The following is a 57,671-nucleotide window of genomic DNA, read 5'->3' as shown; positions in this document are numbered from 1 at the left end:
CCAGATAGAAAAATAAAATCGGCAGTTTTTTCTAAACGCTGACTAATAGACTCGCCCTTTCGCATCGAAATAAATGAAAGAATACAGCTAGTCATAAAAAACATTACAGCAGCAACAGCAAATTCATCAATTAATGAACTATCAGAGAGATTTAGTTTTTTTAACGAGGTAAGCACAATAAAGCATATGCCTAATAAATTGGCCGATGTGCTTAAAATATGTGGCGAACGGTCTGCCATATTAATCCTTTTCTTCTAATTTAATCTTTTTTGTAATTTGGTAAACACGTTTTTTCTTTTCAGGTTTATGTTCTTCGCCCATTAAAATTCCCCATGGCTTCAAGGTATCAACCCTGTCAAAAATAATTTTTACCATAGCTAAGTAGGGAATACATAAAAACATACCCGAAATACCCCAAATCATTTCTCCAACTACAATTCCAATAAAGGCAATTAACGCATTAATTTTAACTTTCGAGCCAACTACCAGTGGCATTAAAATATTTCCGTCGATGGCATGTACGCCTACAAAGGCGATTAGAACCAGTAAAACCTTGCCTGCTCCAGCGGTAGCAAAAGTTATTAAACAACTAATTAGCAAAGCAAAGAAAATACCTAAATAAGGCACCACATTAAATATTCCTGCTACCAAGCCTAGTAAAACTGCATATTTTACGCCCAATAAACTCAAAACTGTAATCATTAATACCGTTACAATTAACATTTGCAGAAATAAACCGATAATGTATTTTTTAATAATGTACTGAATTTGAGATACGATTTCGGATACTTTTTCTTTGTGCTCTTCCTTAAAAACAGAAGTTAAAAAGGTGAATAAAATTCTGCGATAATTTAGAATGAAAAAGGTAAATAACAATGTGAAACCTAAAAACAATAACGTAGAAGACAGTGTGGCCAGTGTTGTAGCCACAATTGTTGCGCTGGTTGCCAAAGCTTTTTCAGTACTGTCGTTTAAATAAGCGAGTTGTTTTTCGGTATTTACATGAAATGTTTTTGAAATCCAATGCTGCAATTCATGAAAAGAAACATCTGCTTTTTCTTTTAACAAAGGCCAGTCTTTCCATAAATCACTCAACTGGTTTCCAAAAAAGTAAATAATTCCGCCAATTCCAGCTATCATTAAAATAACAGATACAATTGTTGATAAACTTCTTTTAAACTTAAACCTCCGTTCTAAGAAGTTAGCAACTGGAAGTAATAAAATGCCCATCAAAAAAGAGAAAAGGAGCGGAGCCAATAATGATTGACCTAAAATGGCTATGTATGTTAAACTGATTAAACAGAAAAGTACAAGGGCAAGTTTTGGCAGAAAAGATAATTTGTCTTTCATGATGTAGATTAAAATCCAGTTAAATACAAAATGCCCGATCAATTGTTTCATTAATCGGGCATTTAAAGATAATAGATTATTTTTAATAGATACTTGCTTTATCTAAAAGTGAAATATCTTCAGGTGTTAATTTAAGATTTGCCGCCTCGGTAAACGATTTTAACTGACTTAAATCGGTAACGCTGGCAATTGGAGCTGTTATTGATGGGTGATAAATTAACCATGCTAATGCAACTGAAGCCTGTTCTACATGGTGTTTATCTGCAACTTCATCCAAAGCTTTTAAAATTTTAAAACCACGTTCGTTAAGGTATTTTTTAACCCCACCACCACGCTGACTTTTATTTAAATCATCCTCACTGCGGTATTTTCCTGTTAAAAAACCACTCGCTAACGAGTAATAGGTTACAACGCCCAAATCATGTTCTAAACAAATTTTTTCGTGGTCCCTTTCAAAATCTTCTCTATCAAATAGGTTGTAGCCTGGTTGATAAACCTGATATTTTGGTAGATCGTTAGCAGAAGAAGAAAGTAAAGATTCTTTTAACCGATCAGCCGAAAAATTTGAAGCGCCAACCCAGCGTACTTTTCCTGCCCTAATTAAGGTTTCATAAGCACTTAAAGTTTCTTCAACAGGTGTTGTTTCATCATCAAAATGCGAAAAATACAAATCGATATAATCTGTTTGTAACCGAGATAAAGAATGCTCGACCTCATTTATTATGTAATCTTTTTTTAACGATTTACCCTGACCCATATCAGATCCAACCTTTGTCGCGAGAATCACATCATGACGTTTATTGTGTTTTTTAAGCCAATTGCCAATAATAGTTTCCGATTCGCCACCCTTATTGCCAGGTACCCAACGAGAATAAACATCAGCGGTATCAATAAAATTAAAGCCAGTTTCAATAAAATGGTCTAAAATTTCAAATGATTTTTGCTCGTCAATTGTCCAGCCAAAAACGTTCCCTCCAAATACAATGGGTGCAATATTTAAATCTGTTTTACCTAATATTTTTTTTTCCATGATATGCTTTTTAATATTAGCTTAACAAAAATATTATGATGCGGTTTCGTTTGGAAGTCGAAATTGTGTCAGATTTATAAAGTAAAAACTATTTGAAAAGCAGTTTCATGCAATTGTTAAAGTCAGTCCTGTTTTACGCTTTACCTTTAACTACCTTCCCGCAACCTGAAGATCACGGGTTAAAGGGTATCGCTTCAACCAGGTTTATAAAATCCAGCTTCAGCTACTATTTATGTTTTTTATGCGAAACGCCCATTATTCATCATATACTCCATTTACACCCCTTTAGTAGCTCTTAACATTTCCCTTTTTCCAGGTGCTCCAGGCAATTTTTCAATCGTAAAACCATTAGCCTTAACTGCTCTTTTTAGTTTTCCTGTAATGGCATAGGTAACAAAAGTTCCACCAGGTTTTAAAAAGCTACATGCGTGAGATATGATTTCATCACTCCACATTTCGGGTTGGTGCTGAACTGAAAATGCATCGTAATAAATTACATCGAACTTTTTATCTGTTTCGAACTCGGCAAGCGTAGTATAAGGAATTTCGAGTTTACAAAGCGGAGATAAGGTTTGCTGGGTTTTTAAAGCATTATCGTAATTTGAAATAAAATCACTCCAAATTTCTTCAGTTACATATGCTGCATAACCAGTTTGTTCAATTACTTCGGTTGTTAATGGAAAAGCCTCAATACTGGTATAATCTAAGTTTATGTGGTTTTCCGAACAGTACTCAAAACTCAAAATGAAATTTAACCCTGTGCCAAAACCCACCTCTAAAATTGATATTTCTGATTGTTCTGATGATGCAAACTTCAATCCAGCATCAATAAATACGTGTTTGCTTTCTTGTAAAGCACCATGTTTACTATGATAATGCTCACCAATGGTTTCGTTATAAAGCGTATTGGAGCCATCGGCGGTTGGAGTTATAATATTCATTTGCAAGGGAGTTTGTCCAGGATTTATAAGATGATAAGACTTCAAAATTCTTGTGAAGAATTATTACTTTCGTTTTAGAATTATAATTGGTGCAAACATAGTGAAATTCGGGATTGTTTACCCTAAACCCTAAACCCTAAACCCTAAACCCTAAACCCTAAACCCTAAACCCTAAAATGGATATAGAATCATTCAGAGAATATTGTTTAAGCCTGCCAGGCACAAACGAAGGTATAAAGTGGGAACATTTGTGCTTTATGATTGAAGAAAAAATCTACATTATAATCGCTATTGAAGAGGGGACAAGGTTTTCGATCAAATGTAATCCAGATGATTTTGATGCTTTAACAGCAAGAGACGGGATAGCACAAGCTTATCATTTAGCAAAACGCCAGTGGATTCAGGTTGAGAATTTAGATGTTTTAAATGATAAAGAATTAAAATCCAGAGTTGCTGACTCTAGAGCGCTGGTTTTAGCAAAGTTGCCTAAAAAAATTCAAGCGAAATACAGTGATAATTAAACCAGTTTTTTGAGTGCCATAATGTAACCGATATGCATACCTTCATGAAAAGGAATAAAATTTATAGCATCTTCAATGGTTTTTAATTTCATGCCATAACGTTTATCCCACGGTTCGAATTCTAAAAATAAACCATTAATATAGTCCGTTTTAAACTGCTCTAAACTGGCTAATAAATTGTTGTATATACTTTCAATTTCCAGTTCGTCAAAGTATTTTTCAGGTTTCGTTCCGCTTAAAAAAGGGAGAACGTATTCATCAGCTACATTTGCCGTCAACCCCGATCTAACATAACATAGGTTTTGTTGCGCTGCAGTTAAATGTGCAATATTCCAGATGATATTGTTGTTAAATCCATTAGGTATTTTATTTAGCTGTCCAATAGTTAAATCTTTTACTAAATCTAAAATGAATTTTCTGGTGTTTAAAATTTGATTTATAGCACATTCAACGCTTTTCATTCAGTATAGAATTATAGTTTATTGTTTAGAGTCATCTTTCTTAATTCCTTTATCCACGTTCAATTCCTTCGATTTCATAATATTAAATCTATACATATCCTCCGTTGGAACAAGTTTTCTTGTACATTTTTCGATATCTGTTCCTTCTTCCCACAAGTACGGGCGGAAGCTGTAAGTTTTACTGCCATCTAAATTCGAAATAAATTGGTTCCAGCTATTCCAACGTAAACCTTTATAAAATTTAGATAAATCGCTATCGAAACAAAATATTAAAAACTCTCCGTAACCAGCTCCGAGCGGTTGCCAGGTTAAAGAATTCGGTTCTAAGTAATAAACATTTTTAATATCTTTCCCTAAGCCACCATAATTAATCGCAAAGAAACCACCCACAGCATCATCAGCAATTAAAAGATAAGGAACATTATCGCCATATTCTTTAATAGTTTTGTCTTTATTCCATTCTGCAATGTTTCTATTTAAACGCTCGCTACCAGAACCTAAGATTCTTATCCAGCCGTTATCAACCATAATTCCACCAGTATTATAAATTACCGAACCAAGAGTTGCATAGGTTGTCATTTGCGAATTATACAAAACCTCTTTAGCCTTTGCCGAATCAACGGGTAAAACCTCCACCTTGTTTTTTGCTGCATCAATCCATTTTTGCACAAGCGGCCAAGCTGGGTCAGTATTGTTTATTAATTTATCAACACTTATTAATTTATTTTGCGCAAAGGTGGTTATTGAAAATAAAGATAAACTAATAATGAGGATTGCTATGGATTTGCTTTTCATGCTAATGCTTTTGTTGTTTTCAAAGATATAACGATAATCCATAAATAGGATTGAACAATATTTAATTTTAATAGCAAATGGTGCTAAAAAAAACGCTCCCGAATTTATCGGAAGCGTTCGAATTATAGGTTTGAAATTCCTCCTAGGGATGAAAATCTTTATTTGGGTTAAGATAAAGAGCTAATATTTTTTCTCTTTATATCTTTAAACCTTAAACTTAGTTTTACCACATTCTAATTCTGTCTTCTGGTTTCTTGTATAATTTATCTCCAGGTTTAACATCAAAAGCTTGGTACCATGCATCCATATTTACTGGTGCACCAATTGTACGGTACGGACCAGGAGAATGTGGATCAGTTTTAATTAACTGAGCAGCACTTTCTGGCAAAATATTACCTCTCCATACCTGCGCCCAAGCCAAGAAGAAACGTTGATCTGGTGTAAAACCATCAATTTTTTCGTTGCTCTGACCTTGCTTCGTCATTTTGAAAGCGGTATAAGCTGCATTTAATCCACCTAAATCGCCAATGTTTTCGCCCATTGTTAATTTACCGATTACATGTACCGTATCTAAAACAGTATACGCATCAAATTGTTCGCCTAATGCTTTTGTTTTAGCATTAAATTTTGCTTTATCTTCTGCAGTCCACCAGTCTTTTAGGTTACCTTTAGCATCGTATTGACTTCCGCTATCATCAAAACCATGACTCATTTCGTGACCGATTACCGCCCCAATTCCGCCGTAATTTAAGGCATCGTCAGCATTTGGATCAAAGAAAGGGAATTGTAAAATTCCAGCAGGGAAAGTAATAGAATTCATTGTAGGACTGTAAGATGCATTTACTGTTGGCGGTGTCATGCCAAAACGAGTACGATCTACAGGTTTTCCTAATCTATTTACATTCTCATTGTAGCCCCAAACACTTGCGTTACGTAAATTTTGAAAATATGTGCCTTTGTTAATATCTAAGCCAGTATAAGTTTCCCATTTAGTTGTGTAACCAACTTTTGGCTCAAATGCAGCAAGTTTCTCAAGTGCTTTTTTCTTAGTTTCGGCACTCATCCATTCTAAACCATTAATTCTAATTTCAAAAGCTTTACGTAAGTTCACAATCATTGCGTCCATACGGGCTTTAGCTTCTGGTTTAAAATATTTAGCTACATAAAGCTGACCTAATAATTCGCCAATTGTGCCATCAGTTAAAGACGACATACGTTGCCAACGTGGAGTTTGTACTTTCTGACCAGTTTGTGCTTGTGTAAAAGCAAAACTTGCTTTTACAAATGGAGAACTTAAGCTAGATGCAGAACCTTTCAAAATGTTCCATTCTAAATAAGTTTTCCAATCGGCAACAGAAACCGATTTTAACATACCATCAACGCTAGTCATAAATTTAGGTGAGGAAACCAATAACGTATCCTGACCTTTAATTTTAAATTTAGGTAAATAGGTAGCCCAGTTAATATCTGGTGTTTTTTTGTTTAATTCGGCAACAGTAAGTTTGTTGTAAGTTGCATAAGGATCACGCATCTCCAAACGACTCATTTGTGCTTCAGCAAACTGCTTTTCTATTTTAAAAACTGTTTCTGCCTTCTTTTTTGCTTCTTCGGCACTGCTACCAGTTAAGCTAAAAAGCGTATTCATGTAAGTATTGTAAGCTTCACGAATTTTTACACTACGCGTATCGTCCTTTAAATAATAATCGCGATCGGGTAAAGTTGTGCCGCCCTGACCAATATTAACCATGTATTTGTTAACATTTTTGCGATCCTGGCCAACGCCTACGCTAAACATTCCGCCACCTAAACCATTTACACGCATGTAAGCAACCTGGTCTAAAACGCCCTGAATGTCTTTAATTTGTTTAATCTTTTCTAGGTCAGCTTTAATAGGTGTGTAACCTAATTTTTCGATAGTTACCGTATCCATTGCTGCGGCAAAGAAATCGCCAACTCTACGTTTTACCGAACCAACCGGAGCCGATTTATCAGCAGCAGCATCTTCAACAAGCGATTTTACAGCATTAATGTTAAAATCACGAAGTTCGTTAAATGATCCCCAACGTGTTTCTTTTGCCGGAACGGGGTTGTTTTTTATCCATGTACCACTTGCGTACTGATAAAAATCGTCGCCTGGTTTCACAGATAAATCCATGTTGGCAGGGTCGATGTATTTTTTTGGTGCTTGCGCATTTGCAGAAAGGCCAGCAGCGACTATACCAAGTGCCGCAAAATATCCTTTCAAATTCTGGTATTTCATTCGCTTAAAAAGTTAGTTTTTACAGCGAAATTTATGAAATACTAATTAATACTGAAACAATATATTAATAATATTACTTGTTAAACCAGTAATAAATTTTTGTAAGGCCAAGTCTTCGAAGAAATTCTGTTGGCGAAAATAGGGTTTTAATAGATTTCATGATTTTAAATCTTTTATACACTATTAACATTTTTTAACACTATTTATTGTGTATATGTAAAAATTTTAGTTATTAAGAATGATTCGGAATAGAGCCGCGTATTTTAACTAGTTTTGATAATATGCATTTTTAAACTTACAGGATTTGGAAATAAATGTTTCGTATTTCATCGGATGATGAAGTCCCGCCATTCACTTCAATCTTTTTGTGTCTGTCATCGCTAGCTTGTTCGAAGGATGGAAACAAAAAGTATTTCCGTTTCTGTCGGGTTTATTTAACTTTAAACAGTGCATTTATTTGAGCCACTTAAACCCGATAAAGTGGAAAACCCGCATCCCGATTTTTCATCGGGAGTGGATTTGAAACGATAGCGGGAACACTGAAACCGAAAAGCTTCTGCAATTGCTTTTCAAAATAAAATAATTAATAATGAGTCATTCCCACGATAAAGAAGATAGCTGTTGCACTAGTAAAGCCCATAACCACGAGCATAAACACTCGCATGATGATGGCGATGAACACGATCATGACCACGGCGGCGACCCATCTGCGTTTAAAACTTATTTGCCCGCAGTAGTTACGCTTGCCATGTTGCTTATTGGTATTGCTTTCGATAATATTTTTAAAATTAAAGCTTTTGATGTTATTCGCCCGTATTGGTATATCGTTGCTTATTTGCCTGTTGGCGTGCCAGTTTTGAAAGAGGTATGGGAAACGTTTAAAAACAAAGATTTTTTCACCGAGTTTTCTTTAATGTCTATTGCTACAATTGGTGCTTTTGCAATTTGCGAATATCCAGAGGGAGTTACAGTAATGCTTTTTTACACTATTGGCGAACTGTTTCAAATGGCTGCGGTAAATCGGGCAAAAAGAAATATATCTGCTTTGTTGGATGTTAGAGCGGATATTGCAAACGTTTTAAGAAATGGAAAGTACGAAAGCGTTGCTCCTGACCAAGTAAAAGTTGGTGAAACTATTCAGATAAAAGCTGGTGAGAAAATTCCTCTTGATGGTGAAATGTTATCTGAAAAAAGCAGTTTCAATACAGCGGCGTTAACAGGAGAAAGTAAACCTAAAACCATTAAAAAAGGAGAAAATGTTTTAGCAGGAATGCTGAATGAAGAACAGGTTATAGAAATTAAAGTAACCAAGGTTTTTGCAGACAGTGCTTTATCGCGGATTTTAGAAATGGTACAAAATGCCACTGCACGAAAAGCAAAAACAGAATTATTTATCCGCAAGTTTGCTAAAATTTATACACCAATAGTATTCTTTTTGGCCCTCGCCTTGGTAACCATTCCGATTTTAATTTTAGGTAGCGAATACCATTTCCAAACCTGGTTGTATCGCTCGTTGGTTTTTCTGGTAATTTCTTGTCCTTGCGCTTTAGTTATTTCTATTCCGCTTGGTTATTTTGGAGGTATAGGTGCAGCATCGGCCAATGGAATATTGTTTAAAGGATCTAACTTTTTAGATTTAATTACCAAGCTGAATACCGTAGTAATGGATAAAACAGGCACTTTAACTAAAGGTGTTTTTAAAGTTCAAAAGGTAGAAAGTAACATCGATGAAAATGAGTTTCTAAGTTTTTTAACTGCAGTTGAAGCAAAATCTACGCATCCAATTGCTAAAGCCATTGTAGATTACACTAAAGAAAAGCAAGCTTATCACGCAGAAAATATCAAAGAAATTGCTGGAAAAGGATTGATGGGCTCTGTAAATGGTAAGGAAGTTTTAGCGGGTAATGTTAAACTTTTAGAGCAATTTAATATCGTTTTCGATGCAGAAATTAACAAGATAGAAGAAAGCATTGTTGTTGTTGCGGTTGATAAGAAATATGCTGGTTATGTTTTAATTGCTGATGAAATTAAAGATGATTCGGCGGATGCAGTTAAACAATTGCATGAAAACGGCATAAAACAGGTTGTAATGTTAAGCGGAGATAAAACAACCATTGTTAAGAAAGTCGCGACAAGCTTAGGGATCGATTCTTCTTTTGGCGATTTATTGCCGCAAGATAAAGTGGCCCGACTTGAAGAAATTAAAAAAGACAAAACCAGAGTTGTTGCTTTTGTTGGCGATGGTATAAATGATACGCCAGTTTTAGCCATTAGCGATATTGGTATAGCAATGGGAGCGATGGGTAGCGATGCAGCCATCGAAACTGCTGATGTGGTAATACAAACCGATCAGCCCTCTAAAATTGTAACCGCAATTAAAATCGGTAAGGCTACAAAAAAAGTAGTCATCCAGAATATTGTACTCGCTTTTGCAGTTAAGGCTTTGGTTTTAATTTTAGGCGCAGGTGGTTTAGCTACCATGTGGGAAGCAGTTTTTGCTGATGTTGGCGTAGCTTTACTGGCAATTTTAAATGCGGTAAGAATTCAGAAAATGAAGTTTTAGTACTTACATTTATGGCAGCAAATTGATTCGAACTTGCTGGATCAAATAAAGAAATATTCATTAAAAGCAAAACAGGCTATCTTTTTGAGATAGCCTGTTTTGTTATATATTTAAGTTGTGTACTTAATTATGCTTGTTCAGCCAATACTTTAGTAACTAAATCTGCAGCTTCTTTAAGCGCTATTGCCGAGTAAACTTTAAGTCCAGACTCGTCGATTAATTTCTTAGCTTCTTCTGCGTTTGTACCTTGTAAACGGCAAATGATAGGCACAGGAATATTTCCGATTTCTTGGTAAGCATCGATAACACCTTGAGCAACACGATCGCAACGAACAATACCACCAAAAATGTTGATTAAAATAGCTTTAACGTTCGGATCTTTCAAAATAATGTTGAAAGCCGCTTTTACCGTTTGTGCATTTGCAGTTCCACCAACGTCTAAGAAGTTAGCAGGCTCACCACCAGCTAATTTAATAATATCCATTGTAGCCATTGCTAAACCAGCACCGTTAACCATACAACCTACGTTACCATCAAGGTTAACAAAGTTTAGGTTAGAAGCACTTGCTTCAACTTCCATTGGATCTTCCTCAGCAGTATCACGCATTGCTGCATAATCTGGATGACGATATAATGCGTTCTCATCAATATCAACCTTAGCATCAACTGCGATAACTTTGTCATCAGAAGTTTTTAAAACTGGGTTAATTTCGAACATTGAAGAATCAGTAGTATCGTAAGCTTTATATAAAGCAGTTACAAATTTAACCATTTCTTTATGTGCAGCACCGCTTAAACCTAAGTTAAAAGCTACCTTACGAGCTTGGAAACCCTGTAAGCCAACTTTAGGATCAATTTCTTCTTTGAAAATTAAGTGTGGTGTATGTTCAGCAACTTCTTCGATATCCATACCGCCTTCAGTACTGTACATAATAATATTGCGACCTTTTGCACGATCTAACAATACTGAAATGTAGTATTCTTTAGTTTCAGAAGCACCTGGATAATAAACATCCTGAGCAACTAAAATCTTACTTACCAATTTACCTTCTGGACCAGTTTGAGGTGTAACCAATTGCATACCAAGGATATCGGTTGCACGTTGTTTCACTTCATCAAGGTTTTTGGCTAATTTAACACCACCACCTTTACCGCGACCACCAGCGTGGATTTGCGCTTTAATTACAACCCAATCAGAGTTATAATCGATTTTTAATTGCTTAGCAGCCTCAACAGCTTGCTCAGGTGTATCGGCAACGATTCCTTCTTGAACGTTAACACCGAAACTTTTTAATATTTGTTTACCCTGGTATTCGTGAATATTCATTTGCTACAAAATTTGCCCAAAGCTACAATTTCAAACCCTTTAAACAAATAGCTATTTCCGTTTTTTTCTAGAAAATGAACGTTTTATGTTAATCGGGAATAGTAGCCCCGCTTTCGTTGCAATCTTTTTAAACTTCTGTCATTCTAAGGCACGAAGAATCTCTTTCATCGGTTGCAGATGCTTCGTGCCTCAGCATGACATTAATATTAAAGTTACGGCCAAAAAAGTATTTCCACTCAATCTGGTTTATTCAACTGCGAATGTAGTTCTTGGCCAATTGAGCTTAGCGATTCTTATAAAATCTTTTTTGCTAAAACTTTAACTTCATTTTTAAATGCATCATCAAAAACAGGCTTGGCCGAAGCTCCAGTTTTCAAATTGTAAACGAAGTATTCTATTTCATCTTTGTCATTAAGTTCTTTGTCCCCATTTGAATCTTTTATCAAATCCAACAAAATTAAGTTATGATTGCTGTCAATTTTCCAGCTATGAACCGAATAGTTTTCTGGCGAAATTTGAATAAATGCTTTTCCTTCCAAATTCGAAATAAACAACTTATTTAAATCTTTTGAAGTTAGTTTTTTATCGCCATTAAAATCTGAATCGGTTATTTCATAATAAATAAATTGGTCGGAAAATGTTGGAGCGTTGATCGGCCGATTTTCATAATTTCCAATTTTAAAATTGTTAATCAGTAGTTTTTTTCGCGTTAATAACTCGCTCTTGCCAGTAACAACATTATTGAAAATAATATTCCAATAGTTACTTTCTGTACTCCGACTGTAATCCTTATAATTCGAATTATTTAAACTTAGCGGATAAATGATAGTATTTGTATTGCTGATAATTATCGAAGAGCTATGAGGCATTTTGATATCAACGGCATCATCAATTTTAAGGGATTCTATAGTTGAAATGGTTTTATCCTCATTTGAGCAAGCTAGTAATAACAAAGTAATTGTTATCACAATTCCCGCGATTGTCTTTTTCATATTCATTTAATCAAGATTGTTTTTGATGAAATTGAAATTCGCTTTTAACTTCCTGCAATTGGAGAACCGAAAATGCCAACCGCCATTTCGGCCCAAACCAGAAATAGAATTAATAAAATAACCGCGAATAATATGTTTCTCAGTGTAATGGTTTTTACATTTCTGATCACAATTTCAATTGCTAAAGCTGTAATTAACAGGAGCGAACCTGCCGCTATAAAATCAGCTATAGTCCATTTTACTTCATTTGTAAATTGCATGGCAATTAGTGGAATGCTTAAAATAGTTGCTATAACGCTTAAAATTATGGTAACTCTTTGTTTGGTAGCGTTAATTGTTTGTTGATTTTTCATGATTTTGTTATTATTTGTTTATAGTTTTATTTAATCCAAAATATTCTGCCGTATTCCAATCTTGAAAACTTAGCGATAACCAGTTTAGGCTTTCATAACGCTCCCGAAAAGAATCTATCCGTTCATCTAATCGTTTCTGATAAAAATCAGCTGTTTGTGGTTTGGCAATTTCTGTTTGATATGGTGCTTCAGAAGGAGTATAATGTAGCTTAGCCCTGTATTTATCCAAAACAGGCAGTGTTTTATTCGAAAGAGAAAGTAAGAAATCTGCATCAATTGAAGTTTTGCTACTTTGTGTTAAATTGTATCTGGCTATAAAAACATCCCAGTTTATGCTACTAAAAACCAACAGGAGGGCAAACCAGATATTGCCATTAACTTTAAAAAGGTAAAAAAGCGTTTTTTGTCTATTAACTTTTAAGTAAACGGTAGCTAAACCGATTATACAAAGCAAGGCAAACACCAAAACTCCGATTCTTTTATGTGTTAAGCCATAAAATTCGATATAGTAACCATCACGAATAAAAACTGAGATGATGAGAATGAAGTTTTGAATCATCCAGGCAAAGGCAAGTGCTTTAAGTGTTTTGTTTTTGTAGTAAAAATTAAGGTTTCCTCTGAAAAAATATAATATAACAGCCATTGCTAAAACAATACTGAAAATTAGCGCATTCGTTCCGTCGTGTAAATCTGCAGAATAATTAACTTCTGCAAGGTTTCTCCCTTTTCCAAGCCATAGCCACCAAATGTCGATGCCGTTTAAGCATAGAAGTAGTAAATTAAGCGCTGCAAAGGAAATAAACCCAATGATGTATTCTGTTTTTAGGGCCAGTTTTTTATTAATTAATTGACCAAAAAAAGTATTTATAACTTCGTTCCAAATGCTGGTACTACGTTTATCCCTTCTTTTGCGTGATAAATTTTCATTAAAATAACTTTCTATTTTCCCAATTACGTTACTGTAAAAGGTTATCAATAACCCTCCAGTTACCAGAATGCCAAAGCATAGATGCATAAATCGGTCAAAACTTAAATCTTTAAAAATAAAACCGAAAGTGTTGTAGAAAAAGTCGCCGATGTTTACGAAAGTAACCTCTAGGTAATGCCCAAAAACCTTGTTTGCGCCACTGTAAATCATTGTAAAAACTAATACGATAAATAGTGGAAGAACAATGTACTTAATAGGGCGTATAATGGGTTTAAAGTTATAATTGCCGATTTTAACTTCTGATAATCTTTTTAATAAACTAAATGGAATGGTTATGAACTGCATCATTGCTGCTAAAAATGCCGCATAAATGCTTCTTATACTTTGATAATGCGAATAACCAACAAAAAATATGAAGCTAAAGAAGTAGGCTATTATTGATAAGTCGGAATTAATAATAACTACAAGTATTGCCGCAAACAAATGCGCAGCAGCATAAATTTTAAACTTAGTACTTTTTATTACTTCATCATTAAAAACCGTTATTGCAATAACGAAAATGCTGTAAAGTAAAAGATTCAATCCCAAATCTTCCATCCAAAAAAGATAATTAAATAACAGACCTCCAATTAGGGTGGAGAGTAAAAGGTAATTAGATTTTGTTTTCATTTTTTTAGTTATTAAAAGTGCTTTGAATTTCAAAGTGTTTGTTCAAAAAAAATATTTAAAGTTTATTAATCATTTTTTCAAGTGCATCTAAATGCGCTTTGAAAGCCTGTTTTCCTAAATTGGTAATCGAGTAGGTGGTACTTGTTTTTCGGCCAATAAAACCTTTATGTACCTTAATAAATTCCGCCTGTTCTAACGTGTTAAGATGCGAAGCTAAGTTCCCGTCTGTTAATTCTAGCATCTGTTTTAAATCGTTAAAACCAATTTCATCGTTAACCACCAGTACCGACATTACGCCTAACCTGATTCGGCTATCGAAAATTTTATTTAAATCTGCAATTGGGTTTTTCATTTTATTGGCCTTTCTCGTATTTAAAATACATTACCAATCCATAAATAATATGAAGTACGCCAAAACCCACAGCCCAAAATATTAAACCATAACCAACGTAAAACATACAAACCAATCCTAAAAAAACCTCCAGATAACCCAAATAACGAATATCGCTGTAGGTATATTTACTGGCATTTATAAGTGCTAATCCATAAAAAATTAAACAAGTTGGTGCAATAATGCTATACGTGTTTGGGTGATTTAATAACAAAGCGATAATAAACAAACCTCCCGCAACTAAAGGTGTAAAAAGATTAATAATTAACGATTTGGAGGTTTTGTCCCAAATTGGCAAATTATTGCGTTGGCTTTTTCTGTAGGTAAAAAGAATTCCACCTGCTAAAGCAACAAACAAAATAATCAAAGCAAGCTTAATTAAGTTGTATTCTAAATCCATTTCACCTTCAACGCCAAAGCTATAACCTCTTCCGTTAATAAATTTGTCGATTTCATCATTAGCAAAATAAGCACCTATTAAAGCAATAAAACCAGCGAAAACACCAGATAAGCCACTCAACGAAATAAATCTCGATGATCGATCCATCATTTTTCTGATATCTTTTAATGCATTTAGTTGTTCTTCTGAATTGCTCATTTTAAAAGTGCTTTGTTTTTCAAAGTTAAATAAGAAAATCATATCTGCAAACTTTTTTTAGAAATTATTTTACATCCTTTATTCTTTGATAGCGATCCTTGTTCTTTAGTCTTTCAGCTTTCCGCTTTATACTTTCTCCTTTAACCTTTTTTACTAAATTTGAGCCATGCTAAAAGCCACTGGAATAAGAAAATCGTACGGAAATCTACAAATACTAAAAGGTGTAAATTTTGAAGTAGAAAAAGGGGAGATTGTAAGTATTATAGGGCCGTCTGGAGCTGGGAAGAGTACATTGTTACATATTTTAGGTACACTCGATAAACCAGATGATGGCGTTGTTGAGCTTAAAGGAACCGTAATTAGTAAATTAAACGGTGAATTGCTAAGTGCGTTTCGAAATCAAAATATTGGCTTTGTGTTTCAATTTCATCATTTACTGCCCGAATTTAGCGCCATAGAGAATATTTGCATTCCTGCTTTTATAGCAAAAACAAATAAAAAACAAGCCGAAATCAGAGCCTTAGAATTGCTTGACTTATTTGGATTGAAAGATCGGGCGAATCATAAACCTAATCAATTATCAGGCGGTGAGCAACAAAGGGTAGCTATTGCAAGGGCTTTAATTAATAATCCAGCAATAATTTTAGCCGATGAACCATCAGGTAATTTGGATTCAGAAAATGCAGCCGCCCTTCATCAGCTCTTTGTTAGCTTAAGAGATAACTTTCAGCAAACCTTTGTAATTGTTACCCATAACGAACATTTGGCTAAAACGAGTGATCGGATAGTAACTATGAAGGATGGGGTGATTGTATAAAGCATAGATCTAATTTTCGTGTTTTGCAATAATGCAATCGAACAATAAAAACAATTTTACATACAACATATTACACATTGAAAATATTAATTACTGGAGGAAATAACGCAAAGGCACTAAAGCTGATGAAAGCATTTCCCACACATTTTGTTTTGTTAGCAGATTATGGCGATGTCCCAGGGATCGTTAGCGAGCACTACGCATTTTCTTCTTTAGGAATTTTAAATAAGGATAGTATTGCCCATATCTTATTAAACTTTTGTATTACAGAGTCGATTGATAGTATTATTCCACTGCATAATTTTGAAGTTGAACCGATTGCAAAGTCTGCCGTTCTGTTCGGCGAATATGGAATAGATGTTTTAACTCCACACGCCGACTTGGTTGCTGATTTCTTATCAACAGAAAAAAATACGTTTCAAAATTTTGCTGTATTTGTAAAAGGAGAATGCATTTTTGCGAGTGGAGGCGAAATTTTTGTGAAAAAGGAAGAAGGATTTAGCGGTGTATTTGGCTATAATTCTGCCGATGATGATTTTAAACTTTTTACAATATAGTATGGAAGGTCGTCAATACGCAAAAGACAAGCAAATTGTAATATTCGAGCTTGATGATGTCTTATTTCCAGCTAAAGATTATCTGCTCCAGGTATATTATCTGTTCGCCCAATTTATAGAATATACAGAACAAAAAAATGCGCAATCTATTTTAGATTTTATGCGCCTAGAATTTGAAAGTAATGGGTCAGATCAGCTTTTTGAAAAAACTGCAAAGAAATTTAAATTAGCGGATACTTATCAGCATAATTTTGATTTGCTGCATTTAAATGCTCGTTTACCATTAAAATTATTGCTATTCAAAAATATGCTAGATTTTTTACAAGAGTTGGTAATCGAGCGGAAGAAAATCTACATTGTAACAACAGGTAATCCAGAGCAACAATTAAATAAAATAAAACAAACCGAGTGGAATGGATTAGAAAAATATCTGATCGTTTTCTTCGCGGATGAACTGAATCTGCCAAAATCAGAAATTTTTCAGAACATATTATCAGACAACAATTTATCTGCTAAAGATGCGTTAGTTGTTGGTGCAAATAAATTTGATGAGCAACAATCCAAATTAATTAATTTGCCGTATATTGTGTCACTAGAAATTTACAAATAAATATGATTAAAAAATTTGCAGCACAAAGTATTCTCCTGAGTACTTTAGTTGTTATTGGGTTGGCAACATCTTGTAAAAAATCTTCTACTCCTGCAGATACTGCAAGTACACCCGAAACGAATACTTTACAAACCTCAACAACCAATCGAGATTATTTAACAAAGGATTCGATATTTCTTTACGCTAAACAAACTTACTTTTGGAACGTTGGTATGCCAAGTTACGATGGTTTCAATCCTCGTCAATATGCTACAAATGATGCAGTTATTGCAGCTTTGAAGGCATTGCCCAGTACAGGTGGTAAAGATAAATACTCTTTTATAGATAATGGGGCGGTAGCTACACAATTGGGTGGCGTAAGCGGTGATTTTGGATTTTCAATCTTCTTTGCATCTACTAATGATTTGAGAATTAAACTTGTTTATGCTACATCTCCAGCGGCAACAGTAGGACTAAAAAGAGGTTATCAAATCACTAAAATTAATGGATTTACAGACATCAATACAAGCAAAGCCAGTATTGATAAAATAGAAGATGCAGTATTTGGAAACGATGCAACAATATCTCTAACTGTTTTAAAACCAGATGGAACAAGTCAGGATGTAGTTGTAAGCCGTACAACTTATAACATTAACCCAATTTTATACTCCAATACCTACACTGTAGGAACTAAAAAGGTTGGATACATTGTCTTCAATAGTTTTACAACTAATTCTACAGCCCTGCTAGATGCTGCTTTTGCAAAATTTGCAACCGATGGTGTAAGTGAGCTAATAGTAGATTTGCGTTATAATGGAGGTGGTTCCGTTGCAACTTCAGAAGCTTTTACTAATTTAATTGCGCCTTCATCTCAAAATGGTAAAATAATGTACACCACTTATTGGACACAAACCATGCAGGATAATAAGGCAACTATTCTTCAAAATCAAAAGTTTTATGCCAAAGGAAATGATGGTGTGACTAGATTATATTCTTTTTTTGATTATCCTTGGGTACCAACACAAGCAGCTGGAAATCAAGAGGTTTTTGCTAAAAGAGGAACGCTTAATAACTTATCAAGGGTTTATTTTCTGGTAACAGCTTCAACAGCGTCGGCAAGTGAATTATTAATTAATAACTTAAAACCAGTAATGGATGTAAAGTTAATTGGTAAAAAAACTTATGGTAAGCCAGTTGGTTTCATCGGCCTGCATATCGATAAAAATGATTTGTACATTCCGCAGTTTCAAACTAAAAACCAATTAAATCAAGGTGATTATTTTGATGGTATGGCAGTAGATAAGGATATCGCAGATGATATTACTAAAGAATTTGGCGACCAAACAGAGAAACTTTTAGCACAAGCTCTAAATTACTCTGCCAGTGGATCATTCCTATCTGTTTTAAAAGAAAATACGGTAAGCAGTACTTCAGTCTTATCAAAAACACTAGCAGAGGATTTAACTGGTAAGCTTGATCATGGGTTTAAGGGAATGATTGAGACCAGAAAATTGAAATTGAATAAATAAACCAACCAAACTGTATTAATATTAAGCTGGTTACGTTCGTGCCAGCTTTTTTTATCTTAATTATTACAAAAAATGCATTTTTAAGGTTGTTTTTTATGCGAAATTTTGATAAGCTTGTTTAACATTAATCGTTAAAGAGATACCATGCCAATAGAAATTGTAGAAAAGGAACATATAAGCTACTTAAACATTATCAGTGCTAGTGAAGATCATAGTCAGGCCTTAAAGACTAAGTTAGATGAAGCTCAAAGATTGGGCAACGAGTTTAAATCGAAAGCAGTTATCACATTTAATACCACTATTGGTCCGAAGCGTGTAGATACTACAATATGGTCAGTTACAGAAAAATACATTCAGCTAAAAAATAACATCCATATCCCACTTAAAAGCTTAATCGATATCGATTTTTAGGTTATCATTTTAAGGAAATAAATCATCCCATGTTTTATTCACCCTTAACCTAAAAATTAAATGAGTACGCTCCATAAAATTGCCTTAACTTTTATCAAATCAATTGGCCCTGTAAATGCTAAAAATCTATTAGCATATTGTGGAAGTGCCGAAGCAGTATTTTCTGCGAGTAAAAAGCAATTGCTTCAAATCCCAGGGATAGGCGAAAAAACAGTCGAAGCAATTTTAAACACTGATGCTTTAAAACGAGCAGAAGAGGAGTTGAAATTTGTTGAAAAACATAACATAGAAGTATTGTTTTTCTCTGATGATAATTATCCAAAGAGATTAAAGAACTGTTTCGATTCGCCTATTTTACTTTATTTTAAAGGTGAAGCTGATTTAAACCACAAACGAATTATTAGCATTGTAGGCACACGTAATGCTACCGAATATGGTCGAAAATTTATGTAAACAGTTGTGTATGGTTTTGGCTCCATATAATGTTTTGATTGTAAGTGGACTTGCTTACGGAATTGATGTTACAGCGCATAAAGAATGTATTGCAAACGATTTAACTACAGTTGGTGTACTCGGACATGGTTTAGATCGGCTCTATCCGCAGGTTCATAAAACAGTTTCTCAAAAAATGGTTTTAAATGGAGGTTTACTTTCCGAATTTCCAACCCTAACCAATCCCGACAGGCAAAATTTTCCACAAAGAAATAGAATTATAGCTGGTATTGCCGATGCCACAATTGTTGTAGAAGCATCAATCAAAGGGGGTGCGCTAATTACAGCTGAGATAGCCAATTCTTACAATAAAGATGTTTATGCTTTCCCAGGACGCACCAATGATGTGTTTTCAGAAGGGTGCAATTTTCTTATTAAAACCAATAGGGCAGGCCTGATTAATAATGCCAATGATTTAATATATTATTTAGGTTGGGATGATGAAGTGAAAGAAAAGAAAAAAATACAAGCCTCACTACAAATAAACCTAACGGCGAATGAACAAAAAGTGGTTGATGCTTTGCAGAATCAGCAGCTCTCAATTGATGAATTGGCGATTTCTGTCAATATTCAACAGAGTAAACTCGCGATCATTTTACTTACGCTAGAAATGCAGGGCATCATTATTTCTTTGCCAGGCAAAGTTTATAAATTGGTATAACAAAAAGTTGCCATTCAGACTATCACACAGTGAAATACAGAAATTTCGTCAGCAATCTAAAAATCAAGTTTAAAGATTTCTCTGCATCGGTTGAAACGACAATTTATTTTACACTGAGCGTTAAGAAAAATAATCTGCAAATCTAAAGCTTATAAGAAAACCCTAAAGCCAATATTGCATTTTGCCCAATAATCAATCTATAATCCCTATCATTATTGTAGATTATGCAATAAAATTCTATTAAATTTTTATTTTCGAAATTATGTTTCAAATAAAATATAGTTTATAAAATACTTAATGCCTTTGCTTAATTTTGCATTATGTGGTATAATAATATTTTAGAAACTATCGGCAATACGCCCTTGGTAAAATTAAATACAATTACGAAGAATGTTCCAGGTACAATTCTGGCCAAAATAGAAACAACTAATCCAGGCAACTCAATTAAAGACCGTATGGCCGTTAAAATGATTGAAGATGCAGAGAAAAGTGGTAAACTAAAACCAGGCGGAACTATTATCGAAGGAACATCAGGAAATACTGGAATGGGCTTGGCTATGGCTGCTATTATTAAAGGTTACAAGTGTATTTTTACTACAACAGATAAGCAATCGAAAGAAAAGGTAGATGCTTTACGTGCTTTTGGTGCTGAAGTAATTGTTTGTCCTACAAACGTAGAGCCAGAGGATCCACGTTCTTATTATTCGGTTTCTTCTCGTTTAGAACGCGAAGTTCCAAATTCCTGGAAGCCAAATCAATACGATAACTTAGCAAATTCTGCTGCACATTACGAGCAAACTGGTCCTGAAATTTGGGAACAAACCGAAGGTAAAATTACCCACTTGGTGGTTGGTGTAGGTACAGGAGGTACTATTTCTGGAACTGGAAAATATTTGAAAGAGAAAAATCCAAATATTCAGGTTTGGGGAATCGATACTTATGGTTCGGTTTTTAAAAAGTATAAAGAAACTGGTATTTTCGATAAAGATGAAATTTATCCTTATATCACAGAAGGTATCGGAGAAGATTTTTTGCCTGCAAACGTAAATTTTGATGTGATCGATTTATTTGAAAAAGTAACGGATAAAGATGCGGCTTTAATGACTCGTGATATCGCCCGTAAAGAAGGTATTTTCGTTGGTAACTCGGCTGGTGCTGCAATTGGCGGTCTAATTCAGTTAAAAGATAAATTAAAGCCCGAAGATGTTGTTGTGGTAATCTTTCACGACCATGGAAGCCGTTACATGGGTAAAATGTATAACGAAGATTGGTTACGCGAACGTGGATTTTTACAAGATGAAAAGTTAACTGCGAAATCAATTTTAGCAAAGAAAGAAGCAACAGAAATTGTAACGCTTGATGCAACAAAATCGGTTTTAGAAGCGATCAATACCATCAAATCGATGAACATATCTCAAATCCCAGTTACACAACAGGGTATGATTGTAGGTAAAATTGCCGAAAGCGACATCTTATCAGCTTTGCTCGAAAACCCAGGTTTGAAATCTGCCCCAATTTCAGAAATCATGACCGCAACTTTCCCTTTCGTTGATTTGAATACGTCGATTGATAAAATTTCATCGTTAATTAATAAAGAAAATTCTGCTGTTTTAGTAGAAGATGAATCAGGTAAGATTGAAATTATTACGCAGTACGATATTATAAACGCGATATCTGGGTAGAAAATAGAGTGGAAGTCAATCTAAAAAAGGATTAAAAATTTTTAGTTACTAATGACGGGATTACAAATCCCGACTAGCCTGGTTAAAATCCTTAGCTACTTTAGTTATTAATGACGGGATTACAAATCCCGACTAGCAAGGTTTCTAAGGCGGTCGTCATTGCGAGGTACGAAGCAATCTTAATGCTTTGGACTTAGAATAGCGACTGTTTAATATTACTTCGTACCTCACAATTACGAAAATCACAAATAAAAACGCCCGAATAAGAAATTACTCGGGCGTTTCTGTATCCTTGCTATTTTGGCTTTCAGCTTTATTCTTTCAGCCTTTCAGCTTTCAACTAAAACTAGTGACTCGGCGCATCAGCATTAACACGCTTAATTTGCGCACCTAAAGCACGTAAACGCGTATCAATATCCTGGTAACCACGTTCAATCTGTTCGATATTGTAAATGGTCGATTTACCTTCCGCAGAAAGCGCAGCTATTAATAACGAAACCCCAGCTCTAATATCAGGAGAAGTCATGCTGATTCCACGAAGTTTGTATTTTTTATCAATTCCATTAACTGTCGCACGGTGTGGATCGCAAAGAATAATTTGAGCGCCCATATCAATCAATTTATCAACGAAGAATAAACGACTTTCAAACATTTTCTGGTGGATTAAAACGTTTCCTTTAGCCTGTGTAGCCACAACCAAAACGATACTCAATAAATCAGGAGTAAAACCTGGCCATGGAGAATCGGCAATTGTTAAAATCGAACCATCAATAAAAGTATCAATTTCATAGTGCTTTTGCGATGGCACATAAATATCATCGCCTCTGCGTTCTAATTTAATACCTAATTTTTTGAAAACCTCAGGAATTACACCAAGCTCATCATAACAAACATTTTTTATGGTAATTTCCGATTCAGTCATTGCCGCTAAACCAATGAAAGAACCAATTTCGATCATATCAGGCAGCATTCTGTGTTCCGTTCCACCTAAAACTTTAACACCTTCAATCGTTAGTAAATTCGAACCAATTCCCGAAATTTTAGCACCCATGCGGTTAAGCATTTTACAAAGCTGTTGTAAATAAGGTTCGCAAGCTGCGTTGTAAATGGTTGTTGTACCTTTTGCTAAAACAGCAGCCATTACAATGTTTGCAGTACCCGTTACCGATGCCTCATCCAATAAAATGTAAGCACCTTTTAAATTGGTCGCATCAACGTTAAAAAAAGCTTTTTTACTATCATAAACAAACTTTGCGCCTAACTTTTCGAAGCCAATAAAATGTGTATCCAGCCTTCTACGACCGATTTTATCGCCACCTGGTTTAGGTATTGCTGCTTTACCAAAACGAGCTAATAATGGACCGACAATCATAATAGAACCCCGTAAACCACCACCTTTAGCTTTAAAAGTTTCAGATTCGAAGAATTCCAGATTGATGTTTTTCGCCTCGAAAGTATAAGTGTCTTTATCAATACGTTCTACAATAACACCTAAATCGCCTAATAATTCGATTAGTTTATTAACATCCTTAATATCAGGAATGTTGCTAATAGTTACCTTCTGTTCGGTTAGCAATACAGCCGATAAAATCTGTAAAGCCTCGTTTTTGGCGCCTTGTGGAGTAATTTCGCCCTTTAATTTAATTCCGCCTGTTATTTCAAATGCGTTCATATATCTTTTTAGTATTTAGTATTGAGTAATTGGTATCAAGTATTTAGTCTCGAGTATCAAGATTGAGTGCTAAAACAAATTTATGCCGCAAACTTTTACTTTTTAACCTGCTACCTTTCGCCTTTTACCTTTCCTTTAATATTTAGGTTTATTATTATTGTTTCGTCCGCGATTATTATTATTGTTCTGACGGTTTTTACTGTTGTTATTATTGTTATTATTATTTCTTCCGCGGTTATTATTGTTGTTGTTTTGACGAGGATTTTGAGCTCTAAACTCAACTTTCGCCAAGTTAACACCTTCATCAAGTGACAATAACCCGCCAGAAAGATATTTCAAATCTTTAATAATGGTTTCGTCCGAAACGTTATCCTTATTCCAGGTAACATAAGCCATCTTCATAAAGTTTGCAATGCCTTGCACCATTATTTTTCTGCGCTCTAAATCTTGCTCACCCATTGCTTTTTCAATAAGTCCTTCTACCGTTTTACCATAATGTTTGTAGGTAATTCGTTGTTGAGGATAAGCCAGGGGCGCTGGTTTTATGTAAGCATTCTCAATCAATGGCTTTGGATACGGGCTGTCAACATCGATCTGATAACCAGAAATGATGTGTAAATGATCCCAAAGTTTATGTTTAAAATCGGCAACATCGCGTAAATGTGGTTGTAAAAAACCCATCAAATCGATAACTGCCTGTGCATATTTATTACGTTCTTCAATGGTGGGTAATTCGCAAATATATTTCACCATGTTTTGAACGTTACGGCCATATTCCGATAAAATCAAATGGCTACGTGTAGTATTATAGTCAAAACTCATGTTCAGATAAATTAATTGGAAAAAATAATCCAGCCATACGAATTATGAAATAACCAGAGGAGTTTAGGTTATGAATTCACCGAAATGTCTATTGCTGGACTTTCGTTTTATATTTTCAAAGATAATCTTTTTAACAACAAAAGAAATAGTTTTCTTTTGGAAATGTAAGTTCTTTTGATTTTCCAGACCTGCTATCACTTCAAGTTTTTAAACTTCTGTCATGCTGAGGAACGAAGAATATGTTTCATCGGTTGCAGATGCTTCGTTCCTCAGCATTACAGCCAAATTTTAGTTTCCTGCTAAAAAAGCTTTACGTTCTATCAGGTTTATTCAATAAAGAATTGTGTTTCTTGGCATCTTCCGTTAGCGGGTTTACTAAAATAACGGCGTCTTAATTCCGTGCTTCCGTGGCAAAAAAAATCACATCTCATCCGTATTCTTTGGATAATCAAAGAAAACCAATTCTCCAGTTCCTTTACTAACCATTTTCCACGAATCAAAAGGGAAAGAAATCAAAACCATTCCAGCAGTTGGAATATTGTAAATATCCGCATCACTTAGCTCATTTGCTAAATCGGTAAAGCCAGGGTTATGTCCAAACATAATTACAACATCAGCAGAATCGTCAAAATCGCTCACAACTTTTAAAAGCGTTCTGCTATTCGCTTCATAAATCGCCTCTTCAAATTTTATATCATCTACATTATATGCTTCGGCAAAATACTTGGCCGTAGATTTTGCTCTTTTAGCTGGGCTACTTACCATCAAATCAAACTTAAAACCACGATTTATCAAACGCTCGGCCATTTCTGGTGCGTTTTCCTTACCACGTTTATTTAGAGGGCGATCAAAATCTTTTAAATCTAAATTTCCCCAATCCGATTTTCCGTGGCGAACCAATAATAATTGTTTAGGCATTTAAGTTCTCTTTAATTTTGTTTACAATGCTTTGTGGTTCAATTAAGTCCATACAACTTTCAACAGCACAAAGGCAAGGTTTGTTTCCATAAATTGAATTTGGCCTTGAAGGATGATCTATTTGAACACATTTGGCTTCCGATTGCCCGTAACCTAAAAAACCCGCAAAAGGATGGGTTGGCCCCCAAACAGAAACCACGGGCACTCCAACTAACGAAGCCATATGCATACCCGAAGAATCCATGCTCAGCATCAAATCCAAATTAGAGATAATAGCAAGTTCTTCCGTAAGATTAAAATTGCCGATTAAATTATGGGTGTTGGGAATAAACTGCGACCATTTTTCTGCAATTTCCTGCTCTGTTTTTCCTCCACCAAAAATAAAAAGTTCGTAGCCAAGTTTTGATAATTCTGCTATTACAACCTCCATTTTATTTAATGGATAAATTTTATAAATATGTTGAGCAAATGGTGAGATGCCTATTTTCTTTTTTACTGAATCGCTAAACAATCCTTTAGCTTTTGAAGGGACTTGTTGAGCTTTTGGAATCAATTTATGGCTTAGGTTAATCTGAAAGCCTAACTCCCGAAAAACATCAGCGTAACGTTCAACAGTTTGTCGTAACGGCTTAAATATTTTATTAGCCGAACGCGTTAAGGCCTTTTTTTCTGCTCTTCCTTTGTCAATCCGCTTGATTTTTATTCCGCTTAAGCGAAAAAAAGTAGAAATTGCCCTGCTCCGCAAATTATCATGCAAATCGGCAATTGCAGTTGGTTTGAATTTTCTAAGTTCCTGATAAAGTTTATACAAACCATCAATGCCCTTATGGATGATTTTAGGTTGGATGGCGTGAAAAGTTAGGTTATCAATCCCATCGAAAAATGGTTTAAAAGCCTCGCGACTAACCATTATAATTTCAACCGAAGGATTTTGCTCAGAAAATTCTTTTAAAACAGAAGCCACCATCGCCACATCGCCCATAGCTGAAAAACGTAAAACGATAATTTTTTCTGTTAACATGGCTTTATTAATCGGTCATCATTTCGAGGTACGAAGCAGTGTTAAAGCCAAAGGGCGATAGCGAAAATTGTAAGATTGCTTCGTGCCTTGCAACGACGAATTTGGAACTAAATTTTATTATACAACACAGGATTTAAACTCGGATCGTTGTACATTTTCATTTGCTTATACACTTTCATGTATTTCTTGCCAGCTTCAATATCCGCTAGTAATTCATCAATGCTTTGAGATAAGTCATCACGTTGAGATAGTAATACATTGAGCTTTGTTTGGCATTGATTACGATGTTCGGCCGATGCGCTTGCGCGTTCAGCTTCTTCCTGCATGTGGTAAATTTTTAGCGCCAAAATAGAAAGTCTATCTATTGCCCATGCAGGGCTTTCCGTATTAATTTTAGCCTCGGGTAAAGCCGAAATGCCTTGATATAAATTTAAAAAATATCCATCGATAAACTCAACCATATCTGTACGAACCTGATTTTGAGCATCAATTCGTCTTTTCCAGCTTAAGCCCTCTACGGGGTCGATTTGTGGATTACGAACCACGTCTTCCATGTGCCATTGGGCAGTATCAATCCAGTTTTTAATATAAAAAAGATGCTCTAAACTTTCAGCATCGTAAGGATTTGCTACTGGATGGTCAATATCATCAAACTTATGGTAGTTAGTAATAACCTGATTAAATACGCGGTTGGCAATTTCACTTATCATGAGGCAAAGTTAGTTTTTTTTACCACAGATTTTCACAGATAAACACAGATTTGGCCTGTCTAAATAATGTTATTAACAGTATCTCTGTGTTTATCCTGTTTATCTATGGTTAATTAATAAATCAATAGTTTTTGATTCTGTGGTCCCGCGACTAAATTATTCTATCTTTTTTAGTCTTAAAATAGCTGGTTATCTCATCTAAAGAAAATGAATTTAAACATTTATCAGCACTTAAACCGCCTTTGCGTGCAACTAAAATTCCATATTTCATATCATTAAAACCTTCAGTTCTGTGCGCATCAGGATTTACTGAAAGCAAAACACCTTTTTCTAAAGCGTAACGATGCCAGCGCCAATCTAAGTCAAGTCTTAATGGATTAGCATTGATTTCAATAACAACATTATTTGCTGCACAAGCATCAATAATCTTTTTATAATCGATCGGATATCCCGCACGACTTAATAATAAACGTCCTGTTGGATGCCCCAATATAGTTGTGTACGGGTTTTCGATAGCTTTTAATAAACGGGCGGTTGCTTTTGCCTCATCCATCCTTAAATTACTGTGAACCGAGGCAACTACAAAGTCGAAAGTTTTTAAAATATCATCCGAATAATCTAAAGCGCCATCACTTAAAATATCACTTTCTATGCCTTTAAATATTTTAAATGGAAACAGTTTCTTATTCAGCTCATCAATTTCCTGGTGCTGACCGAAAACACGTTGCTCGTTCAATCCTTTGGCATAAACTGCAGTTTTTGAGTGATCGCAAATGCCTAAGTATTCAAGATTCAGTTCATCTTTACAATAAACCGCCATCTGCTCTAAAGTATGAACGCCATCGCTCCAGGTAGAGTGGTTGTGCAAACTGCCCTTTAAATCTTCATATTGTATTAAAGTCGGTAATTTGTTTTCCTTAGCCAACTCAATTTCATCAAAATCTTCACGAAGCTCGGGTTCGATAAAAGTCAATCCAGCTTTGCTGTAAATTTCTTCTTCATTTGAAAAAGGACCATCACCAGCTAAGGCTAAAACCTTTTGTACGTGTTCGGTATTTCCAGTTTGTTTAAACCATTCGAGGTAAAAATCTACTTTGTTTACCACAAATATTTTAATTCTTAAGCCCGCCTCTGTTGTGGTAATAAACGAATTTTCAGCGGCTATAAGTGAAAGTGGCTCAAATTCGGGTAGCTCAAATTCAACTTTTTCAGGATGTTCTGCCCCAATTACGATTTCAAGCTCATCAATAATCTCGCAAGAACGGCGATATTGACCTGCAAAACCTAATGCAGAATGGTTATCAACTTCAATTAACCATCTTGAAATTTCATCATAAAGGTTATTTGCAAAGCCTTCTACCTGAGCATATAAAAATCTTCCATTTGCTGCCAGCTTAAATTCGATCGCTTTTTTAATTTCTTCCTGTGTTTTTAGTCCAAAACCTTTTGCTTCAATTAGTCGGTTTTCGTTGCAGGCATAATATAACTCGCCGATACTTTCGATACTAAGGTCACGCCAAATAATCAAAATTTTCTTCGGTCCGATTCCTTTTATGCCAAGCATTTCGATAATGCCTTCTGGCGTTTGCTGAATAATATCGTTAAGCTCTTTAAGTTCTCCTGTTTGCAGCAATTCGATGATCTTAGCCGCCAAACCTTTTCCAATTCCATCAATTTTATCAATGTCTTCAATAGGTTTATCCTTTAAAGCAAAAGGTAATTTATCAACCTTAAAGTAGGCGTTAGCTATAGATTTTATTTTGAAAGGATTCTCTTCATGCAGTTCCATTAACTGCGACAAGAGGCGTAAAGTTCGAGCGATGGTTTTATTTTCCATAAGCTGTAAAATTAGGTAATAAAGGTTTAAAACTTTAATTGGCGCTAATTTTTCGAGCAGAAATTATTAATGGACTGTTTTACAGGCTGGAAATTTATAAAGATAAAGGGCGGATAGCAGAAAATGAAAATGGATGATGTAAAATCGGATCACTCCAATTTTACATCATCCATTTTGTGTAGTATTTATTTTATAACAGCTTCAAATGGCATTCTCATTTGTATACCAGAACTTGCCATTACTTTTTTCATTTGCTGATAAAGCATGTAATTATCGCCAAGTTCTTGTTTGGTGTAATAGGTTTTAATTTTATCTGTACTTTCTTCCAATAAAGATTTTAAAGGATCAATTACATCAGGATATTCTACAACTTTGTATTCTTTAAGCTTTGCTTTTTTAGCTGCTGATGCTATTGCATCGTTAAAACTGCCGATTTTATCGGCTAAGCCAATTTGAACGGCATCTGTACCAATCCAAACGTGTCCACCGCCAATACTGTCGATATAGGCCTTACTTTTCTTTCTTCCATCAGCTACCCGACTTACAAAACCACTGTAAATTCTATTCAATTCATTTTGAATAATGAAACGTTCGCCTTCTGTCATTGGGCGATTTGTTGCCATTATATCTGCATATTTTCCAGTTTTAACACCATCGAAGGTAATGCCCAATTTATTTGTCATCAGGTTTTGAAAATTAGGAATAATTCCGAAAACACCAATTGAACCTGTAATGGTATTCGGCTGTACGAAAATACTATCGGCAGCGCAACCAATGTAGTAACCTCCAGATGCGGCAACATCACCAAAAGAGGCGATAACTGGTTTTTCTTTTTTAGTTAATACAATTTCTCTCCAAATCACGTCGGATGCTAAAGCACTTCCACCAGGAGAATTTACACGAATTACGATCGCCTTAATGTCGTCATCTAATCTTGCCTTACGTATAGCTCTCGAGATCCGTTCAGAACCGATTTGGTTATCAGAACCTTCGCCACCTGTAATTTCGCCATTAGCATAAATTACGGCAACTTTATCTTTCCCGCTTCCGCTTGATGTATTGTTTTTTATATAGTCGTTTATAGAAACTGAACTAATGTTCTGTTTTTTAGTTTTGCCCGATAAGGCTTTAAGCTCTTCAAGAATTTCGTCTTTGTACTTCAAGCCATCAATCATTTTATAATTTAAAGCATCTTTTGGCTCTCTGATTTTGTAATTATCAGCAATGCTGTAAAGGCTATCTTTTTGAATGGCTCTGGTTTGAGCGATATCAGTTAAAAAAGTGTTGTATAAACCGCCAACATAAGCCGTAACCTGTTTGCGGTTATAATCGCTCATTTTGTCTAAAATATACGGCTCCACCGCACTTTTATAGTTTCCAACGCGAATAACCTGCATTTCCACACCAACTTTTTCTAAAGTTCCTTTAAAGAAAGTAAGTTGAGAGCTAAAACCCTTAAATTCTAATGCACCTTCGGGATTTAAATAAACTTTATCAGCTGCCGAAGCCAAATAATATGCACCTTGGGTATAAACTTCGCTGTAAGCCAAAATCTTTTTGTGCGATTTTTTAAAGTCAATAAGAGCGTTTCTTACCTCACGCATGGTTGCAAAACCTGCATTTGGACTGCTAACATTTAAGTAAATACATTTTATATTATCATCATTTTTAGCTCTTTTAATTGATTTTAAAACATCGTTTAAACCAATTCCATCGCTTTGTTCAGAGCCAATTATAGGTAAACTACCAAAACTTCTTTTAGGTGTACGTTCGGTAATCGCCTGATCCAGGTTTAAAAATAAGACCGAGTTATTGCTTACTGCTATAGATTTATCATCATCGATAGATGAAATGGCCGCGACAATAACTATGAAAAAGATGATGAAAATAACAACAATAGATAGGAAAAAACCTAACATTGATGCAAATAAATACTTGAAAAAATCTCTCATTTAAATGTTTTAATTTTGTGAGGTAAATATATAAAAAATACGAGGGCTAATATGGCATTAGAGCACACAATTGCTTATTTGTTACTGGGTGGAAACTTAGGAGATAGAAAGAGAAACTTAGAAATGGCAATTCAGCTTTTAAATAATGAAGCAGGGCAGGTTACTGCGGTTTCATCAATTTACGAAACTGCTGCATGGGGCGTTACAGAACAGCCAGATTTTTTGAATCAGGCGGTGCAACTGGAAACCAGTTTAACTGCACTTGAATTGCTTGATAAGATGCTTGAAATTGAAAAACAGCTTGGCCGGATTAGAAAAGATAAGTGGGGCGAAAGATTAATAGATATCGATTTAATTCTTTTTGGCGAGGAGATAATCAATATCGAAAATAAACTACAGGTTCCGCATCCGCATATGCAAAGCCGAAAGTTTGTAATGAAACCACTTGCCGAAATAGCTCCAAATGTTTATCATCCAATTTTGGGGAAAACTATTTACGAAATTCTTGAAAATATTTCGGATAATTTGGAAGTAAACAAATTGTAAATTATTATGTTTGTTTTATGCAAGATAACAGAGAAAATCATCCCCTAGATTTATCCTATCTTACAGAAATGGTTGGTCATGATCCTGAATTTATGATCGAAATTTTTGAAACCTTCATTGAGCAAACCCCATTTTATATGGCCGATCTCGAAGTTGCCTTATCTGCCAAAGACTGGAAGAAGGTGGCAGATTGCGTTCATAAAATAAAGCCAACCTTTAGCTATGTTGGCCGTGGCGATGTTCGAGATTCTGTTCAGATTATAGAATCAAATGCCCGCAAGCTCGAGGATGTAGAGAAGATCCCTGAAAAAGTGAAAGACCTAAATCTCATTATCAATAAAATTTATATCCAGCTGGCAACAGCGATTACTGAAGTGAAATCGAAATACAGTATGTGATCTAGATTGCTTTGCCTCCTCTAAAATGAAGGATGGATGAAGCAATGTAAAGTACTAAAACGAAAGGGATTGCCGCAAACTGTAAAACAGCGATTAACACAGTAGATATAATTAAAAAGATAAACTTAATCTTATTTTTTGCCCAGCTTAAATCGCTGAATTTTAAAGAAAAAATTTTTATTTCACTTACCAATAGAAAACTGGTGATCGCTGTAATGGCAATCAATAAAATGGTAGAGCCAATTATTTGCGGATAATCTACAGCGATAAATGGTAAGGAGCAAATAAATAAAGTATTCATTGGTGTATTTAAACCAATAAAATCTTCCGTTTGCCGCTCATCGTTATTAAACTTTGCCAGGCGCAAAGCAGAAAAAACAGTTATAAAAAAAGCCAAATAAGGAAGGTACTCCGAAGTGTAATCACTCACTTTTAACAGTTGAAACATGATAATTCCTGGTAAGAAACCAAAGCTTACCATATCTGCCAACGAATCTAAATCTTTACCAATTGCCGATTTCACATTCAATAAACGAGCAACCATGCCGTCGAAAAAATCAAAAATGCCCGAAAGGATTACGAAATATGCAGCGGTTTGTAAATCGCCTTTAAATGCAAAAACGATTCCGATACAACCAGAAAATAGGTTCGCACAGGTAATCGCATTAGGGATATGCCTTTTCATGTTTTTGGAGTTGAAAGTATAAAGTTAAAAGTTTAAAGCTTCAAGGCTCCAATTTTGGAACTTTTAACTTTAAACCCTTAACTTTCAACACTCTACTAGCTATTCATCGAAATTAAGAATTCTTCGTTGCTTTTTGTACCTTTTATTTGAGCCTGTACAAATTCCATCGCTTCCTGACTGTTCATATCTGCCAAGTGATTACGTAAAATCCAAACACGTTGTAAAATATCTCTATCTAACAATAAATCATCACGACGAGTACTCGATGCAGTGATATCAATTGCTGGGAAGATCCGTTTGTTCGATAATTTACGGTCTAATTGTAACTCCATGTTACCAGTACCTTTAAATTCTTCGAAAATTACCTCATCCATTTTAGAACCTGTATCAGTTAATGCAGTTGCTAAAATGGTTAACGAACCACCGTTTTCGATGTTACGGGCCGCACCAAAGAAACGTTTTGGCTTGTGTAATGCATTTGCATCAACACCACCCGATAAAATTTTACCAGATGCAGGTGCAGTTGTATTGTAAGCTCTTGCTAAACGTGTAATCGAATCTAAAAGGATTACTACATCGTGTCCGCTTTCTACCAAACGCTTAGATTTTTCTAAAACAATATTGGCAATTTTTACGTGGCGTTCAGCTGGTTCATCAAAAGTAGAAGCAATAACTTCGGCTCTTACACTACGAGCCATATCTGTAACCTCTTCAGGACGCTCATCAATTAAAAGAATAATTAAATAAACTTCCGGATGGTTCTTAGCGATTGCATTCGCAACCTCTTTAAGTAAATTGGTTTTACCTGTTTTTGGTTGTGCTACAATTAAACCACGTTGTCCTTTACCAATTGGCGTAAATAAATCCATAATACGGGTAGAGTAGTTACTGTTATCCGTAAATAAATTTAATTTTTCTGTTGGGAAAAGTGGCGTTAAGTAATCGAAAGGAACGCGATCACGAACTTCGGCTGGAATTCTGCCATTAATTGTTTCAACACGAACCAAAGGGAAATATTTTTCGCCCTCTTTCGGCGGACGGATGCTACCTTTAACAGTATCGCCAGTTTTTAAGCCGAAAAGTTTAATTTGAGATTGCGATACGTAAATATCATCGGGAGAAGTAAGGTAGTTGTAATCTGCTGAGCGTAAGAAACCGTAACCATCTGGCATAATTTCTAAAACCCCTTCATTCGTGATTACATTATCAAAATCTAAGTTCGAATAACTGTTTTCATTTTTGTGGTGATTTCCTCCTCCAGGTTGTTTTTGCTGGCGGTTATCTTCACGCTGAGGTTTTTCTTGCTTTTCTCTTGGTTCTTGTTTCTGTTTCGGAGCTACAGGAAGCACTTCTGCACTTTCTTCAATCAGCGCCGAAATTGGTTTAACACTTTCTTCGGCTTCAACAACTCTTTCAGGCTGTCTTTCTGGCTGTTGGTGTTGTGGCTCGTCAAATAAAGTTACCGATTCTCTTTTTCTTTCGATAGGAGCAGCGGGTTCGTCTTTACTTAGTCTTACTCTTTTTTTAGCAGGTTTCTCTGCTACAGGAGCGGCAGCATCAGCAACAACTTTAGGCGCTTTTTCTGCTTTAACTGCTTTGGTTTTTGGAGCTGGGGTTGCAACTGCAACTGGCTCACTTTCGCTATATGGATCTGCACCCGATTTAGCGGCGGTTATAATTTCTTGTTGATGTAAAAGCACTTCAACAAGGTCAATTTTTCTTAGGGAGTCGGCAGCTTCAATGCCATAGGTTTTAGCAAGCTCACGTAATTCTGATGTGAGCTTATCATTTAATTCTGTTTTGCTAAACATTCTAAATATATATGTTTCAAGAAATTTTAATTTTGTTTATAACGGATGTTTTCAGTTATAAATCTGCTTGGACTAAAATATTGTGTTAATTTAAAAACCAAGCGGTTTAATTGTGTATAAATTCTTTAGGTTATAATACCAAAAATGAGTTGGTTATAGAAATGCTCAAAATGGTTTCATAATGTGTTTACAAGCTGAATAAAAAAAGCATATTAGGCTTTAAAAAAGGTAGCAAAAAACAAGTCTTGATAAATTTTTTCTGGATATTCAGATAAACGGTTGAGAAATTATGTTGCAATTGTATGTATTTGAAACGTAATCCGCAAGAAAAAGTTTAAAATGTTTATAAAAATATTTAAAGTGTCTATGTTTTTTTAGTCTAAAAATTTAAAAAACCTCATATTTGCAGCAAATAAGCCCATATATGACTAAGCAACAACTTTTTGAGCAGATACAAAAAAAACGTTCATTTTTATGTGTCGGATTGGATTCTTCATTAGATAAGATTCCACAGCACCTGCTGAAGTACGAAAATCCGATTCTGGAATTTAACAAACAGATTATCGATGCAACAAAAGATTTGTGTGTAGCTTATAAACCAAATACAGCTTTTTATGAGTGTTATGGTAAAAAAGGTTGGGAAACTTTAATCGAAACCTGGAAATATATACCTAATAATATTTTTAGCATTGCTGATGCAAAACGCGGCGATATTGGAAATACATCTGCCATGTATGCTGAAACATTTTTTAATGAAAAATCATCAGAAATGAGTTTTGATTCGGTTACGGTCGCTCCTTATATGGGAAGCGATTCGGTAACACCGTTTTTAACTTTTAAAGATAAATGGGTAATCCTGCTGGCCTTAACCTCTAATTCTGGTCATGCCGATTTTCAATTGCAGCAAATTGGGGATGACAAACTTTTTGAACAGGTATTAAAAACTTCTCAGCAATGGGCTACAGATGAACAAATGATGTATGTAGTAGGGGCAACCCGCGGTTCTGCTTTTGCCGATGTACGTAAACTTGCTCCAGATCATTTTCTTCTGGTTCCTGGTGTTGGTGCACAAGGAGGCGATTTAAGTGAGGTTTGTAAATATGGCTTGAATTCTCAATGCGGATTGTTAATTAATTCTTCCCGTGGAATTATTTATGCCAGTCAAGGCGAAGATTTTGCTGAAAAGGCGAGGGAAGAGGCGTTGAAATTGCAGCAGGAAATGGAGCAGATATTAATTACGGCTGAATTGGTTTAACTCTATATAATTAACTACAGATCGACAGGATCAGCACAGGTTAATTCTACCTATTTATTGCCACTGAAACACGGAATACACGGAAATTTGAATATTCTTTCCGTGTTAATCAGTGCTTCCGTGGCAAAACTCTTCTTTCTTACTAAACCTCAGCGTTTTTGTGGTTAAACATTTACCTACTATGAATCCCAAAATAGATTTAAAACTAATATTTGCCTTATGTGGGGTTGCCCTAATTTGGGGAACCACTTACCTGGGGATTCGTGTAGCTGTAGATAGCATTCCTGCCTGGTATGTAACTGCAATTCGTCAAACGATTGCTTCATTAATTATTCTAATCCTTTTAATTAAACAAAAAGAACTAAAATGGATTGGTTGGTCAAGCTTTAAACGCCAGATTTTACTTTCTATATTAATGGTTGTAATTGCTAACGGAATGACAACCGTTGCCGAAAAAACGATTCCGAGTGGGTTAACATCTTTAATAAACGCAACTTCGCCATTGCTGGTGTTTTTAGGCTGTGTTTTTTTAGGGATTCAAAAACCAAGTTTAAAAGGTTTTATCGGTGTTTTCTTAGGGTTTTTGGGGATTGTTTTTATTTTTAGAAATGGTATTAACGATTTATTAGAACCTGGCTATCGTAACGGCATTCTTTCGCTTGTAATTGCTGTTTCTGGGTGGACTATTGGAACCATTTACTCCAAAAAGCATAGTGGAAAGCCGCAGTATATTTTCTTGAACCTGTTTTATCAATTTGTTTTTTCTGCAATAATTCAATTCGGTTTGGCCTTTGTTTTTTCTGGCAAAGCCGATGTAAGCAGCTGGAAAACTGAAAGTATTTTTGCTACAACCTACCTGGCCGTTTTTGGTTCGGTATTGGGCTATTTTTGTTATCACTATGCACTAAAGAAAGTAACGGCTTCAGAAGTTTCTATTTTAACGTATTTCAATACCATTATCGCAATATTTTTAGGCTGGTTAATTTTAAACGAACATGTGGATACAGATTTAATTGTTGCAACAGTTTTAATTATTGCAGGAGTTTTTATTACGAATTATAAGAAAAAAGCGCAAGTCGTTTAATCAATATGCCCCATACGGATCTGAAAAACGAAACGGAAAGCTAGGAACAGGATTTGTTCCAGAATCTTTTCTTTAAGGCGGCGAGAAAGGATGTACAGCCTTTAGGAATATTTTTTATCTTCAATAATGAATTTTCCAGAAGACTTTCTTCACTATGTGTGGCAATTTAAATCTTTCGATTTTGGCGATTTGAAAACCGCTACAGCTGAAACTTTGAAAGTCATTCATCAAGGCTTTTTAAATAAAAATTCTGGTCCTGATTTTAGTAATGCCAAGATTCAGATTGGAGATACCATCTGGGCAGGTAACGTTGAGATCCATTTAAGATCTTCTGATTGGCTAAGACACAACCACCAGTTTGATACTGCGTATGAAAATGTAATTCTTCATGTGGTTTATGAAAATGATGCGGAAATTAAAAGGAGAGATGGCTCTGTTTTACCCGTTTTAGAACTGAAGAACCGAGTTTCAGCGGAGCTGATTATCAAGTATGAAAACCTATTTTTAACACTTACAGATTTTCCTTGTGTTGCTCAAATCAAATCGGTAGATCAATTAATTATAAATTCATTTTTAGCGAGAACAGTAATTGAACGTTTCGAGCAGAAGACCAATTTGGTAATCGAAACTTTAAACCAACTGAATGGTAACTGGGATGAAACTTTTTATCGTTACCTGGCTATGAATTTTGGCTTTAAAATTAATGCCTTGCCTTTCGAGCTTTTTGCCAAGTGCATTCCGCAACAAATTTATGGCAAGCATAAAAATAACCGTTTGCAAATTGAGGCTTTAGTGTTTGGTTCTGCAGGGTTTTTAAATGATAAGTTTACAGAAGCTTATCCTGAAAAGCTGAAAAAGGAATTCGAGTTTCTGCAGCAGAAATATAAAATCAAGCCCATTGAAGTATCCATCTGGAAATTTATGCGGATACGCCCACAAAACTTTCCTACAATACGATTGGCGCAGTTTGCAGCATTGATTGTACAGTCGAATCATTTGTTTTCAAAAATTATGGAGATAAAGGATGTTAAAGAATTGCGTAAACTGTTTGAAAATCTTCCAGTAAATAATTACTGGGAAACGCATTATCATTTTAAAAAAGAAGCGGTTAAATTAAGTACCCAAATTGGCAAAACATCAATTAATAATATTCTGCTTAATACGGTAGCTTTATTTTTGTTTGCTTATGGCACGCATACAGGTATGCAATTTTACATCAGCAGCGCAATAAAACTATTAGAAAGTTTACCAGCTGAACAAAATACAATAACCGATAAATTTACTTTAGCGGGTGTGAAACTCGATCATGCATTTGCATCGCAAGGCGTTTTACAATTAAAAAAGCAATATTGCGATGAGAAAAAATGCTTGTCCTGCGGCATTGGAATTAAGATTTTAAAACAATCCTAAAACTTTAATGATTAGAACGTTCTTATTCATCGCTTTTGTTTAAATAATTGAGAATGGAAAAAGATAATAATTAGCATTCAATTTATTGTAAGAGAAGCAAATACTAACCTCTATTTTGGGCAAATTAAGTGGTGAAATAAATATAAAAATGAGCTGATTGGGAAAAATTAAAATCTTAAAACTATTAAATGGAAATGGTGTTTGTTTTGATTAGGTTTGCCGCAGATTTTTAAATCATTACTCTATTTATTTTTAATAATATATGTTTTTAACGCCTGAAAGAATAATAATTGTAAGAGGTAGTGTAATTGTTATAGGAACGGTGAAAGATTCGGGTTCGGTTTTCAGAATTACCGTTGACGGCGTATTTCGAGGATATATTCAAATTTTAGACGGTGAATACCAGATGATGGCGGGTTGTGTAATGAGTATTTATAAGTTTAATACCATTGTTGAGGCGATGAAAATGGGAATTAACCAATGGAACAAATTATAGTCGATGTTTTTGCAAACTTTTTTAGGCGCAGGATGTTTTCAATATAAGTTTAAAATTAATTAATTGGTGCAGGTGTAATTTTACACTTGCATTTTTTTGTTTAGAGATTTGATTTTTTGGGAAACCTCAAATTAATTCTAAAGTGAAAGAATTGCAATTGTTTAACTTATATCGTTAAAGCATATTAAAGAGGGTATAAAGATTAGTTTTTGAATCCACATTCATCTGGATAATTGCTCGGTAAGGTTTAATGAATAGAAATAGTGGGGTTGTACCTACTTTATAAATAAAGTGTTATATTAGTATTGCTTTATTTTATCATCTAAACGGTGATATTTTAATTAAAAAATTAAGGTTTAGATTGCAAAAAGTTTATTAAAACACATTTAAACTGCTTTTATAACGAGCTGTTGACGATGTGGTTTGGTGTTAAGATTTTAAAACAAACTTAAAATGTTCCAAAGGATTATCACTTATTTCGAGCAACAGAGTTTTGGGGTTTCTACCTATTTAGCGAATAAGTTAAATATGAGTACAGCCAAAGTTAGGCTGTTTTTCATTTATTCATCCTTTCTGGCAGTCGGTTTTCCTATCCTTTTTTATCTTTTGGCTGCCGTGGTTCTTGATATTAGAACTTATATGAAAAGAATGCGGTTAAGAATTTGGGAGTAACTCAAGCGTTGTAAGTTATACGTTCTATGTAAATAAAACTTACCACTTAAAGCCTATAACTATTCCTCCCTCAAAATTTCTGCAATTTCATGGAAACCTTTTTCTGCAGCTAAATCAGCAGGTAATTTTCCACCTTCCATTCTTAACGAAACTTCTGCGCCATGCTCTAAAAGCAGAATAATCAATTCGATATTTCCTAACTGTGCTGCGGTATGTAATGGAGCTAAACCTGCTTTTTGGCAAACATTTGGATAAGCGCCAGCATCCAAAAGCATTTTTGTTATGTTTATGTTGTTAGCAGCAACTGCTGAATGAATCGGAAAAACGTTAAAGCCATTTTTAGAAGCCAAATTTACATCGGCACCTTTTAACACTAAAAAGCGAGCTAACTCTTCGTGACCAAAATAACAGGCTAATCCTAAAGGTGTAAAACCATCTTCCGAGAATTGGTTAATGCTATCAGGTTTCTGGAAAATTAATAGCGTAGCGGCATCAAATTTGCCAACTGCGCAAGCCTCGAATAAAGTTAAATCATCTACAAATTCTGCTATTAAATTTGCTATTTCCTGCTTTTTATAATAACAAGCCAATAGCAAAGGCGAAATCTTGTGCGTAGTAAGTGAATTAGCCAGTTGAGGATGCTGAACCAAAATCTCTTTTACTGCATTTAAATTACCTGCTTCAATTTGTTCTTCGAGCTGTGCTATGTCCATAAAATGAAACTTGTTATATAAAACTAACTAAAATATAGAGTTATTTAATTTCTAAATATATAGAGTGTTTCGTAAAAAGCAAAATTGTGGCTCGGTTTTCCTTTGGTTGCAACTAATAGCGATGAATATAAGTAAGTAAGCCGTTATTCTGAGCCTTCCGAATCGCTTTTTTTGAAATAACACCACTCTTAGAAAGATCCAGGATGAAAATATTTTCTTAATTAGTTATACTGAACTGAAATCTTTATTGAGTTTGATCCTATGCGTATAAACCAGCGAACGAGAAACTTGTTAGATATTACGTAAGGCAGTTAAATAAAAAATCCTGTTCCACCTCTCCAGGCAAAACAGGATAAAACCTAAAACAAAATCCGTTTCATTTAATAAAACGTAACAACTTGTGTGTTGTTAAAATAATAGACGATTATTTAAGTTTAAGGTTTAATGCCTCTTGAATATTTTTATTTAATTTGAGGCAGAATATAAAACTCGTAACAGATATTTTATATTTGTTCATTATTAAATTCAAGGATAGAAAATGTCGGTAAGGGGTAACCAGTTTAAAACCAATACATTCAGAGAGAAGGGTGGAGAAAACACATCGGGCAGAGGGGCAACCAGCCGCCAACCGAAAGAGAAAAGGGAATATTTACCAAATTTCGATTTGGCAGATGGGCGTGCAGTTAAGATTTTAGGGTTGTTTTTTGTTATACTTTCTTTATACTTTTTAATTGCTTTTACATCATATTTATTTACCTGGCAAGATGACCAGAGTTATGTAATTGATGCAAACGGCGGTTGGAGTAATTTATTTAAAACTGCAGAAGAGCTTAAAGATGCTGGTATAAATGCGCCAGTTGTGCAAAACTGGCTTGGTAAATTTGGCGCTTTATTATCGCATCAGTTTATTTACGAATGGTTTGGTGTGGCCTCATTCTTATTCGTGTTGGCTTTCTTTATTATTGGCTATCGTTTGTTATTCAAGGTTAGAATTCTTTCTATTTCAAAAACACTTGGATACAGCTTTTTCTTTCTACTTTTTCTTTCGCTAACCTTTGGGTTTGCACACAGCTTCTGGTCAGAATCGCCACATTATGTTGAAGGCGAATTTGGTTACTGGAGTAATAAATTGCTGGCCGCTCAAATTGGTGCTGCGGGTGTAGCGGGCCTAATTGCCTTTGCTGGCTTAACCATTTTAATTATTGCTTATAATATAGATTTTAAATTCCCCGAGCGTACACCGAAAGAGGTTTACCTGGATAATGAAGTGCCCGATTTTGTAAATGAAGTTAGGGAAAGAAATGCGGGCAGAAATAATAATTACGAGGAACCTTCAGAACCAATTGAATTTCCCGTTCGCGATAAACCACCTGTAAGCGAGCGTAAACATCAAAATGTAGTATTACAGCCAAGTCGTTTCGAACAAAAAGAAGAGGAAGAAGTTGTTGCACCTGTAGTTTTATCGCCTACTGCTGTAAACTTACCCTTAGCAGCAACAGCGGCTGCAGCTATGCCTTTGGTTGTTGAACCTACCATTGAAGAAGAAAAGGAGCCAGCTTTTACCATTGAGAAAACCGAAGAGGAAATTAAATCGGATGATTTGGTAGAACAATTTGGTAATTATGATGAGAAATTGGATTTATCGGGTTATAAATACCCAACTATTGATTTACTGGAAAATTATGGTACCAACAAAATTTCTGTTAATGCAGAAGAGTTGGAGGCCAATAAAAATAAAATTGTAGAAACGCTTAATCACTACAATATCGAAATCGATAAGATTAAGGCTACGATTGGGCCAACGGTTACCCTTTACGAAATTATTCCAGCTCCAGGCGTTCGGATTTCGAAAATTAAAAACCTGGAAGATGATATTGCGCTTTCATTGGCTGCCTTAGGCATTCGTATTATTGCACCAATGCCTGGTAAGGGAACAATTGGTATCGAGGTTCCAAATCAGCATCCTGAAATGGTACCTATGCGAAGTATCTTGAATACCGAGAAATGGGTTCAAAATACCATGGATTTACCTATTGCCCTGGGGAAAACGATTAGCAATGAGGTTTACATTGCCGATTTAGCTAAAATGCCTCACTTACTGGTAGCGGGTGCTACTGGTCAGGGTAAATCGGTAGGTATTAACGCAATTCTTGTTTCTCTATTATTTAAGAAACATCCTGCGCAATTAAAATTTGTATTGGTCGATCCTAAAAAGGTAGAGTTAACTTTATTTAATAGAATTGAACGCCACTTTTTAGCGAAGTTACCAGGAGAGGCCGATGCAATTATCACAGATACCAAAAAGGTTGTAAACACCTTAAATTCTTTGTGTATTGAGATGGATCAGCGTTACGATTTGTTAAAAGATGCGCAGGTTAGAAACTTAAAAGAATACAACGATAAGTTTATCAAACGTAAGCTTAATCCGAATAACGGACACCGATTCTTACCGTTCATTGTGTTGGTTGTTGATGAGTTTGCCGATTTAATGATGACTGCTGGTAAAGAGGTTGAGGCACCGATTGCACGTTTGGCTCAGTTGGCTCGTGCGATTGGAATTCACCTTGTTTTAGCTACACAGCGTCCATCGGTAAACATTATTACGGGTACCATTAAAGCCAACTTCCCTGCGAGGTTAGCGTTTAGGGTTTTATCGAAAATTGACTCCAGAACCATTCTAGATAGTGGTGGCGCCGACCAGCTGATTGGACGCGGAGATATGCTTTTATCTACAGGGAGCGACTTAATCAGGCTACAGTGTGCTTTCGTTGATACACCTGAAGTCGATCGTATTTCTGAATATATTGGCAACCAGCGAGGATATTCTGATGCTTATCAATTGCCAGAATATGTTGATGAAGCTGGTGAGGGGAGTAAGGCAGATTTTGATCCAAACGAACGTGATAAATTCTTCGAAGATGCTGCCAGACTGATTGTTATGCATCAGCAAGGTTCTACATCACTTATCCAGCGTAAATTGAAATTGGGCTATAACCGTGCAGGTAGGATTATCGATCAACTGGAGGCAGCAGGAATTGTTGGTCCGTTTGAAGGTAGCAAGGCCCGCGAAGTTTTATATCCTGATGAATATTCTTTGGAACAGTTCTTGAATAGTTTAAATGACAAAGGTTAATTAAACTAATAAGAGAAAATTTACTCTAACGTTTTAATAGATATTTAAAAAACACAAGATGAAGAAATTAATTTCAGCATTAATGGTTGTAGTTGCTTTTACAACAACAACCTATGCTCAAACTGATGCGAAAGCTAAAGCAATTTTAGCAGAGGTAAGTAAAAAATATAAGTCGTACAATGTGGTTAAAACCGATTTCAGCTTTACTTTAGATAACCCAAAAGCTAAGGTTAAGGAAACGCAACAAGGTACCTTATATGTTAAAGCCAATTCTAATAAGTATAAAGTTGCGATGACAAATCAAGAATTGTTTAGCGATGGTAAAAGCCAGTGGACTTATCTAAAAAAAGATAAAGAAGTTCAGGTTAGTAATGTAGATAACAGCGGTGATGCGATTAATCCTGCCAAAATCTTTACCGTTTACGAAAAAGGCTTTAAATACGTTTACACTGGTGAAGAAAAAGCTGGTGGCAAAACTTATCAAATGATCGATTTAACACCTGTTGATGCTAAAAAAGCAATCTTTAAAGTTCGCTTAAGTATTGATAAAGCAGCTAAGCAAATTGCCAATGTTGTTTTATTTGATAAAAATGGTAATAAATACACCTATAACGTTAAAACATTTTCACCTAATGTAAATGTTCCAGAAACTACTTTTGCCTTCGATGCGAAGAAATATCCTGGCGTTGAAGTTGTAGATTTAAGATAATTTTCTTTTTCCGCTTTGCGGGATGAGATTAAAAATGGTTCAGTTGGAAACAGCTGAACCATTTTTTTATTAAATCTATTCTATAATCTAATGTGTGAAATGAGATTTGTTTACCAGATCAAGTTGAAGGGTTCATGTAGGGGCCTTCAAGGGTTCTTGTTCGTAAACAGGCGTTATTTTGCGAATAAGGTAGCTACAAGGTCCGAACTTGAATACAACAAGCTATGGCCTGAAACGTGGGGTAAAGGCGGCGTAATGGTGGGGTAGAGCTGGACTAAGCTAAGTGAACGATGGTGCTTCAGGAGAAATTGACTATCTTTAGTTATCATCCCTTTTTCTTATGCTAAGATACAAAACAAATGGCTATACAAAAAGGATTTTTACACATTAGGGGGCGCCTGGGCGACCTTATTTTTTACAAAAGGTTGAATAAGGACGTTGTTAGAAACAAAGCTTCCGAAAAACCACAGACAGAGAACAGTAAAAGAAGTGCCCGTGATTTCGGTACGGCAAGCAAATACGGGGCTTACATCAGGCAAGTATTCCATCCGCTGGTTATATTTTATGGCGAAGCATCGTTGATGAATCGGTTGAACAGTCGATTAATTGCGGTTTTAAAAACAATTCCACAAGAAAAGGCAGGCGCTAAAAAACTGATTGACGGAAATATTTCTCTGTTAACTGGCTTTGAATTCAATCAGGCAACGCCATTCAGCAAACTTTGGCTCAAGCCTACAGAATTTAACATTGTTGATCGTCAAACCATTCGAATTAGCTTACCCGAAGAAAACCTTAGAAATTTAGTAAAGCCTTATGCAAAGGCCACACACATTATTTTGCAAGCCATTATTTTTAATTTTGAACTTGATGGAGATGAATATGAGGAGGTAAGGGTGAAAGATCTGAGCATTCCCCTCAATCTGGAACATTTCTCTGGTAAAGCGCTTAATGTACCACTAAATTTGAACGGAGACAGGGCGGTTTTAATTGCACTTGGCGTACACTATAGCGACGACAGTGCTTTTGGAGGTGTAAAACAAATTGCCTGTAAAATTGCGCATGCAATCCAAATACGTGATGGGCAGATTGTAAATTTTGTTGAAGTTCCTAAGGAAAAAATAATACCTGAACCAGCACCTGAATTGTTGGACTGGGATGATCTTTAGCCTAATCCAGGAAAGCTTAATAAAAATTTAACATTCATCTGTAATCAATTTTTTTACCTTCGATTTATGAATGCTGCTTAGATTTCTCTAAGTTTGTTCTAATGTCGTTGCCACTAACAAATCATACCTTAGAAAAATTAGAGCTCCTGCTTTTTGCCATGGGCTATAAGGTTCGTTACGAAAAGGGAAACTTTAAAACGGGCTCTTGCTTATTAGAGCATAATAAGGTTGTTGTGGTTAATAAATTCTCCAATCTCGAAGGAAAAATTGCTGCGCTGGTTATGCTGGTTAAGGAAACCAATCCTGATGAAAACCTTTTAGATGATAAGCAAAGACAATTCTTTCACTCGCTACAACAAACTGAATTATTTTAATGGTTATAAAAAACTCAAATTACACGAATAGAAAGGAAGGTTTATTACGATGAAAGTTACTTTTTTAGGTACTGGTACCTCTCAAGGCGTTCCTGTAATTGCTTGTAATTGTGAAGTTTGTACCTCTACAGATCAGCGGAATAATCGTTTAAGAACTTCCATTTTAATCGAGTTGGGTGATAAAACAATTGTTGTAGATAGCGGACCTGATTTTCGTTACCAGCTTTTGCGTGCAAAAGTAAAAGATTTGGATGCTGTTTTATTTACCCATGAGCATAAAGACCACATTGCAGGACTGGATGATATTCGGCCGTTTAATTATTTGCTGCACAAGGTAATTGATGTTTATGCTACTGAACGTGTTCAAACTGCCTTAAAAAGAGAGTTTTACTACATTTTTGCGGAAACGAAATACCATGGTCTGCCACAAATTAATCTTCATACCGTTACCAATGGTGAAGATTTTAAAATAGGGGAGCACAATATTATTCCTTTCGAAGTAATGCACCATCTATTGCCGATTACGGGTTACCGTGTTGGTGATTTTACTTACATTACCGATGCAAAAACTGTTTCTGAAGCTTCATTTGAAAAAATTAAAGGAACCAAAGTGCTGGTGATTAATGCCTTACAAAAAGAATCTCATATTTCGCACTTTACGTTAAATGAAGCCATCGCTTTTGCCGAAAAGGTTGGAGCTGAAACGACTTATTTAACGCATATCAGCCACAATTTAGGCTTGCATGAAAATGTAGAAAACAGCTTGCCTGCGAATATCAGACTGGCTTATGATGGTTTAAAAATTGAATTGTAATTAACGGTTTCTGAAATCTAAAATTAAATTATATTTGCAACACAAACTCAGGTGGCGAAATTGGTAGACGCACCAGCTTGAGGGGCTGGCGCCTGTATGGGTGTGGGAGTTCGAATCTCCTCTTGAGTACAAGAAAACTTCGGTAATATTAACGATTACTGAAGTTTTTCAAATTTTATTGTTACTGGTTTAACAGAACTCTACTTATTTTTCATTTGAACATAATGGAACGACAGTTATGCAGTAAAGATAACGATTGCATACGAATGTATAATATTCCTCGTCAAAGGGTGTTTGTATTGAAGAATTATTTCTACTCAACTTTTTTTACAACAAAAAAAGCGTTCCTATGGAAGACCACTTCAAGTTTTAATTTATCAGATTTAACCAGTCTTAAGCTCGCTCCGCAAAATACGACTTTATCTCATCCCATTGATTCCAATAAGGGCTTATAATATAAAACGTTTGCCCTTCTTTGTAATGTTCCAATCTGAAAGTCGGTTCGTCAAAAATTTCTTTCATTTTTGCATTTCCGCGATAACCTTCATATATCTTAAAATCATCGCTCAAAATCTTCGTTGTCTTTCCGCCAAAAGTTGTAATAAAAGAGCTACCTTCTAGTATATGAATTTTTTTCACAATGGATTTCGTAACAAAGTATCTCTGAAGAGTCACTCGAATCATCCCGAAAATACCAATTAGCATCCCAACAATTCCAGCAAAAACTGCTGGTAGCGTCACGTCTTTATAAAAATCACTTTTCAGGGCAATAAAACCTAATGGTAATATGATGGTTATCAAGCTTGATATAACGACTTCTTTCTTAGATCTTGCTAACTTATCATCCAATTGCTGTTCACCTTCAGCGCTAATTTCGTAACTAGTATCTTTCATATAAGCAAAACTAAGGATTCTGATGCTCAATAAAGTGATTTTGGAGAATTTGAGTGGATAAACCAATCTTTAACAATTTTAACATTCTGGCAATCCAAGGAGAGCTTCTATGGATGCTAAGAATCCTAATAGATGACCTTGTTTTTCGATAATGTCATTTGAGGACGTTTATCAAAAAATGGTTGTATTATGAGATTCTGAAATAGTTTTGATGCTTTGTCGAATACAATACTGGTATTGGAGGAATAAAAAACGCAAGGTTTACAGGTAGTTTTCATTATTATTTCCCCTTATCTGGTAAATATTGTTTAGTGATAGATGGTACTCAAACGGACAAAAGATATTTGTTGCGCCGAAAAAAAAATATTCAACCTGACACGATAGATAAAAAGACCATCGAGCATATTAATAATTATTCTACGCAGGTTGTAAATGATTATGTGTTTGGACATAACAAAGAATTTCTTAAGGGTATTATTGATCTTGGCTTAAAAGCAATTCGGAATACAAAAAATCAAATTCAACAGTAATTACTATTTTTCTATGGTCTCAAAAAACGAACTTTTAATAAAAATTCAAATTAGCTATCCCCTTGTATATAATATGATGTCTTATCTTTATTAATAGTTTTATGGAATTTATTGGTACAGAACATCTATAATAGTATGAATATTAAAATAAACACTCTTTTTTTAATAATGGTAGCACTCATTAATTATGGCTTTGCGGCAATTAGTGTACAAGATGAATATAATCCTATTACATCTGATGACTCAGATTTTAAATCAATTAAAAATATTGATGATTATCTGTATTGGGAATGCATCTATAATCCCAGCATATTCAGCTCCTCCAGATCTGAACAACAAATAATAGCTCAACTTGGAGATATTAAGTACTCTAAGTATGTAAAAAAAACATTTAGTTTTGTAGGTTTTTTTTCGGCGTGTGGTCCAGGATTTTGTTCTTACTATATTGTAGCCGTCAAAAAAGATAAATCAATTAAAGTTATAAACACACCGAATGACTTTCGAAAATTTATTGGAAAAATTGATAATGTAGAGGAGGCAAAATTAATTGTTAGGAATGCCGGGTACATTTTTTCTATTGCCCCTAAATATATGGCCTCATATAAACAGTCAGCAGATAAATATATTTTTAAATTACATGACTTTGGTCTTCAATCATGTTTGCCCCCAGTGCAAACGGAACCAAAATCAATCACTATTGCGGTTGACGAAATGGCATCTATCTCAAGGCTTTAACGTTTTCAGAGGAAAGCAATCTATCGTAAGCTTACACCTTAGTTTGATGTTCGTATTACATTTTTGTATCATAAAACGAAGGTTTTTTGGTATGGTGCTGAAACTAAGTGTTACAAAATATTGTCTTGACATTCCAAATATTTGTGTTCTAAATTTTCAACTAAACGGGGCTGTGGTTATGGGTTTTAAAATATTCTAATTCAATCTTTTGCTCTTTTAAGTCATCAACAATTTGAACCTATTATATTCGCTAATCGATCCAATTTTTCATCAGGAATTTAATTAAAGGAATTACCTAAACCGATTTGTTACTAAAAATTCCAGGTTTTACTGAATTCTGGAGATATTATGGGTTTAAAAACCTTAATGACTGATCGAAATATTCTTCCTATTTTAAACAATTCAAAAGCAATTTAAACGACTTACCTAAATGATTCCTGGTCGACGAAATCCTTCCAGTTTTCGAAGCCGATAAATTGACTCAGGCTGTTTAAAACAAATGGGGTTGGTAAAGCATTCTTGTTCCGGGAAAAACCATAAATGCGTTTTAAATTTGATTCTGAAATATAGTTTTTGGTTTTTAGGAATACAAGCTCGGAAATTAACCGACAATCTGTTTCGGTTATACTGATGATACCTGATTTGATTAATACCCTTTCTTTTAATTGTGTTTCCAGATTGTCATTTATCATAAAGCACTTTGTTCGTAATTGAGATAATTTGCAAATTTGAAGCGGCACATTGTAATTTAGTTTTGCTGGATATTCGTTCTTTCTTCAAGAAATCCTCACTAATCGAACGGTAGGCTAAAGTTATTTGGATGAAATAAGACGATAGTTAACTCGGCTTGCATAAAGCTAGCATAATTTCGATACATTGCGTATTAATCGCAGGTTTTTTTTGATAATCGGCTACCCCTTATCTGGATGGGGCGTAGGTAAAAATACAAATGGCTCAAACGGCTTTTAAAAACAGATTTTAAATAGGATAAAAATCTAACTTTCTGTGTTGATGGGTTTATCCTGTGAATGTGAGGCAACACTAATTTTAAACTGATAAGATGGAAAAAGGAAGGTATTTATATGGGAGAAATTAAAGGTATTCAGGAAGTTCAATCCTCAATGAGCAAAGTAAAACAGGCAATTGTTGATCATGTATATGTGTTGATCGAGAGAACTTTTAAATTCAACGATTTTATAATTAACGTTGTTCCTTCGACTGAGGTAGATGGAGTTGAAAAAACATACACTTCGATATTGTTGAGTCAAGATGGAATAAATTTTGGAGAGGTTCGGATTAATAGTTCTGAATATTTAAGTATGCGTGTTGAAGATCGGGAGAAACTTGGGCATATTACACAAATGTTGTCTGGACAGCTCCTCTCGCTTAGTTTATTTGATAAACCTTTTCTTGAATTTGCTGAAGCAAGAACCGAAAATTCATTGTTCAAATCCGAATTAAACTTAGCGCATTCAGATCTAAATACAGCTCATGAAGAACTTAGTGATGCTTATAACCTCGGAGTATTGTTAAACCGAAATCTCTCCCGGATGCGTGATGATATTAATCTGTTTTTGGAACAGGCACCTATAGCATTTGGTGTGTTAAAATATCGCCATTTGAAAATTGAGGTAGCGAATAGTTTGATACTTCAGTTATGGGGTAAAAACAAATCTGTAATTGGAAAGCCACTCGCTGAAGCTTTGCCTGAACTTGCAGGACAACCATATCTTGACATCCTGGATGAAGTTTATACTACGGGTAAACGTTATGTAGGCAGGGAATCGCCTGTTTCACTATTTATAAATGGCGCAGAAGAAGTGGTCTATTTTAATTTTATATATGAGCCGATAAAGAATAAATCTGAGGTTACGAATTCGATTATGATTATTGCGACTGATGTTACCTCGATCGTAAGAGAAAAATTAATAGAGAAAAATTAACGTTCAACAGCGATTAATTTCTTTCTATGTTTTCAAAGATAGATGAATCGAATCCGAAAGTTTAGACACCCAATATGGAGTCCTTCAAGGGGCCATTCTTGCAGGCATCCTCAAAATGATGATAATCCGTAAAAACCTTTGAGGCAAGCTTAATTGCAATCCCGGGCAAAATCAGCTTCCATTTTTCCTGTCGGCCAAAAGCCATTAATTCATCCTTAGTTGCAGATCCATCCATACCTGTACTGCGCAACTGTGCCGAGGCGGTTAGTATGGCCATGTCATCAATTACCTGATACATATTGCGGTAATCATTTTTTAAAATCTTAAAATCGATCGTGTCCTTAACTGGCTGAAGCTCCTGCATGACATAATCTTCATTTTTAAAGCGGCTGGTTGAGAGCAGTGAAGCTGATACATGCTGCATTCGTTTCTGTATGGTGATAATCCTGTTGGCATTGTCTTCGAATGCAGGCTGCACTTTTTTGAAATAGGGCATGAGAGAAGAATCAAAAGCCTGCTTCATGTCAATAAGCAGGTAACTGTCTTTTGTATTGATGCTTTTTAAAAGGAACAAGTATCTCTTTTGCCCAAGGCTCCCAGTTCCTGCTAATCGGTAAACGACATCTTTAACTCTATAATTGTAAGGACTTTCATCATTTTCCTCGAGCCATGTGATAATGTGCTGCTTAAGTTCCTTTTTTAAATCTTTATTAACTTCAAAATGCCGCTCATCTTGCAAATCCAATACAAGCTTACCTTTTTTCTCATAGGTTCTTTTTTTGAGTAAATCATCATCAGAACTCTGTTCAGCCCTTTTTAAAAAATCACAAACAATTCCCTTGGATGTTCTGGGGTCCAAATCGACTGCTTTTCCACTGCACAAAGTTGTTGAGTAACTTTTGATAAATAGCAAGACCATATTCATCGCCTGCTCAGATTCTATCTCGAAACTTTGAAAAGCAATAAATATACTTGTGATTAGGCGAATAACCTCCCAAAGAACTGGTGCTTTAATCGCCTCGTCGAAATCATTTAAGTCGAAATAAACCATTTTATTATTGCCCCGATAGCTACCGAAATTTTCCAGGTGCAAGTCTCCACAAATCCAGCCGACAGGGGATGCAGGCATAGCCTTTTCCTGGGATAGGTGTTTGTAAAACAAATGGCAAGTACCACGGTAAAAACGAAACCCATTTTCAAGCATCGCCTGATATTTGAGTTTCAATACTTCAGGGAAACGATTCTTATTGAATGCAATTATTTCTTCGACGTTGGACATTGAGCTTATCTTTCAAAATTTAGATTCATATAAATTAATTTATCTTGTTGTCCTGTTGTTTCTTTTCGGCAAGTTCTTTTGCTGAATCAATGGAATGCGATTTATGGATATCATCATCCTTCTCGGCAACATCGGAGAGTTTTTCATAATATTTATGCAGGACATCAAGTTCGGATTCATTTAAATCCTCAATGTCGACCATTCGATTACTCGCATGCCTGCTTGCGGCAATTAATTCATTAAGCTTTAATTGTATCGCTTTCGAATCCTTGTTTTGCGTTTTCTGGATTAAAAATACCATCAGAAAAGTCACGATGGTTGTTCCTGTATTGATCACCAATTGCCAGGTATCCGAAAAGTGGAATATGGGGCCACTGATGCCCCAGATCAATACAATTCCAAAAGCAATGAGGAAGGCAGATGAGCTTCCTGTCCAACAGGTTATCTGATTTGCAGCACTTTCGAAAAAATTTTGCTTTTTCATGGTCGTAAGTTTATATCGAGATTTGGGGTGATTCTATTAAAAATTAATCAGCTGTCCAGGCCGAAACAGAGCCAGCGCCACACAGGAACTCGCCCCAGCCATCTTCATTTATTACAACTTCAGAATCAACCACCCCAAGTCGGTCGTGAAAAGTTCTACCCGCAAAGGCTTTGCCGATCTCCATTGATTTGAATCCTTCTCCACCGTTGGAAAGCAGGACAGCTATTCCAGAGCCAGGTTTTTCCAGCGCACCATTAACTGTCCAACCTATGCAATTCGGATGGTCGAAATAGTCTCTTTGCTCGCCATAAACATTATTTTGCCTAAGGCCTAACATGGCTTGGATTTGGGTAATCGGCTCGAGTACAATCTGATGTTCCTCTCCATCATTTCCTTGATCGGTATATTTAGCACCGTATAAATCAGGATAAAAAATGCAAGGATAGCCAGTAGCCCTTAATAATATCATTGCATAGGCAAGCGGACGAAACCAGTATTCGACAGTTTGCTCTAATGACTGAAGGGGCTGAGTGTCGTGATTTTCTACCAATGTTACGGCCAGTTCAGGTTTTGCTGAAACTAATGTTCCCGTAAAAATTTGTGATAAATCATAGTCGGCCCCTTGTTTAGACGCGGTAGAAAAATTGGCCTGCAAACAGGCATCAAATAAGGACATTCTTCCCTGAGTAACATCAATGTACTCGAGCATCACATCCAGTTGACCTGGCGACCAATATTCACCGACGGTGAAGAGTTCCTTTCCGGTAAAAGTTCTCATGTGGTCTAGCCATTCATTGAAAAAAAACGGTGGCATGTGTTTGATGGCGTCGAGTCTAAAACCATCAAACTTAAGCGTTTCATGAAACCATTCGCCCCACTTTTTCAGTTCCTCCATAACCGAAGGATTTCGGAAATCAATATCGCAAAGCATGAGGTAATCGTAATTCCCATTTTCGTTATCAAGTACATCCTGCCAGCCTTCACGGTCTTTATTTTGAATACTGTAGATGGCTGTTTCTTCATTTTTTTTATCAAAATCTACCCCTGTAAAACATTTGTAGTCCCATTTAAAATCAGAATATTTACCCTGTCTCCCAGGAAAGTTGAATTTGGTATAGGCTTCAATTTCGTAGGGGTCGGATACAAATTCATTACGATTTTGGGGATCCACCTTTCTCACCTTCACTATTTCCGTTTCATCCCCGCCTCCTACATGGTTGAGTACAATATCTGCGTAAACCTGGAGGCCAGCCGATTGCGCCGCACCAACTGCTTCCAGCAATTCTGCTTTAGAACCATACTTCGTGGCTATGGAGCCTTTTTGGTCAAACTCGCCTAAATCGTAATGGTCGTACACGTCATATCCCGTGGATTCTTTTCCATCCATTCCCTTGTGGGCTGGAGGAATCCATAATGTATCAATTCCGAAGGCTTTTAGTTCTTTCGCGTCTTTTGTTATTTTTTTCCAAAGGCTCCCGTCAGCAGGATAATACCATTGGAAATACTGCAGCATTGTAAAGTTTTCCATATAGCAACTAGTAGTTCATCTTGAACAAATAACCATAGGAATGGTAAAAAGTTTGGGGAGATTATATTCATTATTTAATAGTGCCTGTAAATGGGGAGCTTTGTACTGGTGTATAAATCATAACAACCAATCAAACAAATTAGTCACACAATTGCTCAAAATCTATAACATGCTGCAGTACATTGGTATTGTGAATTTTCGTATTTGGTAAATGAAATAACATTGATATGCTGATTTCCGCTAGTCTTTCTTGACGTTAGTTAACCAATTCATTACTTCTGTAAATGAATTATTTATACTCATAATTTCTCCTGCTCTGTTTAAAATAATATAGGTAGGATAGCTGCTTATTAAAATCATTCGTTATAGTAACTGGTTTTATCTGTAAATAATTTCGCCAGGTGTAGTTATTGCTTTTTATATAATTTTTCCATTTTTGCAAATCTGAATCAATGGAGATGCTAATAAATTCAGCATTCCTTTTGTCAATCTCGCTGATGTTTTTTGCTATTTCTTTGTGGTCTTTTAAGCACGGGATGCAAGTTAAAAACCAAAAATCTAATACTATATATGCAGAGTTTTTGGGGGCAATTTTTGTTATTTGATTTTGTCGGTCATAAAAGGAATATCCAGCCAGATCTATATTGTTCTGAGTTAATAAGGTATGGAAGCGATTTACAACTCCTGAGTATAAAACAAACCATTTAAACTTATCGCCCTGGCTTTGTAATAACGGTTTAAGCTTCAAAAGTTGAATTTTAGAATTCTGGTTGATATTCAAGTACAAATCACCGTATAAAAGCGAGAAGGGATTATCTAAATTCCTTCGGAAGGATTCGAGTAATATCTGGTTTAGTTGAACGGTATCTTTCTTTTGTAAAAGTTCTTTGTATACCCTTTTAAAATTTGCGTGTTCATTATACGAAGCAGAATTTAGAACCGTATCTACTGTAACCTTTGCACTGTCAAGATGAACTAACACCTTAGGATTTCCAGGGTTTAACCATATTTGTTCACGTAATGTTTTTTTACCAATGATATATCGAATATTATAGCAATCAATATTCGATTTTTCAAATGAAAACGTTAATGAATCGCTATAGTTTAGTTCGTAAAATTCCTTCTGACTCAGATCAAAAACTTCAACCCGATCAACCTTTAACTGGAGGGGATTTTTTGTGCTAATCTGAATTTTTGTTTGAGCATTTACAACACCCCAGCAAAGGAATAATGTAATGAAAGAGAATAATTTCATAAGTGCGCAACTTTGATTTAAAGCGAAATTAATTTTCAAAGCTTTATGAAGGTAGAAAAAATTTAAGAATCCAAAAAGTTATTATTGCTTCCGTCGAAGCTCATATTATTCCTCACTAACGGTTATTATTCAACTCCTGATTTTATCTCCCAGTCTATGCAAGCTTTCTGCGCAGCCATTTGCGGACTGGTTCATCATACCATTTCAATGCGAGATAAGCTAAAACGACTACACCTATCAAAATGAGAAACGCACCAGGCCATGCCTGGGCAATAGTTATTCCCTTATTATTACTGATCCATGCAACGTAAAAATAAACCACAGGGTAATGTACCATGTAAAGTGGGTAGGATATATCGCCAAGGAATTTGCATATCCTGTTCTCTTTTTGAGATTGCATCACGCCACTAGCACCAAGATATACGATCAGTGGGAAAATTATAATAATGCAAACGGAATCATAAATCCCGTTCATCCATATCTGCTCAGCACCACCTATTCGCGGCATGTAAAGTACAATCGCTACCAACAGGCTGCACCATAAAAAAGCGTTCTTAATTCGGGTAGGCTTTGCTATACGTGACAATAACAGACCAGCAAAGAAAGGGAACATCGTTCGGGTAAATCCAATCCGAACCTGTTCCATATTTAGTGTCCAGCCACCACTGACGTCACCGTTGGTAATTGCCAGGTGTGCAAGTGCGATAGCAGCAATGCCAACTAAAATACTCAACGCCAGGATTGAAAATTTTCTGATCCAAACGGCATATAAAATGTTTGCAATGTATTCAAAGAACAGCGACCAGCCTACGCTATTAAGGGGATGCATTTCTTGCCAGCCACGGATATCAAGCGATAGTGGCACCGGAAGGATCGTGTAACCGATCAACATAACTAACAACATTTTCCAAACAGGAACGGTATGAATCAATGGCCATAGGGTAGAATCTGTGAAATAGAATCCAATTGCGCCGAGGGTCATGCCTAATACCACCATTGGTTGAAGACGTTCGATACGACGTTTGAAAAAAGTTGCTACTGTAGTTTTCTGCCATCGATCATCGTAAGCGTAGCCGATCACGAAGCCAGATAATAAAAAGAAAAAGTCGACAGCCAGGTAACCATGGTTAACGAATTTATCCAGATTGCTTGTTGAAAATGGCTCGGCCAGGTGAAAGGTTACAACGATTATCGCTGCGATACCGCGAAGTCCATCTAATATAGGGTAATGTGGTTTGGTGGCTAGTTCGTTGGGTAGTTTGGTCGTCATGTAATAGGTTGTAAAAAATTGCAATTTGTTAAAAAATAGCCAACATTCACAGCCTGATTATAATTATTCCCTCCTAAACGATTAAATTGTTACTTCATGAAACGAAAGCAATAATTATGCTAAACATTGCCGTAACAGGAGCACCTGTATCAGCTTTACGGTACAGATTGAGCCCGATATAATAAGAACCATAATACGGGAAAAACCTTGGATATCAGTTAAGTAAAAAGTCTAATTCAAATTTTAGATTCCAGTGAAAAGATTGTTGCGAACCCGCATGCTTTTATAAAAAGAACGGGACAGGAGCCTATCTTGAGTGATGGTTATTGTTCCTCTTGCGATTCCGCATATTTTTTGAAAGAGACCAGCACGGCACTGCAAAAATCAGTTTGCATGTCCAGCGGATCGGTAGCGTTGGGCTCAAAGGTCTCGGCTATGGTGACAGGGTTGGTTCCAGTAAAAGTAATGGTCGAATGGCGGCCATCGGAAAGGGTATAGCTGATTAGCTCATGAGTCTTTACCTGGTTATAGGTAGCGTTGAAGTCAAAGCTGAAACTTCCATCCTTCAGGCCCATTACCAGTTTTAGCTTTCCACCAGGGCGCAGATCATTCTCGGCCGATGGGGTATGCCAGTCTTCGGATACGTTGTTCCATTTTCTGATGTCCTCTGGCGTGTTCCACAATTTCCATACGCGTTGTATGGGGGCGTTGACTTGGATGCTTACGGTGATTGGCTGCATAGATATTGATCTTATCCAACAAATCTAATTTTGACAGGCCGAATTGTTGGCACCTGGGTACGACATTTTTAAGGGTGGTTCAGGACATCGTTGCCATTTTACAAAAATTGGCCGCACCCCGCCCTTGCCAAACTTTTTTGGAACTCATCAGTGTTGAAGGGAAGATGATTCAGCTATGAGCTATTTTTTAAGTTTAAATGGTGGGCAGGCTTTGTAGTTGATGCTTGCTGATTCTTCAGCCTGCTATCTTTTTGTATGGATTATTTGGGAATATAGTCCTTCCACGTTTCAGAGTAAGGGTTGTTCTCTAAAACGTGGAAAGGTTGGATTAATCTTCTATGAGATTAAATCAAATCATCTAAATGGATCGGCAGCTTTCTGATGCGTTTACCAGTTGCATGGAAAACTGCGTTTGAAATTGCAGCAGGCATGCCTACAAGGCCGATTTCTCCGACACCCTTAGTTCCCAATTCGTTGATTAATTCATCCTTTTCTTCTACAAAGATTACATCGAGTTGCCCGATATCTGCATGTACAGGAATATGGTATTCACCCAGATTTGCATTCATATATTTTCCCAGGTTCCCATCCATAATGGTTTCTTCGTGCAAGGCTTTACTGATGCCCCAAATCATAGAGCCTGAGATCTGGCTTTTGGCCGTTTTTGGGTTGATGATTTTGCCTGCCGCGATGGCACTCACCGCTCGGGTAACCTGAACCGTACCTAAATCCTTATCCACTTCAACTTCAACAAAACAGGCACTATGTGTGGCCAGGCTATATTTACGAAGCTTAATCATATGAGGATTGCCCATCTTTGTGGTTTTAATGGCCACCCCCTTGTTGAAAGCGATGATCTCTTTCAAGGAAATTTTCGCAGATTCATTTTCTTTGAGGT

Annotated in this window: 56 protein-coding genes and 1 tRNA gene (2 of these 57 only partly in view); 26 read left to right on the top strand and 31 right to left on the bottom strand. The window is 35.6% G+C overall.

Features of this window, described 5'->3' with window-relative positions:
* The 4 genes from ACZZZI_RS20950 to mnmC2 form a co-directional block, all read right to left on the bottom strand.
* Nucleotides 1–239, bottom strand: the 5' portion of a protein-coding gene (locus ACZZZI_RS20950) for a hypothetical protein (RefSeq protein ID WP_316757315.1). The gene continues 55 nt to the left of window position 1, outside the view; 239 of the gene's 294 nt are visible here — the first part of the coding sequence; it begins with the start codon at nt 237–239; its stop codon lies beyond the left edge, outside the window.
* Between the two features lies 1 nt (nt 240).
* Nucleotides 241–1,401 carry an AI-2E family transporter gene (locus tag ACZZZI_RS20945; protein WP_316757316.1) on the bottom strand — a complete coding sequence of 387 codons (1,161 nt, stop codon included), beginning with the start codon at nt 1,399–1,401 and terminating at the stop codon, nt 241–243.
* 31 nt (nt 1,402–1,432) lie between these two features.
* On the bottom strand, nt 1,433–2,380 hold the full coding sequence (locus ACZZZI_RS20940; RefSeq protein ID WP_463491220.1) for an aldo/keto reductase: 948 nt from the start codon (nt 2,378–2,380) through the stop codon (nt 1,433–1,435).
* A 275-nt stretch (nt 2,381–2,655) separates the two neighbouring features.
* Nucleotides 2,656–3,321, bottom strand: a complete 666-nt coding sequence (mnmC2, locus tag ACZZZI_RS20935) for a tRNA (5-methylaminomethyl-2-thiouridine)(34)-methyltransferase MnmC2 (RefSeq protein WP_463491218.1) — start codon at nt 3,319–3,321, stop codon at nt 2,656–2,658.
* A gap of 176 nt (nt 3,322–3,497) precedes the next feature.
* Here mnmC2 and ACZZZI_RS20930 point away from each other — a divergent pair, with 176 nt between their 5' ends.
* On the top strand, nt 3,498–3,842 hold the full coding sequence (locus ACZZZI_RS20930; protein ID WP_463491216.1) for an MmcQ/YjbR family DNA-binding protein: 345 nt from the start codon (nt 3,498–3,500) through the stop codon (nt 3,840–3,842).
* Here the strand turns inward: ACZZZI_RS20930 and ACZZZI_RS20925 are convergent.
* The 3 genes from ACZZZI_RS20925 to ACZZZI_RS20915 form a co-directional block, all read right to left on the bottom strand.
* On the bottom strand, nt 3,839–4,303 hold the full coding sequence (locus ACZZZI_RS20925) for a DinB family protein (protein WP_316757320.1): 465 nt from the start codon (nt 4,301–4,303) through the stop codon (nt 3,839–3,841). The two genes, ACZZZI_RS20930 and ACZZZI_RS20925, sit on opposite strands and share 4 nt — an antisense overlap.
* Before the next feature lie 18 nt (nt 4,304–4,321).
* On the bottom strand, nt 4,322–5,098 hold the full coding sequence (locus ACZZZI_RS20920; protein ID WP_463491214.1) for a DUF2625 domain-containing protein: 777 nt from the start codon (nt 5,096–5,098) through the stop codon (nt 4,322–4,324).
* Between the two features lie 223 nt (nt 5,099–5,321).
* The gene (locus ACZZZI_RS20915; protein ID WP_316757322.1) at nt 5,322–7,358 is read right to left on the bottom strand and encodes a M13 family metallopeptidase; all 2,037 of its coding nucleotides are present in this window, start codon (nt 7,356–7,358) and stop codon (nt 5,322–5,324) included.
* A 589-nt stretch (nt 7,359–7,947) separates the two neighbouring features.
* On the opposite strand from ACZZZI_RS20915, the gene ACZZZI_RS20910 reads away from it, so the two are divergent.
* Nucleotides 7,948–9,921: a heavy metal translocating P-type ATPase gene (locus ACZZZI_RS20910; protein WP_463491212.1), complete on the top strand. Its 1,974-nt coding sequence runs from the start codon at nt 7,948–7,950 to the stop codon at nt 9,919–9,921.
* A 127-nt stretch (nt 9,922–10,048) separates the two neighbouring features.
* Here the strand turns inward: ACZZZI_RS20910 and sucC are convergent, their stop codons facing one another.
* From sucC to ACZZZI_RS20880, 6 genes are all read right to left on the bottom strand, one after another.
* The gene (gene sucC / locus ACZZZI_RS20905; protein ID WP_316757324.1) at nt 10,049–11,248 is read right to left on the bottom strand and encodes an ADP-forming succinate--CoA ligase subunit beta; all 1,200 of its coding nucleotides are present in this window, start codon (nt 11,246–11,248) and stop codon (nt 10,049–10,051) included.
* A 293-nt stretch (nt 11,249–11,541) separates the two neighbouring features.
* A complete protein-coding gene (locus ACZZZI_RS20900) occupies nt 11,542–12,240 on the bottom strand; it encodes a hypothetical protein (protein WP_463491210.1) in 699 nt (232 codons plus the stop codon).
* A 44-nt stretch (nt 12,241–12,284) separates the two neighbouring features.
* Nucleotides 12,285–12,593 carry a hypothetical protein gene (locus ACZZZI_RS20895; protein ID WP_344768602.1) on the bottom strand — a complete coding sequence of 103 codons (309 nt, stop codon included), beginning with the start codon at nt 12,591–12,593 and terminating at the stop codon, nt 12,285–12,287.
* A 10-nt stretch (nt 12,594–12,603) separates the two neighbouring features.
* Entirely contained in the window at nt 12,604–14,190 is a 1,587-nt protein-coding gene (locus ACZZZI_RS20890) for a DUF4153 domain-containing protein (protein WP_463491208.1), read from the bottom strand.
* A gap of 55 nt (nt 14,191–14,245) precedes the next feature.
* The gene (locus tag ACZZZI_RS20885) at nt 14,246–14,542 is read right to left on the bottom strand and encodes a winged helix-turn-helix domain-containing protein (protein WP_316757329.1); all 297 of its coding nucleotides are present in this window, start codon (nt 14,540–14,542) and stop codon (nt 14,246–14,248) included.
* A gap of 1 nt (nt 14,543) precedes the next feature.
* Entirely contained in the window at nt 14,544–15,179 is a 636-nt protein-coding gene (locus tag ACZZZI_RS20880) for a hypothetical protein (RefSeq protein ID WP_316757330.1), read from the bottom strand.
* Between the two features lie 166 nt (nt 15,180–15,345).
* On the opposite strand from ACZZZI_RS20880, the gene ACZZZI_RS20875 reads away from it, so the two are divergent.
* The 8 genes from ACZZZI_RS20875 to ACZZZI_RS20840 all read left to right on the top strand — a co-directional run bounded on the left by ACZZZI_RS20875 (nt 15,346) and on the right by ACZZZI_RS20840 (nt 21,917).
* Entirely contained in the window at nt 15,346–15,996 is a 651-nt protein-coding gene (locus ACZZZI_RS20875) for an ABC transporter ATP-binding protein (RefSeq protein WP_316757332.1), read from the top strand.
* A 77-nt stretch (nt 15,997–16,073) separates the two neighbouring features.
* Nucleotides 16,074–16,553, top strand: a complete 480-nt coding sequence (locus ACZZZI_RS20870) for an ATP-grasp domain-containing protein (protein ID WP_344768607.1) — start codon at nt 16,074–16,076, stop codon at nt 16,551–16,553.
* A complete protein-coding gene (locus tag ACZZZI_RS20865; RefSeq protein WP_463491205.1) occupies nt 16,525–17,163 on the top strand; it encodes an HAD family hydrolase in 639 nt (212 codons plus the stop codon). The genes ACZZZI_RS20870 and ACZZZI_RS20865 overlap by 29 nt, the downstream gene beginning before the upstream one ends.
* Nucleotides 17,164–17,165: 2 nt before the next feature.
* Nucleotides 17,166–18,671 (top strand): S41 family peptidase, encoded by a 1,506-nt coding sequence (locus tag ACZZZI_RS20860; protein WP_463491203.1) that lies wholly within the window; start codon nt 17,166–17,168, stop codon nt 18,669–18,671.
* A gap of 144 nt (nt 18,672–18,815) precedes the next feature.
* On the top strand, nt 18,816–19,082 hold the full coding sequence (locus tag ACZZZI_RS20855; RefSeq protein WP_316757341.1) for a hypothetical protein: 267 nt from the start codon (nt 18,816–18,818) through the stop codon (nt 19,080–19,082).
* A 60-nt stretch (nt 19,083–19,142) separates the two neighbouring features.
* Entirely contained in the window at nt 19,143–19,535 is a 393-nt protein-coding gene (locus ACZZZI_RS20850) for a DNA-processing protein DprA (protein ID WP_463491201.1), read from the top strand.
* The gene (locus ACZZZI_RS20845; RefSeq protein WP_463491199.1) at nt 19,516–20,235 is read left to right on the top strand and encodes a DNA-processing protein DprA; all 720 of its coding nucleotides are present in this window, start codon (nt 19,516–19,518) and stop codon (nt 20,233–20,235) included. Before ACZZZI_RS20850 ends, ACZZZI_RS20845 begins: the two co-directional genes overlap by 20 nt.
* 320 nt (nt 20,236–20,555) lie before the next feature.
* Nucleotides 20,556–21,917: a pyridoxal-phosphate dependent enzyme gene (locus tag ACZZZI_RS20840; RefSeq protein ID WP_316757345.1), complete on the top strand. Its 1,362-nt coding sequence runs from the start codon at nt 20,556–20,558 to the stop codon at nt 21,915–21,917.
* Between the two features lie 346 nt (nt 21,918–22,263).
* On the opposite strand, the gene murA is transcribed toward ACZZZI_RS20840, so the two are convergent.
* The 7 genes from murA to sppA form a co-directional block, all read right to left on the bottom strand.
* Entirely contained in the window at nt 22,264–23,589 is a 1,326-nt protein-coding gene (gene murA / locus ACZZZI_RS20835) for a UDP-N-acetylglucosamine 1-carboxyvinyltransferase (RefSeq protein WP_316757348.1), read from the bottom strand.
* 135 nt (nt 23,590–23,724) lie between these two features.
* Complete coding sequence (locus tag ACZZZI_RS20830) at nt 23,725–24,411, bottom strand: DUF4290 domain-containing protein (protein ID WP_316757350.1); 687 nt, start codon at nt 24,409–24,411, stop codon at nt 23,725–23,727.
* 420 nt (nt 24,412–24,831) lie between these two features.
* A complete protein-coding gene (locus tag ACZZZI_RS20825; RefSeq protein ID WP_316757352.1) occupies nt 24,832–25,329 on the bottom strand; it encodes a SixA phosphatase family protein in 498 nt (165 codons plus the stop codon).
* Nucleotides 25,322–26,350, bottom strand: coding sequence for a glycosyltransferase family 9 protein (locus ACZZZI_RS20820; RefSeq protein WP_463491196.1), 1,029 nt, complete (start codon nt 26,348–26,350; stop codon nt 25,322–25,324). Before ACZZZI_RS20820 ends, ACZZZI_RS20825 begins: the two co-directional genes overlap by 8 nt.
* A 107-nt stretch (nt 26,351–26,457) precedes the next feature.
* Nucleotides 26,458–27,060 carry a DUF4254 domain-containing protein gene (locus ACZZZI_RS20815; RefSeq protein ID WP_463491194.1) on the bottom strand — a complete coding sequence of 201 codons (603 nt, stop codon included), beginning with the start codon at nt 27,058–27,060 and terminating at the stop codon, nt 26,458–26,460.
* Nucleotides 27,061–27,211: 151 nt separating this feature from the next.
* Entirely contained in the window at nt 27,212–28,897 is a 1,686-nt protein-coding gene (locus ACZZZI_RS20810) for a helix-hairpin-helix domain-containing protein (protein WP_463491192.1), read from the bottom strand.
* 185 nt (nt 28,898–29,082) lie between these two features.
* Nucleotides 29,083–30,849 (bottom strand): signal peptide peptidase SppA, encoded by a 1,767-nt coding sequence (sppA, locus tag ACZZZI_RS20805; protein WP_463491190.1) that lies wholly within the window; start codon nt 30,847–30,849, stop codon nt 29,083–29,085.
* A 51-nt stretch (nt 30,850–30,900) separates the two neighbouring features.
* On the opposite strand from sppA, the gene folK reads away from it, so the two are divergent.
* Nucleotides 30,901–31,395 (top strand): 2-amino-4-hydroxy-6-hydroxymethyldihydropteridine diphosphokinase, encoded by a 495-nt coding sequence (folK, locus tag ACZZZI_RS20800; RefSeq protein ID WP_316757362.1) that lies wholly within the window; start codon nt 30,901–30,903, stop codon nt 31,393–31,395.
* A gap of 17 nt (nt 31,396–31,412) precedes the next feature.
* Nucleotides 31,413–31,793 (top strand): Hpt domain-containing protein, encoded by a 381-nt coding sequence (locus ACZZZI_RS20795; RefSeq protein WP_344768628.1) that lies wholly within the window; start codon nt 31,413–31,415, stop codon nt 31,791–31,793.
* Between the two features lies 1 nt (nt 31,794).
* Here the strand turns inward: ACZZZI_RS20795 and pssA are convergent, their stop codons facing one another.
* Both pssA and rho read right to left on the bottom strand, forming a co-directional pair.
* On the bottom strand, nt 31,795–32,478 hold the full coding sequence (gene pssA, locus ACZZZI_RS20790) for a CDP-diacylglycerol--serine O-phosphatidyltransferase (protein ID WP_344768630.1): 684 nt from the start codon (nt 32,476–32,478) through the stop codon (nt 31,795–31,797).
* Between the two features lie 95 nt (nt 32,479–32,573).
* A complete protein-coding gene (rho, locus tag ACZZZI_RS20785; RefSeq protein WP_316757369.1) occupies nt 32,574–34,289 on the bottom strand; it encodes a transcription termination factor Rho in 1,716 nt (571 codons plus the stop codon).
* Nucleotides 34,290–34,713: 424 nt separating this feature from the next.
* Between rho and pyrF the strand changes: the two genes are divergently transcribed.
* From pyrF to ACZZZI_RS20760, 5 genes are all read left to right on the top strand, one after another.
* Nucleotides 34,714–35,544, top strand: a complete 831-nt coding sequence (pyrF, locus tag ACZZZI_RS20780) for an orotidine-5'-phosphate decarboxylase (protein WP_344768632.1) — start codon at nt 34,714–34,716, stop codon at nt 35,542–35,544.
* 181 nt (nt 35,545–35,725) lie between these two features.
* Complete coding sequence (locus ACZZZI_RS20775) at nt 35,726–36,628, top strand: DMT family transporter (protein WP_463491186.1); 903 nt, start codon at nt 35,726–35,728, stop codon at nt 36,626–36,628.
* 126 nt (nt 36,629–36,754) lie between these two features.
* Complete coding sequence (locus tag ACZZZI_RS20770) at nt 36,755–38,038, top strand: DUF2851 family protein (RefSeq protein ID WP_463491184.1); 1,284 nt, start codon at nt 36,755–36,757, stop codon at nt 38,036–38,038.
* 262 nt (nt 38,039–38,300) lie between these two features.
* Nucleotides 38,301–38,534: a hypothetical protein gene (locus ACZZZI_RS20765; protein WP_463491182.1), complete on the top strand. Its 234-nt coding sequence runs from the start codon at nt 38,301–38,303 to the stop codon at nt 38,532–38,534.
* 453 nt (nt 38,535–38,987) lie between these two features.
* The gene (locus ACZZZI_RS20760; protein ID WP_316757379.1) at nt 38,988–39,206 is read left to right on the top strand and encodes a PspC domain-containing protein; all 219 of its coding nucleotides are present in this window, start codon (nt 38,988–38,990) and stop codon (nt 39,204–39,206) included.
* A gap of 59 nt (nt 39,207–39,265) precedes the next feature.
* On the opposite strand, the gene ACZZZI_RS20755 is transcribed toward ACZZZI_RS20760, so the two are convergent.
* A complete protein-coding gene (locus ACZZZI_RS20755) occupies nt 39,266–39,919 on the bottom strand; it encodes an ankyrin repeat domain-containing protein (protein WP_316757381.1) in 654 nt (217 codons plus the stop codon).
* Nucleotides 39,920–40,457: 538 nt separating this feature from the next.
* On the opposite strand from ACZZZI_RS20755, the gene ACZZZI_RS20750 reads away from it, so the two are divergent.
* The 6 genes from ACZZZI_RS20750 to ACZZZI_RS20725 all read left to right on the top strand — a co-directional run bounded on the left by ACZZZI_RS20750 (nt 40,458) and on the right by ACZZZI_RS20725 (nt 46,244).
* A complete protein-coding gene (locus ACZZZI_RS20750; RefSeq protein ID WP_344768639.1) occupies nt 40,458–43,052 on the top strand; it encodes an FtsK/SpoIIIE family DNA translocase in 2,595 nt (864 codons plus the stop codon).
* A gap of 58 nt (nt 43,053–43,110) precedes the next feature.
* Nucleotides 43,111–43,761, top strand: a complete 651-nt coding sequence (lolA1, locus tag ACZZZI_RS20745; protein ID WP_316757386.1) for an outer membrane lipoprotein periplasmic chaperone LolA1 — start codon at nt 43,111–43,113, stop codon at nt 43,759–43,761.
* Between the two features lie 359 nt (nt 43,762–44,120).
* Entirely contained in the window at nt 44,121–44,927 is an 807-nt protein-coding gene (locus tag ACZZZI_RS20740; RefSeq protein ID WP_463491178.1) for a hypothetical protein, read from the top strand.
* Nucleotides 44,928–45,028: 101 nt separating this feature from the next.
* Entirely contained in the window at nt 45,029–45,301 is a 273-nt protein-coding gene (locus tag ACZZZI_RS20735) for a hypothetical protein (protein ID WP_344768643.1), read from the top strand.
* A 49-nt stretch (nt 45,302–45,350) separates the two neighbouring features.
* Nucleotides 45,351–46,115, top strand: a complete 765-nt coding sequence (locus ACZZZI_RS20730; RefSeq protein WP_463491176.1) for an MBL fold metallo-hydrolase — start codon at nt 45,351–45,353, stop codon at nt 46,113–46,115.
* Between the two features lie 45 nt (nt 46,116–46,160).
* Nucleotides 46,161–46,244 (top strand) — tRNA-Leu (locus ACZZZI_RS20725).
* Between the two features lie 264 nt (nt 46,245–46,508).
* Here the strand turns inward: ACZZZI_RS20725 and ACZZZI_RS20720 are convergent.
* Nucleotides 46,509–47,009 carry a hypothetical protein gene (locus ACZZZI_RS20720; RefSeq protein ID WP_463491174.1) on the bottom strand — a complete coding sequence of 167 codons (501 nt, stop codon included), beginning with the start codon at nt 47,007–47,009 and terminating at the stop codon, nt 46,509–46,511.
* Nucleotides 47,010–47,320: 311 nt separating this feature from the next.
* Here ACZZZI_RS20720 and ACZZZI_RS20715 point away from each other — a divergent pair, with 311 nt between their 5' ends.
* The 3 genes from ACZZZI_RS20715 to ACZZZI_RS20705 all read left to right on the top strand — a co-directional run bounded on the left by ACZZZI_RS20715 (nt 47,321) and on the right by ACZZZI_RS20705 (nt 50,217).
* Nucleotides 47,321–47,539, top strand: a complete 219-nt coding sequence (locus ACZZZI_RS20715) for a hypothetical protein (protein WP_463491172.1) — start codon at nt 47,321–47,323, stop codon at nt 47,537–47,539.
* 135 nt (nt 47,540–47,674) lie between these two features.
* Nucleotides 47,675–48,274, top strand: coding sequence for a hypothetical protein (locus tag ACZZZI_RS20710; protein ID WP_463491170.1), 600 nt, complete (start codon nt 47,675–47,677; stop codon nt 48,272–48,274).
* 1,082 nt (nt 48,275–49,356) lie between these two features.
* Nucleotides 49,357–50,217, top strand: coding sequence for a hypothetical protein (locus ACZZZI_RS20705; protein ID WP_463491168.1), 861 nt, complete (start codon nt 49,357–49,359; stop codon nt 50,215–50,217).
* Nucleotides 50,218–50,278: 61 nt separating this feature from the next.
* Here the strand turns inward: ACZZZI_RS20705 and ACZZZI_RS20700 are convergent, their stop codons facing one another.
* From ACZZZI_RS20700 to ACZZZI_RS20670, 7 genes are all read right to left on the bottom strand, one after another.
* A complete protein-coding gene (locus ACZZZI_RS20700; RefSeq protein WP_463491166.1) occupies nt 50,279–51,496 on the bottom strand; it encodes a DUF2252 family protein in 1,218 nt (405 codons plus the stop codon).
* A gap of 34 nt (nt 51,497–51,530) precedes the next feature.
* Nucleotides 51,531–51,980 carry a low affinity iron permease family protein gene (locus ACZZZI_RS20695; RefSeq protein ID WP_316757789.1) on the bottom strand — a complete coding sequence of 150 codons (450 nt, stop codon included), beginning with the start codon at nt 51,978–51,980 and terminating at the stop codon, nt 51,531–51,533.
* A 43-nt stretch (nt 51,981–52,023) separates the two neighbouring features.
* The gene (locus ACZZZI_RS20690) at nt 52,024–53,508 is read right to left on the bottom strand and encodes an alpha-amylase (protein WP_463491164.1); all 1,485 of its coding nucleotides are present in this window, start codon (nt 53,506–53,508) and stop codon (nt 52,024–52,026) included.
* A 289-nt stretch (nt 53,509–53,797) separates the two neighbouring features.
* Nucleotides 53,798–54,763 (bottom strand): peroxiredoxin family protein, encoded by a 966-nt coding sequence (locus ACZZZI_RS20685; protein WP_463491162.1) that lies wholly within the window; start codon nt 54,761–54,763, stop codon nt 53,798–53,800.
* A 154-nt stretch (nt 54,764–54,917) separates the two neighbouring features.
* Nucleotides 54,918–56,033: an acyltransferase family protein gene (locus ACZZZI_RS20680; RefSeq protein ID WP_463491160.1), complete on the bottom strand. Its 1,116-nt coding sequence runs from the start codon at nt 56,031–56,033 to the stop codon at nt 54,918–54,920.
* 323 nt (nt 56,034–56,356) lie between these two features.
* A complete protein-coding gene (locus tag ACZZZI_RS20675) occupies nt 56,357–56,773 on the bottom strand; it encodes an SRPBCC domain-containing protein (protein WP_463491158.1) in 417 nt (138 codons plus the stop codon).
* Between the two features lie 344 nt (nt 56,774–57,117).
* Nucleotides 57,118–57,671, bottom strand: partial view of a xanthine dehydrogenase family protein molybdopterin-binding subunit gene (locus tag ACZZZI_RS20670; protein WP_463491156.1) — the 3' portion only. 1,654 nt of this gene lie beyond the right edge of the window; 554 of the gene's 2,208 nt are visible here — the last part of the coding sequence; its start codon lies off the right edge, out of view — the gene reads right to left on this strand; the stop codon is at nt 57,118–57,120.

The sequence above is a fragment of the Pedobacter sp. AC190 genome, assembly GCF_979258025.1.
The sequence above is the reverse complement of the archived record's forward strand: the minus strand, read 5'-3'. Positions and strand labels throughout refer to the sequence as shown.

What these genes read in the sequence shown, in the direction of transcription:
- ACZZZI_RS20730 (WP_463491176.1), top strand. Translation starts at nt 45,351, where the DNA reads ATGAAAGTTACTTTTTTAGGTACTGGTACCTCTCAAGGCGTTCCTGTA.
- ACZZZI_RS20910 (WP_463491212.1), top strand. Translation starts at nt 7,948, where the DNA reads ATGAGTCATTCCCACGATAAAGAAGATAGCTGTTGCACTAGTAAAGCC.
- ACZZZI_RS20705 (WP_463491168.1), top strand. Translation starts at nt 49,357, where the DNA reads ATGGGAGAAATTAAAGGTATTCAGGAAGTTCAATCCTCAATGAGCAAA.
- ACZZZI_RS20685 (WP_463491162.1), bottom strand. Translation starts at nt 54,763, where the DNA reads ATGAAATTATTCTCTTTCATTACATTATTCCTTTGCTGGGGTGTTGTA.
- ACZZZI_RS20880 (WP_316757330.1), bottom strand. Translation starts at nt 15,179, where the DNA reads ATGAGCAATTCAGAAGAACAACTAAATGCATTAAAAGATATCAGAAAA.
- ACZZZI_RS20855 (WP_316757341.1), top strand. Translation starts at nt 18,816, where the DNA reads ATGCCAATAGAAATTGTAGAAAAGGAACATATAAGCTACTTAAACATT.
- mnmC2 (WP_463491218.1), bottom strand. Translation starts at nt 3,321, where the DNA reads ATGAATATTATAACTCCAACCGCCGATGGCTCCAATACGCTTTATAAC.
- pyrF (WP_344768632.1), top strand. Translation starts at nt 34,714, where the DNA reads ATGACTAAGCAACAACTTTTTGAGCAGATACAAAAAAAACGTTCATTT.
- ACZZZI_RS20775 (WP_463491186.1), top strand. Translation starts at nt 35,726, where the DNA reads ATGAATCCCAAAATAGATTTAAAACTAATATTTGCCTTATGTGGGGTT.
- ACZZZI_RS20895 (WP_344768602.1), bottom strand. Translation starts at nt 12,593, where the DNA reads ATGAAAAATCAACAAACAATTAACGCTACCAAACAAAGAGTTACCATA.
- rho (WP_316757369.1), bottom strand. Translation starts at nt 34,289, where the DNA reads ATGTTTAGCAAAACAGAATTAAATGATAAGCTCACATCAGAATTACGT.
- ACZZZI_RS20945 (WP_316757316.1), bottom strand. Translation starts at nt 1,401, where the DNA reads ATGAAACAATTGATCGGGCATTTTGTATTTAACTGGATTTTAATCTAC.
- ACZZZI_RS20720 (WP_463491174.1), bottom strand. Translation starts at nt 47,009, where the DNA reads ATGAAAGATACTAGTTACGAAATTAGCGCTGAAGGTGAACAGCAATTG.
- ACZZZI_RS20925 (WP_316757320.1), bottom strand. Translation starts at nt 4,303, where the DNA reads ATGAAAAGCGTTGAATGTGCTATAAATCAAATTTTAAACACCAGAAAA.
- ACZZZI_RS20710 (WP_463491170.1), top strand. Translation starts at nt 47,675, where the DNA reads ATGAATATTAAAATAAACACTCTTTTTTTAATAATGGTAGCACTCATT.
- ACZZZI_RS20690 (WP_463491164.1), bottom strand. Translation starts at nt 53,508, where the DNA reads ATGGAAAACTTTACAATGCTGCAGTATTTCCAATGGTATTATCCTGCT.
- ACZZZI_RS20900 (WP_463491210.1), bottom strand. Translation starts at nt 12,240, where the DNA reads ATGAAAAAGACAATCGCGGGAATTGTGATAACAATTACTTTGTTATTA.
- ACZZZI_RS20815 (WP_463491194.1), bottom strand. Translation starts at nt 27,060, where the DNA reads ATGATAAGTGAAATTGCCAACCGCGTATTTAATCAGGTTATTACTAAC.
- lolA1 (WP_316757386.1), top strand. Translation starts at nt 43,111, where the DNA reads ATGAAGAAATTAATTTCAGCATTAATGGTTGTAGTTGCTTTTACAACA.
- ACZZZI_RS20875 (WP_316757332.1), top strand. Translation starts at nt 15,346, where the DNA reads ATGCTAAAAGCCACTGGAATAAGAAAATCGTACGGAAATCTACAAATA.
- ACZZZI_RS20885 (WP_316757329.1), bottom strand. Translation starts at nt 14,542, where the DNA reads ATGAAAAACCCAATTGCAGATTTAAATAAAATTTTCGATAGCCGAATC.
- pssA (WP_344768630.1), bottom strand. Translation starts at nt 32,478, where the DNA reads ATGAAAAGGCATATCCCTAATGCGATTACCTGTGCGAACCTATTTTCT.
- ACZZZI_RS20920 (WP_463491214.1), bottom strand. Translation starts at nt 5,098, where the DNA reads ATGAAAAGCAAATCCATAGCAATCCTCATTATTAGTTTATCTTTATTT.
- ACZZZI_RS20850 (WP_463491201.1), top strand. Translation starts at nt 19,143, where the DNA reads ATGAGTACGCTCCATAAAATTGCCTTAACTTTTATCAAATCAATTGGC.
- ACZZZI_RS20700 (WP_463491166.1), bottom strand. Translation starts at nt 51,496, where the DNA reads ATGTCCAACGTCGAAGAAATAATTGCATTCAATAAGAATCGTTTCCCT.
- ACZZZI_RS20740 (WP_463491178.1), top strand. Translation starts at nt 44,121, where the DNA reads ATGGCTATACAAAAAGGATTTTTACACATTAGGGGGCGCCTGGGCGAC.
- ACZZZI_RS20680 (WP_463491160.1), bottom strand. Translation starts at nt 56,033, where the DNA reads ATGACGACCAAACTACCCAACGAACTAGCCACCAAACCACATTACCCT.
- ACZZZI_RS20795 (WP_344768628.1), top strand. Translation starts at nt 31,413, where the DNA reads ATGCAAGATAACAGAGAAAATCATCCCCTAGATTTATCCTATCTTACA.
- ACZZZI_RS20735 (WP_344768643.1), top strand. Translation starts at nt 45,029, where the DNA reads ATGTCGTTGCCACTAACAAATCATACCTTAGAAAAATTAGAGCTCCTG.
- ACZZZI_RS20750 (WP_344768639.1), top strand. Translation starts at nt 40,458, where the DNA reads ATGTCGGTAAGGGGTAACCAGTTTAAAACCAATACATTCAGAGAGAAG.
- ACZZZI_RS20845 (WP_463491199.1), top strand. Translation starts at nt 19,516, where the DNA reads ATGGTCGAAAATTTATGTAAACAGTTGTGTATGGTTTTGGCTCCATAT.
- murA (WP_316757348.1), bottom strand. Translation starts at nt 23,589, where the DNA reads ATGAACGCATTTGAAATAACAGGCGGAATTAAATTAAAGGGCGAAATT.
- ACZZZI_RS20915 (WP_316757322.1), bottom strand. Translation starts at nt 7,358, where the DNA reads ATGAAATACCAGAATTTGAAAGGATATTTTGCGGCACTTGGTATAGTC.
- ACZZZI_RS20810 (WP_463491192.1), bottom strand. Translation starts at nt 28,897, where the DNA reads ATGGAAAATAAAACCATCGCTCGAACTTTACGCCTCTTGTCGCAGTTA.
- ACZZZI_RS20860 (WP_463491203.1), top strand. Translation starts at nt 17,166, where the DNA reads ATGATTAAAAAATTTGCAGCACAAAGTATTCTCCTGAGTACTTTAGTT.
- ACZZZI_RS20840 (WP_316757345.1), top strand. Translation starts at nt 20,556, where the DNA reads ATGTGGTATAATAATATTTTAGAAACTATCGGCAATACGCCCTTGGTA.
- ACZZZI_RS20890 (WP_463491208.1), bottom strand. Translation starts at nt 14,190, where the DNA reads ATGAAAACAAAATCTAATTACCTTTTACTCTCCACCCTAATTGGAGGT.
- ACZZZI_RS20675 (WP_463491158.1), bottom strand. Translation starts at nt 56,773, where the DNA reads ATGCAGCCAATCACCGTAAGCATCCAAGTCAACGCCCCCATACAACGC.
- ACZZZI_RS20760 (WP_316757379.1), top strand. Translation starts at nt 38,988, where the DNA reads ATGTTCCAAAGGATTATCACTTATTTCGAGCAACAGAGTTTTGGGGTT.
- ACZZZI_RS20865 (WP_463491205.1), top strand. Translation starts at nt 16,525, where the DNA reads ATGATGATTTTAAACTTTTTACAATATAGTATGGAAGGTCGTCAATAC.
- ACZZZI_RS20765 (WP_463491182.1), top strand. Translation starts at nt 38,301, where the DNA reads ATGTTTTTAACGCCTGAAAGAATAATAATTGTAAGAGGTAGTGTAATT.
- sppA (WP_463491190.1), bottom strand. Translation starts at nt 30,849, where the DNA reads ATGAGAGATTTTTTCAAGTATTTATTTGCATCAATGTTAGGTTTTTTC.
- ACZZZI_RS20940 (WP_463491220.1), bottom strand. Translation starts at nt 2,380, where the DNA reads ATGGAAAAAAAAATATTAGGTAAAACAGATTTAAATATTGCACCCATT.
- ACZZZI_RS20930 (WP_463491216.1), top strand. Translation starts at nt 3,498, where the DNA reads ATGGATATAGAATCATTCAGAGAATATTGTTTAAGCCTGCCAGGCACA.
- ACZZZI_RS20695 (WP_316757789.1), bottom strand. Translation starts at nt 51,980, where the DNA reads ATGAAAAAGCAAAATTTTTTCGAAAGTGCTGCAAATCAGATAACCTGT.
- ACZZZI_RS20770 (WP_463491184.1), top strand. Translation starts at nt 36,755, where the DNA reads ATGAATTTTCCAGAAGACTTTCTTCACTATGTGTGGCAATTTAAATCT.
- ACZZZI_RS20820 (WP_463491196.1), bottom strand. Translation starts at nt 26,350, where the DNA reads ATGTTAACAGAAAAAATTATCGTTTTACGTTTTTCAGCTATGGGCGAT.
- ACZZZI_RS20755 (WP_316757381.1), bottom strand. Translation starts at nt 39,919, where the DNA reads ATGGACATAGCACAGCTCGAAGAACAAATTGAAGCAGGTAATTTAAAT.
- sucC (WP_316757324.1), bottom strand. Translation starts at nt 11,248, where the DNA reads ATGAATATTCACGAATACCAGGGTAAACAAATATTAAAAAGTTTCGGT.
- ACZZZI_RS20830 (WP_316757350.1), bottom strand. Translation starts at nt 24,411, where the DNA reads ATGAGTTTTGACTATAATACTACACGTAGCCATTTGATTTTATCGGAA.
- folK (WP_316757362.1), top strand. Translation starts at nt 30,901, where the DNA reads ATGGCATTAGAGCACACAATTGCTTATTTGTTACTGGGTGGAAACTTA.
- ACZZZI_RS20825 (WP_316757352.1), bottom strand. Translation starts at nt 25,329, where the DNA reads ATGCCTAAACAATTATTATTGGTTCGCCACGGAAAATCGGATTGGGGA.